Origin of the sequence: Microcystis aeruginosa FD4 (genome assembly GCF_009792235.1) — a bacterium.
Taxonomy (GTDB): Bacteria; Cyanobacteriota; Cyanobacteriia; order Cyanobacteriales; family Microcystaceae; genus Microcystis; species Microcystis viridis.
Map to the genome: position 1 here is coordinate 3,278,537 of NZ_CP046973.1, position 57,671 is coordinate 3,336,207.

A 57,671-nucleotide genomic window follows, 5' to 3' on the forward strand; every position below is an offset into this window, starting at 1 on the left:
ATTAAAGGGAGTAGGCAATCATCAGTTAACTGTTACAGGATTTCCAGCTTTTTTCAAATGCAGTTTTATATTTTCTTTAGAGATGGGCTGTCCCGAAAATCTGCTCAGAGCGGCCAAAAGTTAGAAAAACAAGCGTTAAAACTGCCAGTTTTGTCGTTACACCAGTTAACGGAAATTATCAAGCATTGTTACAAACTTGTGTTTTTATCGGTGCTTGTGATGACAGTCAATCCTTGACTAATGCTAGTAATTTAGAATCATTTCTCAGCTTATCGGGTAATCAGTTAAGCAATCTATTTGTTACTGAAGGATCCGCTATCAAACAGACTATTACTGCTAATTATGGCGATATTTTCAGCTTTTCTTGGAATTTTCTGACTGATGAAGTGCCGCTGATGTAGATTACAATGATTTCGCTTTTTTTACCCTTAATAATACTTTATATTCTTTGGCAGATACTCAATCTAGTTTTCCAGTCAATCCTTCTTTTTCCCCTGTAACGAAAGAAACAGGCTATCAAACCTACACGATACCAATATCGGTGACTGGAACATATACTTTAGGGTTTGGGGTAGTTGATGTGGATAAGACAGGAGGAGGAAATGCTGCTGGAAATTCAGCTTTATTAGTTGATAATATCAAGCTTACTAATATAGCCAAAGTTCCTGAACCTGATCCTATTTTCGGACTATTATTAACTCTAGGATTAGCCAGCAAGTGCAAGCGCAATAATTGTTAACATCACCCGCTATCGAGAAAACGGGTTTCTCAAAGAAACCCGTTTTCTGTCCCCATACATAGGGTTTGCTGAATAAGTCCCCAGAAGGAATTTAGGAGCCACACAGTTTACCAAATGGTAGTTTCGTCGCTTAGTTTCTCAATTTTATCTGGCGATTGCCAATGAAAGTGCAAGGTTTTTGAGTCCCTCGGATCGATTTCTCAACGTTTGTCTCTGACACTTTTTTGACTAAAAAAGTGCTAAAACCGTTTTCTAGTAAGGCTTTCAGTAATATTCAGCAAATCCTAGATAATGTTCGATAAGCTTGTTGAGGATGGTTCCTGATCAATCACTTCCTCGAAAAGTCTAAAGATTGTGTAAAAATTAGAGACTGATGGGAAAAAAGCCTTTAAATGAAGAGGAAGGCCGTTATCAGGAGACGAGAGCCGATTTTTCCCATCAGTCCTCCTTGCTACTTAACACCACCATCCTGAACAGCTACACTATATTCCTCGCTGAAACCCCCAAGGTACTTTATGTCTCAGTCTTTCCCAAACATCCTGTTTATCGACACTCAACTTGCCAGTTATCAGCAGTTACTCGATGCGGTGTTGCCTAGCACAGAAGTTATCCTGATTAATTCTAATCAAGATGGCGTTGAGGCAATTACCGCAGCCTTGTCGAATCGTACTAACCTTAAAAGTATTCAAGTCATCTCCCACGGTAGTCAAGGTCAGCTACAATTGGGCAATATTTGGCTAAATTCCCACACTTTACAGGATTATAGTGCCAAAATTCAGAGTTGGGGAAATGCACTGATAGAGACTGGGGACATATTATTCTACGGGTGTAATTTAGCAGCGGATGAAGCGGGACTGAGTTTAATTCAAAACATTAGCCAGTTGACGGGAGCAGATGTAGCAGCATCTGAAGACTTAACTGGTAGTGCATTGCTGGGGGGAGATTGGGATTTAGAAGCAAATACAGGGGCGATAGAATCAAGTTTAGCGATTAGTGCAGAAGGCCAAGCCAATTATACAGAGACATTAGCCATTCCCAGTTTAACTGTATATGAAAGCTTTCTTGTGGAAGGTTATAATAGTGTTAATAGCGATGGGCATTGGAATAGGATTACTCTAAGCTTGTCAAATTATGATCAAAAAAGTTCTTTTTATATTTCTTATAATTTGCTTCCTCATGGGTTAGAGAGTCAAGGATCTGTATCTAGCAATGACTATAGTGATCCTAACTCAGGTAGCTTTCAAATAACACCAAGTAAAGTTTATTCAAAAAATGGTCAACTGCTGGTGGATATCCCGATTATCATCAACAATGATTCTTTGTGGGATCAGCAGGAATATATGGACTTTAGACTTAATCCCACTTCTGAATATACGGTGACGGGAGCAGACCAATATAACAATTTTTTACAGATAGTTAGCGACAATCATCCCCAGGTGTCTATTGGCAATTACTGGGAAAACTCGACGAAAACCGAAGGAGAACCTCTGCGAGTTAAAGAGATAACCAGAATCGAATTAGATTTAGGAAAACAAGGTGTGCCGATTCTGTCTGGATTTGACTTATATTTTGATGTAACAGGTACAGCCATTCGTGGCAGTTTTGCCAACACTCAAAAAGGTTCAGATTACAAATTATTTTACACCTTTTATAAAAGGGATCCCCTTGATTATGGCAAATATACGCAAGTAGATTCCCGCAAGGCCTTTCCAGATCCTGTAGCCAATACCTCAATTTATAAAATCAATGTACCTGCGGGTACGACGAGTATTATTTTTCAAGCTGAGGATATCAACGATGAAGTTTTTGAACCCACAGAAACAATTAAAATCACTCTCGTTGAAGATGATGTCGTACTTGGCCTAGCTGAACGTAGTAGTGGGGATAAATATTATGTAGCAGGGAAATATGATCAAACACAACCCATATCAGAATCAGATAAGAAATATTTGGACAGTTTGAGAATCAAGATAGTTAACCTCTTGGAAAATGAACCTATTGTCAGCTTAGGTAAAGTAGTCAATCCTACGGAAGGTTTTGGCTATGGTAGCACTATCGAAGGATTAGAAGATGCGATCGCCCTCAATGGTACACAAAGCGTCACCATTCCCGCTAAATCTAGCTTAAACTTAGCTAATACCGGTAAATTCACCTTAGAAGCGTGGATTTACCCCAATTTTACCGATAATACTCAACATGACATTATTAGTTATCAAGGGGGAACAAAAACAGGTTATCCTAGCATTTCCATTATTAATCAAATCTCCCTACAAATAGGTTTCGGAGATGGCACAAAATGGAACACCAAAACCATAGAAAAGGCCATTAACCCCAAAGGGTGGAATCATATTGCTTCCACCTTCGATGGTACAGATTACAAAATCTATGTCAATGCTGTTGAAATCTACTCCACCAGTGAATTTGCCGGCCAAAAACCCGCTCCGACTCAACAATTAGAAATCGGCAAAGACTTTATTGGAGCGATCGATGAAGTAAGAATCTGGGATACAGCGCGTAGTGCTGCGGAATTGCAAAGTTTGATGATTTCCGAGCTAACAGGAGCAGAAACCGGGTTAATTGGTTATTGGGACTTTAATAAAAATTTAACCAATAAGGCCAATCAAGATAGCAGTAACCCCCATAATGGTAGCATGAATGGTACTGTGGAATATCTCAATCAACCAGCACCACAAATTGGTTACATCGAAGTAAATTTAGATAAACCCTTCCAAGGACCCCAAGGATTATGGGTAAAATATGATATTACCAGTGGTACAGCTACACAAAACAGCGATTATTTTAATTCTCGTTATCGTAAAGTCTCCACCGATGCTAACAGTGAGCGCAATGGTATTATTATCCCCCAAGGAGAAACTTCCGCCAAGATTTATTTTGCTGCCCTCAATGACGCGGTGGTGGAAGGGGATGAAACAATTAATATTAAGTTAATTCCCCATAACTTTGATCAAGAAAATCTCGTTGTTAATCCCAATATTTATGTAGTAGATCTCGAGAATAGAAACGTCCAAGTATTTGATAATCTAGGCAATTTACTATCCACCTTTGGTGCTTATGGTACGGGAGACGGACAATTTAATAATCCTCAAGATCTGGTTCAAGATAAAAATGGAAATATCTATGTAGTTGACAGTAGAGGTTATAATGTCCAAGTCTTTGATAGTAATGGTAAATTTTTACGCAAATTTGGTTCACAGGGTACAGGAAACGGACAATTTACAGACCCCTGGAACATTGACCTAGATAGCCAGGGTAATATTTATGTGGTGGATAGATCAAGAAAGAATATTCAAGTTTTTAACAATAGTGGGACATTCTTGCGTCAAATCGGGTCTTCAGGAACAGGAGACGGACAATTTAGCGATCCTCAGACTCTAGCTATAGACAAGAATGATAACGTTTATGTGGCGGATGCAGGCAATGATAATGTCCAAGTATTTGATAATACTGGTAAATACCTGCGTAAATTTAATTTACTCCGTAGCGGAATTTACAATACAAATACGGTAGATATGGCACTCGACAGCAGTGGTAACATCTATTTGCTTGACAGTGCTTACAACAATGTCCAAGTATTTAGTAATAGTGGTACATTTTTGCGCCAATTCGGGTCTTATGGTACAGGAAACGGACAATTTATACAGGCTGTAAGTATTGGTATAGATGGCAACGGTAACATTTATGTAGGTGATGGCAGAGATGATGTCCAGATCTTCGATAGTAGCGGAAATTATATCAGTAAATTTGGTTCTTCGGGTTCGGGAAAAGGTCAATTCAATAGTCCCACTGGGATTACCTTCGATAATAGTTGGCCCAATTCTAACTACGGAATTAGTGCCACTAATAATAGTGCTACCATTACCATCAAAGATAATCAGGCCTATACTCAAGGTGTAATTCTCTTTGATGCTACTAACCAACCTATTAGCGATAAAAACCCCCTCGCAATCAAAAATGGAACCGCCGACTTTAAGATTAAATTAACCAGTCAACCCACCAGCAATGTTACAGTTAGCCTCAGCAGCAATCAAGGCAGTTTAACAAGCACAACTGTCACCTTTACTAGCAGTAATTGGGATACCCTTCAAACTGTTAAACTCAATGGAGTTAGCGCTGATGGTAATATTAGTGCTTCAGCTTCGGGTTACTTTACAGGGACTCAAACCTTTGGTTTCACCATTAATCCACCCCTAAAAGTTACCGAAGGGAGTACCACCGATGCTGTTCCCGTCACCCCGGAAGTAATTATCTCCAGTCTGGGAGATGTGCAAGAAAATGGTGGCGAATCTGGTAATTTTATCGTTAATTTATCCGCACCCGCACCTAAAGGTGGAATAAATATCAATTATACAGTTGCGGGAACAGCAACTCAAGGAACAGATTATCAAAATTTGACGGGTAAAATTACCATTGCTGAAGGAGACACCACTGGTCAAATTTCCATTTTACCTATTGCAGATGATGTCACCGAACCTAACGAAACTGTTACCATTACCTTAGCAACTGGTACAGGTTATAAATTAACGACAGATACCAGCAAAAAACAAGCTACTTTAAATGTTCTCAATGATGACACGGCGGGAATCAAAGTAGTAAACGCCCAAAAAATTACCGATACTAACAATAATCTTGTCACCAGCTATAGTGATAACTTGGTAGCAGTAGTCACCAGTGAACCCTACCCCAATGTTAACAATGTCCTGCAATTATGGGATAACAACAACAAACTCTTAGGAAGTGTTACTCTCACTCAAGAGCAGATTAATGCTGGTAAAATTAGCTTAAATGTCACAGGAACTTTACCTAATTCTCAGCAATTACGAGCAATTCTCAAAGAAAATAGTACCGTAAATCAAGGATTGACCCTCGATAACGGCAAAATAAACCTTAATGGTAGTACAGTAGAAATTACCTTACCCAGTATTGGTAATCAAGCTTTAGTGGGTATTCGCCTACAAAGTAAACCGACGGCTGATGTTACCGTCAGTTTCAAAGATATTGACAACACTGAAACCAGTTTAGACAAAACCAGTGTCACCTTTACCCCTCAAAACTGGCAAGAATATCAAGTTGTCACCGTAACAGGTTTAGATGATCTCGACTTAGATGGTGACATTAGTTATAACATTACCGCTTTTGTTAGCGCTACTAATGACCCTAACTACAGTGGAAAAACCTTCGACCTTCCCGTCAAAAACTTAGATGATGACCAGAAGCTCGATCCATCTGCTTTGGATACTCCCTCTAAGATAAATTATACCCTTAAATTCGATGGACTCGATGATCATGTCGCTATCAGCAATGGTAAAGTTAGCGCTACTAGCTTAAAGTTGCCTACTTCAGCGCTGACGGTAGAAGCTTGGGTAAATATTGCTCAATTTAAAGATTGGTCATCAGCCATTAGTTTCTTACAGGATAATGGTTCCACCGAAGCTGGTTTTGCCTTAGGAACCATGGCCACTGGTCAATTTTACTTGGCTGTAGCGGGTGGTGGCAACGGTTTAACTTATCTCAATTCTCCTAGTAAATACTCAACTAATCAGTGGTATCACATAGCGGGTGTTTATAATGGCTCAAAAATGGAGTTATTTATCAATGGCGAAAGTGTCGCTACTTCCACCGCCGAAACTGGTAATATCTATTACCTTGATAGTTGGTATCGTCTGGGAATGTATAAAGATGATAATGAGGATGTGGGTCTTAATGGACAAATACGCGAAGTCCGAGTCTGGAATGTAGCACGCAGTGGAGCAGACATTAAAGCCAATAAAAATACCAGTTTAAGTGGTCAAGAAACTGGTTTAATCAATTACTATCAAGGAAATCTCACCACAGATAATTTCCTTTTTGATAATGGTAGTAATCGCCAAAATGGAGTGTTGGCAAATGGTGCGTCAGTATCAGTAATTTCGCTTCCCACCGTCTCTATTGGTAATCCTGTTACAGTCGCCGAAGGTAATACAAATGCTGTCATCAACGTCAATCTGAGTCAAGCTGCGACACAGACCATAGACGTAATTTTCAGTATTCCCCAGGGTACTGCTGTAATTAATCAAGATTACCAAATCAGTCAAACTTACTTAATTAATCAGTTTGAAGCAGATGGCAAAGCGCGTTTTGCCAGTCCCTTTGATAATATCGATGTCGGGGATAATGCTAAACCCACTTTTGCCGATTTAGATAACGATGGCGATTTAGACGCTATTATTGGTCATCAAACCGGAATTAAATATTTCAAAAATCTCGGCAGTCCTAGTAGTCCCCTTTTTGCCGAACAAACCGGTAGTCAAAATCCCTTTGGTAATATTAACATTCAGGGTGCGGCTCCCACCTTTGCTGACCTTAACGGCGATTTAACCTTAGATTTAGCCGTCGGTACAGACACAGGTACTATTATTTACTATATCAATAACGGCGATCGCCTGAATCCACGCTTTGTCCTTCCCAGTGGGTTAATTCCCGTTCAAAATGATCCCTTTACTGGGATTGATGTTGGCGATCGAGCCACACCTGTCTTAGTTGACTATGATCAAGATGGCGATAATGACTTAATTGTTGGTTCTCAAGCTTCAGGAATCAGCTACTATCGAAATACAGGTAACAAAAATAGTCCCACCTTTACTAAATCGACCAGCAATCCTTTTGCCAATATCTCAGGTAACGCACCTATCCTGGTGGATTATGACAGTGACACAGACCTAGATATATTTGTTGGTCAAGCTAATGGAGTTGTTACCTATTGGGAAAATAATAACGGCACATTTGCTCAAAATGCCAGCAAAAATCCCTTCGCTAAAATCACCAACACCGCCTCCTTAGCGACTAATTCCGCACCCGCTGTGGTTGATTTAAACGGTGAGGGTTTTAAAGATGCTTTTATCGGCGTTAACAATGGCAAGATTGACTATTATGAACAGTTTAACTTAGTCACCTTTAATGCAGGGGAAACTAGCAAAACCATTAACCTGCAAATCAAAGATGATCAAATAGCCGAAGATAACGAAACTCTCGAAATTACTCTCTATCCCAATAATGGTTATAACTTAGGTTCACCTCAAAATTACCTTAGCTTGGATGGTACAGATGATTATGTAGCAATACCCAACGCCAAATTAGCGGGTGATTATACCATTGAAACTTGGGTATATATCGACAGTAAAACTCAAAATTTTAGCTCAATTTTAGAATTAGGAAATGATACGGGTAGTGAAAGAATCTTCTGGGGATTAAGAAATAATCAGAGCCAACTTTTCTTAGAAACTATCACTAATTCCCAATCAGTTTCTTACACCCTTCCCGAGCAACTACCTCAAAAACAGTGGGTACATTTGGCAGTTAGTTTGGACAATAGCGGAGTCGGTAAATTCTATGTTAATGGTGAATTGAAAACAACCGTATCAGGTTTTAAACTTCCCACCGAGACCGTCAAAACTGTTAATTATCTAGGAAAAGGTCGCGGTGGTTACCAGTTTGCGGGGAAAATTAAAAACCTAACCATTTGGGATAAATCCCTGACTCAAACAGAAATTCAAGCTGATAAAGACAAAGTCCTTACAGGTAGTGAAACCGGTTTAGTTGCATATTATAAAGGAGATTTAGACTCCCAAAATACCCTAGTAGATAGTAGCAGCAATAAACTTAATGGTACAATCAACAACGGCGCTTTGGTGAAAAATGATATCGTCACCACCGTTACTATTAGCGATAATGATACCGCAGGTGTCACCATTACCAAACTTACGGGTACCAATACGAATGAAACTAATAATAGCGTTAACTTCGATGGTCAAGATGATTATGTCACAGTACCCAATATCAGCAAATTATCTGGTGACTTTACCTTAGAAACCTGGGTATATATCGACAGTAAAACTCAAAATTTTAGCTCAATTTTAGAATTAGGAAATGATACGGGTAGCGAAAGAATCTTCTGGGGATTAAGAAATAATCAGAGCCAACTTTTCTTAGAAACTATCACTAATTCCCAATCACTTTCTTACACCCTTTCCGAGCAACTACCTCAAAAAGAGTGGGTACATTTGGCAGTTAGTTTGGACAATAGCGGAGTCGGTAAATTCTATGTTAATGGTGAATTGAAAACAACCGTCTCAGGTCTTAAACTTCCCACCGAGATCGTCAAAACTGTTAATTATCTAGGAAAAGGTCGCGGTGGTTACCAGTTTGCGGGGAAAATTAAAAACCTAACCATTTGGGATAAATCCCTGACTCAAACAGAAATTCAAGCTGATAAAGACAAAGTCCTTACAGGTAGTGAAACCGGTTTAGTTGCATATTATAAAGGAGATTTAGACTCCCAAAATACCCTAGTAGATAGTAGCAGCAATAAACTGAATGGTACACTCAACAACGGTGTTTTTGTCAAAAATGAACTCATTCCCCCTGTCACCATAAGTTATAGCGTTAAACTGAATAGCCAACCCATTGCTCCCGTTACAGTTTACCTTGGTTCACAGGATGAAAGTGAAGCCTTAGTTACCGTTAAAAGTGATTTAACCTCCTTGGCGGGAGTCACCAGTTTGGTCTTTACCCCTGATAACTGGAATCAAGCGCAGAATTTCTACGTCAAAGGTGTGGATGATCAGATTGACGATGATGACATGAATTATCAGATCATTACCACCGTCTCCAGTGAAGACCAGAAATATCATAAACTCGCAGTAAATGACCTTTCCTTGACTAATATTGACAATGATCAAGCAGGTTTTATTATTAAAGGAGCAGGAAAAGCGATCGAGGGTCGCGATAACGTTTATAGTATCAAGTTAAGTAGTCAACCCGTGGGTAATATTCGCTTGATTATGACCCCCACCAATGACCAAATTCGCTTAAATAACGAGTTTGTTGGCGAACCCTTAACCATTACTTTTACCCCTCAAAACTGGAATCTTGAGCAAACAGTCAGAGCAACTGCCTTAGATGATCAAGTAGTTGAATATCTGCATTATAGTCAGATTAACTTTGAGGTTCAAACCGGTCAAGGATTAGATTTTGAATCAAAAGCTGATAATAATACTGCTGAAAATGCCTTAGATTTGGGAACAATTAAAGGTGGTTATCACTGGTCTAACTTGGCAATTTCCCCTTCTGGAGATATTGACTGGTTTAAATTTACCATCCCTGACACAGGTAATAATTTAGACTTCGCAAAAATTAACTTTAATCATGGAGCCGGAAATCTCAAATTAGAGGTTTATTCAGCGAAAAATTTCAGCACACCCCTTTTAGTCTCCGATAGTTCTAGTGCAACTCAGAACTATGAGCAAATATCTCTCAATGGTCAACCCTTGGGAGACTATTATCTGAAAATTTCGGGAACCCCCAATAGTTATAACTTATTGGTGGCTGATTCTGATTATAAGTTTACTCAGGTAGTCCCCAATCCTGTCTCCGTTGTCATTCAAGATAACGACTTACCCACAGCCACTTTAATTGCAGGGACTACAGCATCAGAAGTATTCAGCGAACCCAGTTACTTCACCGTGCAACTGAATGCACCTTTGCCGACCAATAGTAGCGGACTTAACGTCAATTATCGTTTGGCTGGGGGTAGTGCAACCTTATCTGAAGATAAAAATGGTAACGGCGTTTTAGACCCGGGTGAAGATACTAATAACAATGGTAAATTGGAGTTAGGTGACTATCTTATTCAAAAAGAAGGGGTTGTCCGTATCGCTCCGGGAGACATTCAAAATAACCTGATTATTGCACCCATTGACGATAAATTAGTAGAAGACCTCAAGTTAACCATCAAAAGTGTTACCCCCGGAACTAACAATAACGAGTTAATTCTTAATGTTAATAGTTCCATTACCAATGCTATTACTCAATCTAGCAGAGAACCTTCGGGTACAGATTACCCCGCCAATAACACCACCACTGGCCGACTCTTGGTCGGTGATTTAGTCACCGGTGCGTGGACTAGCAGTGGAGATCAAGATTGGTACGGCGTTGATCTCGAAGCCAATAAAACCTATACCTTTGACCTAGAAAAGTATGGTAATGGTGATCCCATTTTCGAGCTTTTTGACAGCAATAGTAAATCACTCGGTTCTAATGATGATACTGCTAATCGCAATTCCCGATTTACCTACACTCCCACTGTCAGTGGTAAGTATTATGCCGTAGCACGACCCTTTGGCTCAACTTTAGACTCTTATCGTTTAAGTGTCAAAAACATTGTCAGTAATAGTAGCTCAAAATCAGAAGCAACGGGTACAGATTTAGCCAACTATACCAGTACTACTGGTTTCCTTTCCGTCGGGGATGTGGTGACTGGAAACATCGACAGTGGTTACGATCAAGATTGGTATAAACTTGACCTCAAAGCTGATACTACCTATATCCTTGACCTGATGGGGTCTTCCTTGGGTGACGGTACTTTAACGACTCCTAATATTTATAGTTATTTCAAATAAGAACGAGACACTAGGCGACACAATAAGTACGAATAATTTCATCAAGGGGTGTCCCCACAGGAGCATACATTCTGGCTCTCTTTAATGCACTAAAATCATGTTCGATATCATTTAAATCAGGAGAGTATTTTGGCAAAAACACTACCTGATGACCTGCTTCCTCTACCAGTTGTCTAATCACTGTCTTCCGATGAATTGGTGCATTATCCATAATTAATACTGATGTTATGGCTAGAGAGGGCAATAAATATAAAGATAACCACCCTTCAAAACCTTCGGCATTCAGGCTTCTTGTAAATACCATCGGGGCAATAAAGTCTTTTTTTCCCTTTCTTCTCCCGGCCACAAGGTTCTCTCTTTTTCCTCGTTTTCCTTGTCTATCTCCCAATACTTTCTTACCTTTTTTTGACCAGGCATAAAGGCAGGCTTGAAATTCTTCAAACCCTGACTCATCAATGAATACAAGGCTTTCACTTCCATATGTTTTAATCAATTCTCTCAGCACTCTGTAGTATTTCATTCTTTCTTCTCGGTTTCTTTCTCTATAACGAAGTTCCTTCTTTTTTCTGGTAATTTTCATTTTTTTTAAGGCATAGCAAATGGCACTTGGTCTCACTCCAAACTTCTCGGCTCTGTCTCTTAATCTTGCCTCGGGATTTTCTTGGACATCTTTTGACAGTGCTTTCCAGTCCAGCTTTCTCTGACGGTGTTTTACCTTTGTTGCTTCCAGTTTTTCCCTACCTAGCCATCTATATATCGTCGCTCTTCCTATATTAAATAGAGCGGCGGCTTTGGTTATGCTTCCCCCATTCTCTACATAATCGATTACTTTTTTTCTCAAGTCTAGGCTATAAGACATTTTTCTATATGGGTTGCTCGTTTCTCTTTATTTTACCTTATTTTTCCCTCGTCTCACACTTATTTGAAATGACTATACCTTTATAACGGTCAAGGTGAAAAAATCGCCGAACCCAATGGTGTAGAAATTAATGTCGGTCGAGTGCAAACGTACTTTACTCCCACCACCAGCGGGACTTATTATGCGTCAGCTTTAACCCGAAACTCCTCCACCACAGGAACTTATAAGTTAGGACTCAGTGAAGTCATCCCCTACAGAGAACCGATTACTTCCTTAACTCCCGAAATCTTTGCCGGTAGTAAACTCAGATTTGACAAAAATTTAACTGCTACCCTTACTAAGGGTACTACTTTGACCTACAATGCCAATGGTTTTTATGAAGGTAATATTAACGTCACCGTTGATGAACCTAACAGAAAGAGCGAAATTCAAGCAAATTCCCCGGCTCGCATCGCTGAGGAAACCGTAATTGTCGAACTTTTACCCGGTGATGGTTATATCCTCCCAGCCAATCCCAAAGCTACCTTAAGAATTCAAGATGATGATGTACCCGGTGTCAGAATCGTGCAAGTTGGCGATAATACTGTAGTTAAAGAGGGAGAAACCGCTAGTTTTGAAGTAGCTTTGTTGAGTGAACCTACTGATACTGTCACCATTCGTTTAACTCCAGGTTTTGAAATCGACTTTGTTAATCCCGTTAATCCCACTACGGTTAAAGTCACCAAAGATATCTACACCTTTGACGAAACTAATGGGGGTAATTTAGATGTCAACTTAGTCAGTTTAGTCACTGGGGAAAAAGAAAAAACTGTCTCCTTTGGTGCCAAATTAAAAGTAATCCCCTCCTCTAATGTCATTGTTGAATTTTCAGATGGTAATAATGATTTGGTTAAAGATAACCCAGTCTTCAAAACCCTCCTCTTTACAGCCAATGAACCTAACTCTGTTACGGGAGAAGAACCGGGTAACTGGAATCAAATTCAACAGGTGATTTTAGGCTATCTTGATCCTGATAGCAGTGGTAATCTGAAAGTGAAAGCGGTCATGAAAGATGCTACCACCGGACAACAAATTAGTAATCCGATCATTTTCCCGATTATTCGCACCACCACCCAAGTAGATAAACAAACCACTGAGATTGTCATTCAACCTGAAGATTGGTATAAGTTACAAACTGTCACTTTTACGGGTATTGATGAGCAACTGGCCGAACCCGGACTTTACCATCAAAGTAGCATTAGCTATCAAGTCGATTCCAAAGATACTGAATATAAAGGTTTGTTTGTTCCTGTTCAACGGGTGGATGTGGTAGATCGTCCCCTCAACCCAGAAAGTACCTCCCAAACCGTAAAACTTGGTTTAACTAACTTACAACAAAGTTTAGATAACCTAGAGCTTCCTATGGTGGGTGCTTTAGATGGTAAAATGCCGAATTTAATCGGCGATATCAGCGATAAATTAGTGGTAGCAATTTCCGCCGAACCAGAATTAACCGGAAATCGCTTAAAAACCGTCATTGAAAATGCTTTATCTACTTTAGGTTTAGATTTCGTCAATGTCGGTGTCGATATGACCGAAGATAACATCGGTATTCTGCTCAATGTTAAGGAAAAATATGATTTATTCTCCTTACCTTTAGATGTTAACTTAGGTTTAGATGCGTTAGGGATTGGACTAAAAACCGAAGGCGACTTAAAAACCACCTTTGACTATAATATTTCCCTTGGTTTTGGCTTAAATAAAAACTTCGGTTTTTATATTGATACCAAACAAACTAAGGTGGGAGCAGCTTTCCGTGTTAATTTACAAGATTTTAAAGCTCAGGGTAATTTGGCCTTTTTACGCTTAGACATAGCCGATGATCCCAAAAATCGCACTGAGTTGGCTATTACCTTTCAAGCAAGTTTAAAGGACCTTGATAACTATCAAACCGTCAAATTCTTTGATGTGGACGGCGATTATCGTTTAGATACTGAAAGCTTTACCTATCCCATTAAAACTAATAATGCCGGTAAACCAGCCACTACCACCACCGGCGAATTTATTACCACTAATCAGGTAATTAACGAACCTTTTGTTAATGTTAATACACAAGGTATTGCTCCTGCGTTTACCACAGTCGCCAATGCTACTGCTCCTCAAAAACTGATCGACTGGAATGCTAATGGCAAATTTGATGCACCTTTTCAAAGTAAAAATGAGGGTGTCTATCTGACGAAAAAGGTAGCCAGCACTACCCCGGGTGGACAACCTACCATTGAATCCTACTATTTTGACCTCAATCGTAATGGTAGTTTAGATGCTAATTCTAAGGAAAAACTCTTTTCTGTCACTCCGGGTACTTCAAAATGGTTTGACACAACAGGTAAACTTAAACCCTTTACAATTGAGCAGAAAAATGCTAATGGCGTTGTCACCTATTACTTTGACCAAAATGGTAATAATGTCTTAGATACCGGTGAAACCTTAACTGCTCAAGAAAAGACCAAGTTTGATAAAAATAACAATAACATTCTGGATGCGGATGAAGCGGGACTTGGGGAAGGTACTTATGTTCAAGGAACGGGGATTGCTTTCCTTGATACTAATAATAATGGTCAATTAGATGCTACGGAATCTTACGTCTATTCAGAGTTTGATGAATTCGATACCGAAACCGAAAAGAAAATTATCACCTATAATGTTTTAACCTCTGGTACAACTACTTTCCTTGACCAAAATAATAATGGTACTTTTGAAGAAGCTAACGATCTTGATCTATTAAAATCCCAACCCGTAACAGTAACCGAAGCTGCCATTCTTGGTCTTCCGGGAGCCGGTAATTATACCGTGTCCCAAATCTTAAAGTTGACCGTCGCCAATGGTAAGGTGATGGATACCGAGGTTAGCTTTGTCAATAGTAAGGGAGATGTCGCTAAGAAGTTAGACATCAAAGAAGAACCTTTAGTCAGAATTAAAGAAGGTGTCCGGTTTATTGACCAAGACAATAATGGTAAATTGACTTTAGACAATTTTGATCCCCTCAAAAGTAACATTTACACCTATAAAATCTTAACTTCAGGGACAACTACCTACCTTGACCAAAATAATAATGGAGTTTATGACTCTAGTAATGACCTTGATTTGTTCGCTAATTTCACCGTCACCCAAGAACGCTCTAAATTTGCCGGTTTGCCAGCAGGTAGTTATCCGGCTCATCAAATCTTAAAATTAACTGTCACCAACGGTAAAATTCAGGAAACGGAAATTAGTTTTGTTAATACTGTCAATGCTAAAACCGATACTGCTAAAAAATTAGATGTGGGTGATGAACCCTTACTCAGAACCACGGAAGGACGAACCTTTATTGACAACGATAATAACGGCGCTTTCACTTTAAATGATGAGATGGTGGTGACGGAATTGTTCACCTTACCAAATAATGAATTTGATACCAGCACTTTAACGGGTACGGGTAATATCGTTAAACTTATTGATGATGGCAATCGTTTAACCCTCACCGAGTTAAAAAACTGGAAGAGTACCCCCCAATTAGGCTTTAATGACCTGTTTAACTACGAATTGGCAGGTAATGCTAATTTAGGACTAAAAACGAAAACCAGTGTGGAGGGAGATCCCGCTTTCCCCAGTGTCGCCTTTGATTTAGCGATTGGCCTACCTATATTTAATTACGGTAATCAAAGTCAAGCGAGTAGTACGGGTTTAGATGTTAATTTTAATAACCTTACCCTCGATTTTGGCACTTTCTTAACCGATTTTGCCGCTCCGATTATGAAAACGGTTGACCGTATTATCTCCCCCGTCAAACCAGTGATTGATATTCTCAACACGGATACGAAACTGTTTTCCTATTTAGGGATGGAAAATCAGTTTAATCGTGATGGAAGACCAGGAGTGTCAATTTTAGATTTAGGAATTGTGTTAGCCGAAGCAATTCCCGCTGATACGACAGATCAAACTTTGAAACGGATTAAGGATAGTGTTCCCAAAGCGGTAAAATTTGCTGATACTATTACCAAGATTGTCGAATTAAACGAGAATCTCATCAAATTAGCCGAAAGTGGTAGTTCGATTATTCTCCCGTTGGGTAGTTATAATCTTAATGACTTTAAAGGTGCTAGTGATGACCCCGCTGACACGGCGGCGAAAGTTGATGCTGGTACTCAAGGGACTCAAACTCCAGCGCCTGGCGTGACTCCAGGTACTACACCCGCTCAACAAGCACAAAATTCCGCCACGGCATCTCCGCAACAAAAAAGCACTTTAAGTAAGTTACAAAGTCTTGATGGTATCCAAATCCCGATTTTAGATAATCCCATTACCCTCGTTCGTCTTTTGCTGGGTGAAGAGGATGTGGATTTAATTAAGTACGATATTCCCGATTTGAGCTATTACTTCGGTAAGGAGCAAGAATTCCTCCTCTGGACTCCCCCCACCGTGGAAGGTATTTTAGGACTTTATTTTGATGCGAAAACTGATTTTTCAGTGGGTTATGATACCCACGGGTTGGAGTCTTGGCGTGATGATGATTTTTCGATCTCTTCCATCTATAAAATCCTTGATGGTTTCTATGTGGATGATTTGAACCCCGATGGTGTGGATAAGGATGAGTTGGCTCTGAAAGCAGGCATTTATGCCGGTTTATCTGCTAGTATTGTGGTCGCTAAAGCTATCCTGAAAGGTGGTGTTGACGGTTATCTTGGCTTTGACCTTGTGGATGAAGGGGAATTGCAAGGGATAAGTGATGGTAAGGTCCGCGGTTCAGAAATTATTTCACGGATTAGCAATCCTTTAAGCTTATTTGATCTTAAAGGCTCCTTAGACGCTTATTTGAAAGGTGAAATTCGCGTCGGTGTTGATTTCGGTTTCTTTGAAATCATGAAAACCGTTTGGGAGGAGGAATTCCGTACCAATTTGGCTAGGTTTAATATTGGAGCTAATGGTGTTACTTTAAGTTTTGCTGGTAAAGCTGTAGATGGTTTTATTGTCGGTGGTACGGTGTTCCTTGATGGCAACTTAAATGGTCAATTAGACGAGGGTGAACCTTTTACCTTTACTAATCGCAATGGTCAATTTACTCTCAATATTTCTCCATCCCTTTTTAGCCAATTAGATGTTAACGAAAATGGGACGATTGACATCTCGGAAGGCCGTTTAGCGATGATTGGTGGTACGGATTCAGGCTCGGAACTGCCTTTTGACGGTATTTTAACCGCAGCTGTGGGTTCGGAAGTTGTTACTCCCTTTACCAGTTTAGTGGAAAGAGTTGCACGTCTCAATCCCGAAGGTTTCACCATTACCCAAGCAGAAGAACTGGTCACTAATAATTTGATCCTAACTTCTTATTCTGATGGTCTGATTTTCTATCCCACACTGAAAGTTATCGCCACAGGAGAAGAGATCTTTTTCTTTTTTATAGATGGCATAAGAGTAGAATTCTCAGTACCTTATGAATTAGATGTAACTGATCAGGTTCTCCTTAGCGATAATTTCGAGGAACTTAAGGCTCAAAACGGTTGGACTGCTCTTGAGTTGGATATATCGGCTGAGGGGACGTTTTTCCCTCCATTTGTCGATCTTAATCCGAAGACGGGAGAATATGAAACTGTTATCTATACACCTCAGATTGATGCTCAATCCTATCAATACTTATTAGGAGCGCAAATCCAACTTGTCAGTGAACAATTGGCAACTTTGACTGGTAAACCGATTAATGAAATTCTTGATCAATTTGCCGATAAGGTTAATTCTGGTATTGTTGACTTGTCTTCTTCTGCTGGTGACTTTTTCCCCTCTAACTTTACTGAATCTCAAAAATTAGCTGCCGGTTTGGCTATCAGCAATGCGATCGCTACTTTAAGCCAAGAAGCTTACAGTCAGGTTGATTATGACGGTGATGGTATTAGCGATGGTGGTTATGGATTTGCTAGTGAAACCTACGATATCTATAAAGATATCTTCCGCATTAATAGCAAAATGCAGGTGGTCAGCGAAAACTTACAAGACTTACTCGCTAAAATCCGCGACAATGAGCTTGATATTCCCTTTGCACAGTTTAATCAATACTTCAGCACTTATGGTTTGCAGGAGCAATTGAATAATCTTACTGGTATTGCTGTTAATGTCTTTGCCCCTGAAACGGCTGATTTTACTCGCACTATTAGTGAAGAAAATTCCTATACTTTCACCGTTGCTGACTTCCCCTTTACGAAAGGCGATCCCGATGATACCTTAAAGTCAGTTATTGTCGAGTGGACGGTGGAGCAAGGTTCTCTAAAATTGGGTGATCAATTTGTTACCAGTGGTATGGAAATTATGGTGGAAGATATCCAAGCTGGTAAACTTACTTTTAACCCTGAAGTTAACGACTTTGGCTCTAATTACACTCATTTTAATTTCAGTGTTACTGACGGTAAGTTCTTTACTGACAAAATCCACACCATGACTTTTGATGTCACGGCTGTTGATGACGCACCAACTATCCTCAATCCGATTACAGATGTCAATGTTGACGAAGATGCAGCCAATACCGTCATTGATATAACCAACGTCTTCACTGATATTGATAATGACCCGACTTTAATTGTTAAATCAGTATTCGTCAATAACAATACGGGATTAGTCACTGCTACCATCGTTGACAATCAGTTAATCCTCGACTACCAAGACAATCAATCTGGGATAGCTAATATTACGATTCGTGGGACATCGAATGGTGAATTTGTTGAAGATACCTTTACGGTAACAGTCGCATCTGTCAATGACCTACCTACATTACAACAAGAAATAGCCAATCAAACAGCAATTGAAAATCAACCCTTCAGCTTCACCATTCCCGCTAATACCTTCCAAGATATTGACGACGATAATCTCACCTACACCCTAGCAACAGAAACAGTCCTCCCCAGTGGCATCACCTTTGATGCCGCCACAGGAACCTTCAGTGGCACTCCCTCCGATACCGCCTCCGGCATCTATAACCTTACAGTAATCGCCAGCGATTCAGCCGGAGAAACTGCCGACGATAGCTTTAGCCTCAACATCCTCAACGCCGTCAACGGTAGCAGTAGCGGTGAAACCGTCAACGGTACTAGCGGCAACGACCACATCAACGCCGGTGCAGGTAACGATACCGTCAACGGCGGTGAAGGCAACGATATTCTCGATGGTGGCACAGGAAATGACCGACTCGCAGGCGGTCCCGGTGACGACACCTACAGGGTCGATAGCAGCCGCGATGTAGTCATCGAAAATGCTGGAGAAGGCAAAGATGCCATCAAATCCTCTGTAAATTACACTCTCACCGTCAACATCGAAGATATCACCCTAACAGGGAACGCCAACATCGACGGCACAGGTAACAACCTAGATAATCTCATCACCGGCAACAGTGGCAATAACCTACTCAAGGGATTAGATGGCAACGACACCCTTATCGGTAGCGCCGGTAACGACACCCTGATTGGTGGAAAAGGAAATGACATTCTCACCGGCGGCGATGGCAGCGACTCATTCCTCTTTGGCAGTGGTGCTATCTTTAATAGCAGTGATTTCGGAGTTGATAGCATCAGTGACTTTATCAAAGGAACTGACAAAATTATCCTAAGTAACACCTCTTTCAATGCTCTTGTCAGTACCATTGGCAATAGCTTACAAGCCGCCGAATTTGCCACCATCAATGATACTGCTAACGAACTGGCTTTAGTTGGTTCCAGTAGTGCTAAAATCGTTTATAATTTAGCGACGGGTAATCTGTTCTACAATCAAAATAGCGCCAGCAATGGCTTAGGTAATGGCGCACTTTTTGCCAACTTCAACGGCATCCCACAGTTAAGTGAGAATGACATTTTAATTCAAGCTTAAGTAAACAGACAGAGAAATATACCATCTCACAATTAACCATATATCAGGAAAATTACTCATGTTTAAACTCCCAACTTTAACCTTAATTACTGTGGCTGGTTTGTTAGTGGCGACGGCAGAAACTTCCCCCGCCGCTGTGGTCAATGGAAGTTTTGAAACGGGTAATTTTTCTGACTGGAATACCAGTGGACAAGCGAGCGTTGAAACTTCAAGTTTTCAGGTTACACCAGTTAACGGAAATTATCAAGCATTGTTACAAACTTGTGTTTTTATCGGTGCTTGTGATGACAGTCAATCCTTGACTAATGCCAATGATTTAGAATCATTTCTCAGCTTATCGGGTAATCAGTTAAGCAATCTATTTGTTACTGAAGGATCCGCTATCAAACAGACTATTACTGCTAATGCTGGCGATATTTTCAGCTTTTCTTGGAATTTTCTGACTGATGAAGTGCCGCTAATGTAGATTACAATGATTTCGCTTTTTTTACCCTTAATAATACTTTATATTCTTTGGCAGATACTCAATCTAGTTTTCCAGTCAATCCTTCTTTTTCCCCTGTAACGAAAGAAACAGGCTATCAAACCTACACGATACCAATATCGGTGACTGGAACATATACTTTAGGGTTTGGGGTAGTTGATGTGGATAAGACAGGAGGAGGAAATGCTGCTGGAAATTCAGCTTTATTAGTTGATAATATCAAGCTTACTAATATAGCCAAAGTTCCTGAACCTGATCCTATTTTCGGACTATTATTAACTCTAGGATTAGCTACTAAATGCCAGCGCAAGAATTGTTAACAGTCCCCTGAAATACTAAATGAAGAAAGTGACGGTGACGGTTCTAAGTTTCCGATGGAGACTGAGAAATTAACTTAATATCGGTGGCTAAACTGAGCCATTATAACTATAGACGAATGTTTACTTATTTTGTCGCTTTCATGAGAAATTTATGTCACCGATAGTGATCGCTTTCTCGCAATCACCCGCTAAAATTGTCATTGTGAGGAGGTAATTGTCGGTAGCTTGAAAGAGGTCAAAGACAATGCTCCTAATCTAAAAATTTGTTACAATAGGTAGAATTTCTAATAATCATGGGGGATAATGAACTTATACGATATGAGCGCCTGACTTTCTGATTGGCAGCGGCTCGCCATGAACCAAACAACCGCCAATTATGATGAATCATGGAAAGAAGCATTAACCGAGTATTTTGAAGCATTTTTAGGCTTCTTCTTTCCCGAAGTTCACCAACTAATTGATTGGACAAAAATTCCCGAATCCCTAGAAAAAGAACTAAAACGGATTACCGCTTTAGCCAAGACAAAAAAACGTTCTATAAAGTTTGGTTACTGAACGGGATTTCCCGAAAAATAGGGCAGTTTTCAGGCTACCCTAACCGGAAAATTAATCCCCAAAATGGGAGATAATCGCGTCGGCAAATTCGGAACATTTCAGGGGAGGATTAACGGGAGGTTCCATCAGACGCGCTAAATCGTAGGTAACTTGTCGATTAGCGATCGCCGCTGCGATGCCTTTTTTAATCAAATCGGCCGCTTCTTGCCATCCCATGTATTCCAACATCATTACCCCAGAAAGAATCACCGAACCGGGGTTAATTCGGTCTAAACCGGCGTGTTTAGGGGCTGTGCCGTGGGTTGCCTCAAAAATAGCGCAAGCATCGCCAATATTCGCCCCGGGTCCCATCCCTAAACCCCCGACGATCGCCGCTGCCGCATCGGAGAGATAATCACCATTCAGGTTCATGGTAGCGAGGATCGAGTATTCATCGGGACGGGTTTGGATCTGTTGGAAGATACTATCGGCAATGCGATCGTTGACCATAATTTTATCTTGCCACCGGCCATTACCATGGGTTTCCCAGATAGCATCGAGAACACTGGTCACTTCTTGGCAGATTTTGGCTTTTTTCTCGTCCGTGAGGGCATCATAACCCGGTTCCACCATGCGGGCGTTATCTTCAATGCTCAGATCAGGGTTTTTCTCCTTATTGCTGAGTATCCATGATTCCATCTCGGTGACGCACACATCCCGGAATTCACTTTTAGCTAATTCGTAACCCCAATCCCGGAACGCCCCTTCCGTATATTTCATAATGTTACCCTTGTGGACGAGAGTAACTTGATTTTTCGGTTTCGGTAAAGTCAGCGCTCGTTCGATTCGCCCGGCGGACTAATCTTTGGGAACCCGTCTTACTAATCGGTTTGATCCCGATACCCGCATCGAGGGGAATTTGTTTGTTACCGTGTTCGGGAGTGGCGGGAATTAGTTCGGTGTTGAGATAATTAATCAGTTTATCGGCGATTTCCGTGCCTTGTTTCCATTCGATGCCGAGATAAATATCCTCGGTATTTTCCCGATAGACGATGACATCGAGTTTTTCCGGGGTTTTATGGGGGGAAGGGGTTCCCGCATAGTAACGACAGGGACGAACACAGGCATAAAGGTCAAAAATTTGCCGCAAAGCCACATTCAGGGAACGAATGCCGCCACCGATGGGAGTGGTCAAGGGACCCTTGATGGCTATACCATATTCTTTAATCGCTGTCAAGGTATCTTGGGGTAGATATTGATAGGTCCCGTAGATTTCGCAAGCTTCATCGCCAGCATAGACTTTAAACCAATGGATTTTCCTTTGACCAGCGTAGGCTGTGGCGATCGCAGCATCGATAACTTTTGCGGTTGCGGGCCAGATATCGACCCCCGTACCGTCACCGCGAATGAAGGGAATGATCGGATCATCGGGAACTAGAGGTTTTCCGTCAGAAAAAGTAATTGTCGAGCCTGTTGTCGGTGGGGTAATTTTTTCGTAGCTCACAGTCATGGGCTTCCAGAAACAGTATTTATCTATACGTTGGGAGTCTAGCGCCGTCAATATCTATACTCAGGGATTTTGGGTAATTTCTTAAAGATTCCCTTGCTGGCAGCAACTTCGTACCTCACTATTAAGATAACTGCTATAGCTAACGGAACAACACAAGGGTAAAATTGTCGTCTAGGGTTCTAGGAAATCCGATGATCGCTACGTTTTGCAACTCCCCAAAATCGCCGTCCCAGAAACTTAAAGATAGTTCCAGAACATAGATTAATTTTATTGGATCGAGCGGGTAACTGTCAAGAAAACTGCTCTGGTTTCTCAGGGATTGAAGCGATTTTTCTATCCGTTAATGCCTCCAGGCAATCCTAACGGATTCCTAGGCAATTAACTAACAAGAAAAAGTCATGGCAGTCTTAGAAATGCTCCCCGTTCCCTTTTGCTCGTCCCTTCGAGGCAGCCTTGGCGAATAGATAATTAAGATAACTCAAATAGGACTGCCATAGCAATTCTTTCTAGGCAAGGCGGCAATTTTTAATCAATTGTTAAAATATTAAAAGGATGGGAAAGATGGCGGCTAGAGTTTCCAGAGTGAGCTATCCTAGAGATACTACTTACGCTATCCTCGCCCATGCTCGATCGAGTTCTCCATAGTCGTTATCAAGTCCAACAGTTACTGGGAAAAAAAACTATCTTAGCTAGGGACAGACACACCAGCCAGTTAGTTATCATTAAACTTATTCCTGTTCCTAGTGGGCAAGCGAGTCAGTTTATCGGAGAAATAACCAGTAAAATCACCCTGTTGCGACAACTCTTTCACCCATCTCTCCCCAAATACCTCGATAGCTTTGAGATAGATTCATCCCAAGAACAAATCATCGCTATTGTCCGACCTTATTTATCAGCGCAACCTTTAGAAAACTATCTTAACTCCAGTTATTTGTTAGCAGAACAAGACCTCAAACAAATTGCCAAATATCTCTTGGAGATTCTCTCCTATCTCCATCAGCAGGATGTCCCTCTTAACCACGGCAATATCAAACTTAGTAATATCCTCTTTGATACCCAGTCCCATCGTTTTTATCTAGTTGATTTTGCCTTTGATTCCGATTCTCCCACCACCGACTTACAGGATCTAGGCAAAAGTTTGATCAGTTTAGCCACGGGGATTAAGCATAGTTACATACCCGAAAATTTTGAACAAAAAACTAATCTAAGTGCTTTTTTCATCTATTGGTTAAAAAGATTATCAAGCTCTCACCCAGACTATCATTTTCCTTCGGTGACAGAGGCTTTGTCCAGTTTATATAGTTGTCAATTGATCTTAGTATCTATTGGCAATCTGACCAAACCCTACGGCAGCGAAGTTACTGTTTATAAAAAAGATAATCTCCTGCAAATAAAAATCGCTAGTAAAACCAAACAAAAGTTTTTCAACAATCTCAAAACCCAGTTAAGACAGTTTTTACCATCCCTATTCTTTACGATTATCCTCTTAACCATAGTCGCTATTTACGAGATCAAACTGGTCGCTTTTTTAATCCCAATTATCCTAATTTTTCTGCTCAATTTAATCTCCTCTAGTTTATCTTGGCAGTTGTGCAAATCTTTTTGGCAGGGGGAACTAGAGTTAAAAATTACCTCCCAAAAAGTTTCTCTCTACCAAAAACTCTGGGGACTGAAATTTAAACTAACTGCCGATGCCGCCAGTTCCGAAATTTATAGTCTCATTCGTCGCAATGTCACTGTCACTATGCAGGGAGAAAATGTTAATATTATTCCTCCTTGTCTGGTTCTCATTGCCAACCATCGAGAATATATTATCACTGCCAGTGAAGATATTAGCGAAGCCGAATTAGATTGGTTGGCACAACAATTAAGCGATTGGCTACGTTTACCGATTACGAGAATTTAAGGTGTATTAAGCTACGTTAACACACCCCATATTTATCTATATTTAACCGATAACATCGGAAGATGTAATCAGATGCGCTTCTAGGAACCAGAGACGTTTATCGATGTCCCGGGAGATTTCCGTATAGAGATCCGCTGTGTCGGCATCCCCTTGATTGCCAGTGGTATCAATAGCAGAACGAAGATGGGAAGCGTATAAGGCATAACGTTCGGCTAAAGCAACGATATGTTCACTACCATCGACGATATCAGCAGGATATTCCGGCAGAATCGAGTTAGCGGCGGCGATGCGTGCTGTTCCCAAAGCGGTTCCACCTAAAGCAGTAATCCGTTCTGCTACCATGTCCCCATAGTCTTCTAATTCCGTGGCCATTTCGTCGAAGAGGCTGTGTAATTGATAGAAATTTAAACCTTTTACATTCCAGTGGGCTTGTTTAACCTGAGTTTTTAGGTCTAAACTAGCGGCAAGGGTTTGGCTTAAGATTTCAACAACAGCTTTGCGGATATCTAATCCTAAATCGATGCGGGTGGCGTAGTATTGTCCCGTGGTTTTGGTTTTGACTGGAGTGGCTACCATAATCTTTCTCCTTGATCAGTTAACAAATACTCGATAATTTTTGTGGCTGCATAAGGGACTGATTTTGATCCTATTGGACGTTGATAATAAACTGAAAAACGGCCAATTAATTCGGACAACAAGTAGCTGATAACTGATACTTCCAATGCGCCCAGTACAAGTAACGGATCGAATCAGCGGCATCAGATAACCTTGAACTGAGCATCAGCAGCCTTCGTCCGTCCGCTGCACTCGAATTGTTAGACCTCTCTTATCGCTCATCTCATGCCAGAAACAAATTCTTGTACCGTAATTCCAGCAGTACGAATAAGACCACGAAGCGTACCCTTTGCCACTTCACGATGATCAGGAACAGAGAGTGTTACCTGTTCGCCCTCCTTAACCATGATAATATGGCTTGCACTTTGACGCGCAACTTGCCAGCCGAAGGTTTCAAATACTCGGACTACCTCACGTCCGCTGAGAACAGGAAGAGCAGAGGACATGATTATGCCATTACCTCTACTTGGTGAGTTTCAATCGTTAGCGGTAGCCCACGTTCTGCACGAACTTGAAGGCAGGCGATAATTGCATCTCTGATATTTTCAAGAGCTTCTGCTCTCGTTTTACCTTGGCTGACACAACCCGGAATGCTGGGGCATTCTACAACCCAAACTCCATCTTCGTCACGGTCAAGTGTTACAGTCAACTTCATAAGTTTTCACCACAATCTCCCAGCTTATAGTTTACCTCGTGTTCTCACCTACCTATTAGTGGATGACAAGAACCTTCAGTAATCAAAGCTACATCAAGGAAGATACCGAATTGGGTTTTGCCCACCTTCAGCAAACTCAACCCAATTTACGGATGTTGCCCCTATGTACTGAACATGAGTTAATCGAATGTCGTATCGACCTTCCCTGTCTGCTGGCTCTGCACCAGCATGGTTCGCTATGTACAAATTATTCGCATTATTCTCATCATCACGATGATAAAGAATAATACGGTCAACTTCACGATTGGGATCGATCTTCCACTGACCCGTTGAACCAGTGTTGTCATCGTGGAGAACAAAGTGTTTTCCCTCTGTAAAGATAACGACTACCTTTTCATTTGGCTTTATGAAGTCACGGGCTTTCACAAAATAAGCAGTTCTCATACTTGTGAGGCACAAAGTTTCTGGTTTTAGTTAGTTAGGGAACAGGCAACAGATGGTGTACTTTATAAGACTGAGAAACGCTATAAATGATTAACGAAATACATCAGACTACAATCACACCCAACAAAAAAGCTCTAACTTGCCCGGGCAAAACCTCTCACAGATATCTCTCCAGTTGCAATGGAAAGATAACTTGAGGTCTAACTGATTAATTATGCTCCTAAATAAGCCGCTAATTCTTCCGAACCGCCAATTAATTGGCCGTCAATGAAGACTTGTGGGGTGGTAGTATTGCCACTCATGGCCCGCAGAGAACGACTGGTGGCATCGCGTCCGAGGATAATTTCTTCGTATTGTAGGCTTTTTTCTTCTAACATTTTCTTAGCCCGGAGGCAGTAGGGACAACCCACTTTCGAGAAAAGAGAGACTAAAGGCGGTTTTTTGGCGGATGGGTTGATGTAGTGTAACATCGTTTCTGCATCGGAGACTTGGAAAGGATCTCCCGGTTCTTCCGGTTCGATGAACATTTTCTCGATAACACCATCTTTGACTAGCATCGAATAGCGCCAAGAACGTTTACCGAAACCTAAGTCAGCTTTATCGACTAACATCCCCATTCCTGCGCTAAATTCGCCGTTACCGTCGGGAATCAAGACGACATTATCACATTCTTGGTCTTTTGCCCACTCGTTCATGACAAAGGTATCATTCACCGACAAGCAAACAATAGCATCTACGCCATTTTCCCGAAAAACTGGGGCTAATTCGTTATATCCGGGTAAATGAGAGGTGGAACAGGTGGGAGTGAATGCCCCGGGTAAGGCAAAAAGAACAACGGTTTTTCCTTTGAATAATTCCTCGCTGGTGATGTTCACCCATTGATTATTTTGACGTACGGGAAAGGTGACATCGGGAACTCTCTGCCCTTCTCGGTTTGGTAGCATAATCGTCAACTCCTAATTGCTAAGTCATACTCATTTCGAGTTTGTCTAAACTAAGTGTACTCATAACGACTATGAGTTGTCAACAAGTATTTATACTTAAATTAGTGATCAGTTATCAGTGAATAGTATTAAGTGGCAAGTTCGGAGCCTTCTTTTCACTGATTACTTTTTATTGTTTACTGAAAGGGAAATTGCTGTTGTCTTTTCACTGATTACTGGTTACTGTTTACTGATAACTGAAAAAAGCTCCCAACCCCTTTTTTACTGAAAAATGATGTTTTCCTTCCTGAAAAAAAGCTATAAATGGCTAGGAATAGCGATAATAACGGTGATTTTGGCGATTACACCCGCTGCCATTGCCCAATCAACCACGAACAGGATTCCTATCGCCAAAATTGACTGGTTACAGGCGATTTTGTTGGGATTTGTGCAGGGAGTGACGGAATTTTTGCCGATTAGTAGTACCGCTCATTTAAAAGCGATTCCCGTCTTTTTGGGTTGGGGAGATCCCGGTGTCACCTATACAGCAGTGATTCAATTGGGCAGTATTGCGGCGGTATTGTCCTATTTTTGGCAGGATTTAAGGCAAATATCCACGGGAATGGTGAAAGCGGTGGCTAGTTCCGATTATCGTTCCCAGGATTTTCGTTTAGCCGTGGGGATTATCCTAGGCACAATTCCGATCGTTTTCTTCGGTTTGTTAATGAAACTTTTCATTCCCGATTTAGATAATTCCCCCCTGAGAAGCATGACAGCGATCGCCTGTGCCTCCATAGTCATGTCTTTACTCTTAGGTACGGCCGAAAAAATCGGGAAACATAAACGCAGTTTCGAGACTTTGCGACAAAAAGACGGGGTTTTAATGGGATTAGCCCAAGCTTTAGCCCTAATACCGGGGGTATCTCGTTCTGGGTCCACCTTAACTGCCGGGTTATTCATGGGTTTAGAAAGGGCAGTAGCGGCGCGATTTTCCTTTCTGTTGGGGATTCCGGCGATAACTTTAGCCGGTTTAGTGGAATTTAAAGGCGTTCTCGACCAGATTAACACCAGTGAATTAATTCCCCTGGGTATTGGGGTAATTTCCTCGGCGATATTTTCCTATCTTTCGATCGCCTGGTTATTAGATTATCTCAAAAAACAGAGTACCTGGGTTTTCGTCTGGTATCGTCTCTTTTTCGGGGTTACTATCCTGATTGGTGTGGCCTGGGGGCGTTTTTCCTGACCTTTTGGCATTCTAATTAGGGTTTGCGGCAAAAAGTTTGTTGGTGGGGACAGGGTGTGGGGTGTGGGGTGTGGGGTGTGGGGTGTGGGGTGTAGGTTTTTACAGATTTTCATCTGGTCAATTACCTAATTTTCAGGGAAAAAGTACCTGAATTTTCCCCCAGATCACTCCCATATCTGGCACTTTTTGATTGACAAAAAGTCTAAAAGCCTTACCCAACAAGGGTTTTAGCTTCATTCAGCAAACCCTATATAAAGGTTTCATCCCTTATAACCCCCGTCCATTGCATAACACAAACCGAAGAACCCGGATCATTAAGCTCAATCATCATCGATTCTTGAGCTGCCGATCGGGCCATAAGTAGTCGTGCAAAATTAATTTCCTAGTGAAGATAGGCAAGAGGCAAGAGGCAAGAGGCAAGAGGTGGTTAGATATGTGTAATTAATTTTGCTTAGGTACTTAATATTAACTCTTGATCGCATTTTTATTCTATCCTAATTATCGAGGGAAAAACTGCTAAAGGCGGTCTTCATTGGCGATATTAAGAGTTTTCTGATCAAGAGGACGTTTTTCTATCCGAGAGATTGATGTGACAGATAGTCCGTAGATTTATCGTCCACTAAGAACGATTATAGACTTTATGGAAAAATCAAAAGCAGTAATTTTAAGGGTATTGGGGTTAATGATCCGAGAGCATAGAGCAGCTTTAGGCATATCACAAGAAGAACTAGGGCTACGTTGCCATCTTGATCGTACCTATATATCTGGACTAGAGCGAGGAGTAAGAAATCCTTCTCTTACCGCGCTTGTCACTCTGGCGAAGGGATTAAACATAACTGTATCCCAATTACTGGAAAATTTAGAGATAGAAATAGAGAAACCGGAATGAGTTCTGATTTAGTAGAAGCTCTAAAAGCAAAGTTTAAAAAGGGTTCATCACAGTACAAAGTCTTCGAGTTATTATCAGATCGAGCTTGGCATTGTCGTACCTGTGAAGGGAAAAAAATAGCATCGGAGCAATATGCTGGTGGCGTTGGTATCCAAGGATTAGAGCGTGGAAATAGGAGCGGTCGCCAGGGGCTAGTAATAGAAACAAAACGGGAATACTGTCCAATTTGTCAGAAAACAACAACTTGGGATCGATGGACTGGAGAAATGCGAGCGGCGAATGCCTCCGCCAACATACCGCCTCAATTAGTAACTAGAATTTTGGAGTTTTATCGATATAAAGATGTGATTGAAAACAGAACCAGACAGTCACATGAACTGGTTATTGACCATCGTTTTCCTATGGAACGTTGGGGGATAAGTGAACCAAGTCATGATGTCAATATGAGTGTAGCTGAGATCAGAAACAAGTTTCAACTTCTCAAAAAAGATAGTGCGGGAAATCATAATTTATTAAAGTCAAGAAGTTGTGAAAAATGTATTAAAACTGGTCAGCGAGGAACACCAATGGATATCAGATTTTGGTATTCTGGTGGAGAGAACTGGCCGGAAAATATTCCTCAATCTGGAGCAGAAGCAGAACAGGGCTGTGTAGGTTGTGGTTGGTATGATTTTGAAACATGGCGTAATTCTCTTAATATCAAATTAGCTGAAGAGCGGTGATTTATCTTGCCAAATCTTCAATATTTTTATTACCTGTAGCTATGAGATTTAAGTAGGGAATAAGAGCATAGCCAATACACTCTGCCAAACGTGGAGGTACGGCATTTCCAATTTGCCACATCGCTTTTTTCATTGTTCCTTCAAAAATAAAGGAATCGGGAAAAGTTTGTAATCTAGCCATTTCTCTGGCTGAAATAACCCGATTTAAATAGGGATGGATATGAGTACCGCCATGATTTTCTTTAATTGTCATACTTGGCTTACCCCGATACTGTCGTTTGAAGGCATCAACATAAGTTTCATACAAGGAACCACCGGGAGGAACTTGAGCTATTCTGGCCATATATTCGGGGGAGTGACGAGTCCATTCGTGATTGATACTGGGAAGAGGTTCATAAGCAGGTAAATCGGAGATAGCTGCTTCAATCGGTTGGTATTTCTCCGGTACTAATTGAGGACTTGGATAAGGATTTGGCAGCCCAAATCTATTGGCTATAAAAATAGCTCTTGGTCTTATTTGAGGAACGCCATAGGCGGCAGATTCAAGAATTGCTATTGAAATATTTCTATAGCCAATACTTTGAAAAGCTTCCAGAATATTTTGCTTAATTTCTCCTTTTTTTATTGTTAGAATACCGGGTACATTCTCCATGACAACATACCAAGGATTTACTTCAGCCACAATGCGAATAAATTCTTTAAACAGATGATTCCTCGGATCATTAGCATCTCGTTTTCCAGCCACAGAAAATCCTTGGCATGGCGGACCACCCACCACAAGATGAATGAATGGATTGTCAATTTTGTCCAACCATTCTTGAGTATTAAAATCATGGATATCACCGCAGAAATGATGACAATTAGGAAAATTATTTTGATGGGTTGCTGAGGCGATCGGGCTAATTTCTGCACTGGCTACAGGGTTAAAACCTGCTTGCAATAAACCTTGGGTTATACCGCCCGCACCGGAGAATAGATCGATAAAATTATAGCTATTGAGAGGCTTAAGCGGAACGTTAACATCGACCAGGACTTGATAGGGATCACGCTTTACCGTTGCTAGTTCGCGCTGAATTCTTTCGTAACGACCTAACTTGGCTTTTTTCTGTTTGCTTACCGCCTGACGTGGTTGATTATCTGGAAATAATGACAATTGCAAATCCATTACTTTAAGAACAAATGGCCTACATGACAATATTGTGACAGATAGTCCACAGAGTGTCAAGATCGGGCCGGAATGAGGGAAAAGACCTTCAGCAAAAGTTTGAGCGCTGCCTCAAAACCCCAAAAAAGGCAGATTTTATGGTAGAATAGTCGTACAAATGGGCATATTCTGCACATCAAAAGGGTAAAAGCCCGATTTTTAGCGAATTTACTCACAAAAACGCTTTTTTGCCTTGTTATTGGAGTTAACCCCCCTATGACCGCCGCCCAGGATCATATCGTCCCCACAGACTTAAGCAATGAAATGTCCCGTTCCTACCTAGAATACGCCATGAGCGTCATCGTTGGGCGCGCCTTACCCGACGCTAGGGACGGACTGAAACCCGTACACCGGCGCATTCTTTATGCGATGTACGAACTAGGATTAACCCCCGATCGCCCCTTCCGGAAATGCGCTAGAGTCGTCGGGGAAGTATTAGGAAAATACCATCCCCACGGGGATACTGCCGTTTACGATGCTCTCGTCCGCATGGCCCAGGATTTCTCCATGCGCGATCCCCTGATTAACGGTCATGGTAACTTCGGATCGATCGATAACGATCCCCCGGCAGCCATGCGTTATACCGAGTGTCGTCTGCACACCCTGGCCACCAACGCCCTACTACAGGATATCGAGTCAGAAACCGTCGATTTCGCCGATAACTTCGATGGTTCCCAACAGGAACCCGTGGTTTTACCCTCTAGAGTCCCGCAACTGCTAATTAATGGCTCATCGGGTATCGCCGTCGGTATGGCCACCAATATCCCCCCCCACAACCTGGCCGAGATCATCGATGGAACCGTTGCCCTCATCCATAACCCCGATCTCACCGATACGGAATTACAGCGTTATATACCGGGGCCGGACTTTCCCACCGGGGGGCATATCCTTGGCAGAGACGGTATTCAGGAAGCTTACACCACTGGCCGCGGTTCCATTACCCTGCGGGGAGTCGCCTCCATTGAAACCATCGAACAAAGGGGAAGACCCGATCGAGATGCTATTATTATCACCGAACTGCCCTATCAAACCAATAAAGCGGCATTAATCGAAAAAATCGCCGATTTGGTCAACGATCGCAAAATAGACGGTATTTCCGATGTGCGGGACGAAAGCGATCGCGACGGCATCCGGGTGGTGATCGAACTGAAACGAGATGCCTATCCTCGCGTCGTCCTCAACAATCTCTATAAACAAACGCCCCTCCAGTCGAATTTTGGGGCGAATATGTTGGCCTTAGTCGATAACGAACCGAGATTACTGACTTTAAGGGAGTTTCTCCGCGTTTTCCTCGATTTTCGGGTAGAAGTGATCACCCGTCGTACCCGTTATGAACTCCGCAAGGCCGAGGAAAGGGATCATATCCTTCAGGGTTTACTAATTGCCCTCGCTAGTCTCGATGCAATCATTGCCCTGATTCGCAGTGCTGCCGATACAGCTACCGCAAAAGAGGGATTAGTGCAGAATTTTGGTCTCTCAGAGGTGCAAGCAGACGCAATCCTACAAATGCAGCTGCGACGGTTAACCGCCCTAGAATCGGAGAAAATTCAGCAAGAACACGGGGAATTACTGGCAAAAATCAGCGATCTTCAGGATATTTTAGCCAGAAAAGAACGTATCGACACCATTATTGAGGAAGAACTGCAACAGATCAAAACGATTCACGCTACCCCCCGTCGCACTCATATTGAACAACGGGAAGGAGAAATCGCCGAAACTGACTTGATTGCTAACGAACAGGCCTTAATTCTCGTCACTGAACAGGGTTACATCAAAAGAATGCCCGTTAATACCTTTGAGTCCCAAAATCGGGCGACAAGGGGCAAAGCTGGCGCGAAAATGAAAGAAGACGACGGCATCGATCACTTTATCACCTGCCGCGATCACGATAGCGTCCTCTTTTTCACCGATCGCGGGGTTGTCTATAGTCTCAACGCCTATCATATCCCCACCGGTTCCCGTACCGCTCGCGGAGTTCCGATCGTGCAACTGTTAGAGATTCCCAAAGGGGAGAAAATCACCTCGGTGGTGGCAGTCAGCGAGTTCAGCGACGATAATTACCTGATTATGCTCACACAAAAGGGATTTATCAAGAAAACCGCCCTCGCTGCCTTTAGTAATATTCGATCGAACGGTTTAATCGCCATTTCTCTCGAAGACGGTGATCAACTGCGTTGGGTTCGCTTGGCTAAAGAGGAAGATAGCGTCATTATCGGTTCTCGTCAGGGGATGGCAATTCATTTTAAGGCCGATAGTCAACAATTGCGCCCCCTGGGAAGGGCAACTAAGGGCGTAAAATCGATGAAATTGCGCTCAGGTGACGAATTAATCAGTATGGACATCCTACCTAGTCAAATTGTCGCCCAAATCGCTGAATCTAACCAAGAAGAAACCGAGGACGAAAGCGAAGAAATTAACCCCGAAGTGGCTAATAATGGCCCCTGGGTGTTAGCGATTACCATGGCAGGACTAGGAAAACGGGTTCCCGTTACCCTCCTCCGGCTGCAAAATCGGGCGGGATTAGGAGTCAGAGTGATTAAATTCCGCAAAAAGAACGATAAATTAGCGGCTCTGCACGTTGTTAACCCCAACGAGGAATTTATGATTATCACCGAACGGGGTATTATTATCCGTCAATCCGTCGATGCTATTACTCCCCAATCGCGATCGGCCGGAGGCATCCGGGTACAAAAACTCGATGAGGACGATGCGATCGCTGCTGTCGCCCTAGTTCCCCCTAGTGATGGGGAGGAATCTGAAGATAGTTAGGGTTTACTGAAAAAGTGACCTGTGGGGTGATGGGGAAGTGGGGAAGTGGGGAAGTGGGGAAATTGAACTAAAACCCCAAAACCCCAACCCCCAACACCTAAAACCTTCCTGCTGCCTTCGTTAAAATTTGGGATTAAAACTGGAAAAAGTGCATTAATTGGGAGATTTCCTGAGCTTCTAAGGACAAACGCCCTTTAAAATCCACAATATTCCTAAATAATCCCTGTTCTTCTCTGTTTTTAATAATGGCAGCTGCCAAATTATCACTGACGAGGGGTAGGGTGGTTAACTGCTCGATCGAGGCGGTGTTAGGATTGATTTTAGGGGGTGCGAGGGGACTTTCTGGAGTATAATAGGCAAATTCTAGAATCGGTTCCCAAGCTTTCAATCTAGCCACAGGAACACTCAAGGCAGCCGCTAGATCTTCAAGACAAAGCAATTCTACCCCCATACCCAGCAATTCCACCAACATCCGCGCTTGATGGATGGATATCCCCGGCAATCGCAGCCAATCATCCACACCCGCTTGACTGACATTAATTTTAATGCCCAATTGCGTCGCCATAGCGATCTCATCGAGGGAACGAAAGCGATAATAGGGATCATTGCTAATTTTGGCTTTTAAAGGGTTAAAAGTGCGTCCTAACCAGTTTTGCGGTGTCATTATAGTAATTGTCGCCGTTTTTCTTCAAATTCGTACTCAGAAATCAATCCTTCTTGCCGGAGGCGCTCTAATTCCCTTAAAGCTGCCCCGATCGCCTCTACCTGTTTAGGCTCTAAACTGGGGACAGTGGCAGCAGCGGTGGCAGTGGGAAAATAGTTAGCCAAAAATTGGTTATCTTGGATTAAATACCACACCGCATCGATCGCGCAAGCCACCCGGGGAATCGGAGTTTGCCAAAGGAGAAGATAAATAATTCCCCAGAGAGGTTGACCGAGATAGAATTTATGAATACCGGCGATAGGAAAGGGTAAAGCGAGAATACTACCGATAAAAGCCATAAAAATCGCTAATTTACGGCTTTTGGGCTTACTTAATAATTTTTCCACCAGAAGCATGAGACCTGTTCGAGATTGATTTTAGCCTGATCTGAACTTTCTATCCTAAAATACTCTTTGGTTCTAACATAGGGATAAGCAATGACTAGCAGAATCAAGGAAATTTTTCAGACAGGACAACCCGATCAATCCGTCACCGTGCAGGGTTGGGTGAGAACAAAACGAGAATTAAAAGAATTTACTTTCCTGGAAGTTAATGATGGCTCATCCCTGGCCAACTTACAAGTTATCCTCGAACCGACTTTACCCGATTACGAAAATGTACTAAAGACAATTAGTACAGGAACAGCGATCGCTGTTTCGGGAAATTTGGTTCCTTCCCCGGGTAAAGGGCAAAATATCGAGTTAAAAGCGGCCGAAATCACCCTTTATGGTGACTGTCCTGCGGATTATCCCCTACAAAAGAAACGTCATTCCTTTGAATTTCTGAGAACTATTGCCCATCTGCGAGGAAGAACCAACACCCTAGGGGCAGTAATGCGGGTTAGAAACGCTTGCGCTACCGCTATTCACACTTTTTTCCAAGAAAAAGGCTTTATTTGGGTACATACTCCTATTATTACCGCTAACGATTGCGAAGGTGCGGGAGAATTATTTACTGTCACCAGTTTAGACTTAAAAAAACCCGCCAATTTTGCCGAGGATTTCTTTGGTAAACGGGCCTATTTAACCGTGAGTGGACAATTACAAGCGGAAGTAATGGCTATGGCCCTATCTAATGTTTACACTTTTGGCCCGACTTTTCGCGCCGAAAATTCTAATACTTCCCGTCATCTGGCCGAGTTTTGGATGGTGGAACCGGAAATGGCTTTTTGTGACTTGGAAGGAGATCAGGATTTAGCGGAGGCATTCCTTAAATATATCTTTAAATTCGTCCTAGAAAATTGTCCCGAAGATTTGCAGTTTTTTAACGAACGTATCGATAAAACGGTGTTAAGTACGGCCGAGAATATCGTTAATAGTGAGTTTGGCCGGATTACCTATAGCGAAGCGATCGAGTTATTAGAAAAAGCCGATCATCAGTTCGAGTTTCCGGTAGAATGGGGCGTAGATCTACAGTCAGAACACGAACGTTATCTAGCGGAGGAACTATTTAAAAAACCCGTGATTGTCACCAATTATCCCAAGACAATCAAAGCTTTTTATATGCGTCTAGATGACAATAATAAAACTGTTTCCGCTATGGATATTTTAGCACCCAAGATCGGCGAAATTATCGGCGGTTCCCAACGGGAAGAACGATTAGATATACTGAGACAAAGAATGCAGGAACAGGGAATGAATCCCGATGATTTGTGGTGGTATTTAGAGCTGCGTCGCTACGGTTCTGTTCCCCACGCCGGTTTTGGTTTAGGATTCGAGCGTCTGGTACAATTCATGACGGGAATGGCCAATATTCGCGATGTGATTCCTTTCCCCCGTACACCTTTAAGTGCCGACTTTTAGAATGATGCCTAGGATCGACGGGAGAAAAGTTGTAATCCTCAAGCTTTCAGAGCTAATTTGCTTGGTCTTTGGAAACTTGTACAACTTTATTGTACAAGTCCAAGCTCTTGAACTCCCCAAAAACCCCAAAATCTCGATCGCTGGTTAGGGAGAGGAATATAAAGATTTATTAAATTGTAGCTTAGGCTACAGCTTATTTCAGTTTTGTGTGTACTCTATTGTCGTCCAGCTTTGGTGTTGGGTTGGGCTGTTCCTTAGCCAAACCTAGAAAAGCTAATAGTTCCACTGATTCAGGGAGATGAACTGATTGGCCAGAGGAATATTAGCAGTTTCCAGATTGGCGATCGCTCTAACAATCTCCTGACGACCCATATTCTTTGAGCGAAGGTCATTTTGATAGATGACTAGGATTCCGGGGTGAATGGGGTCTTCTTGGTGAAGAGCCTCAAAGTCATCACAGTTGTGGGTTAACAGCACTCGATTTTCCCTTCTGGCGTAGTCTAAGACTAGAGAATCTACCTTTCTGGCTAAACCAGCTTCGTTAGCTGTGATCACATCGTGACCAGCTTTCTTTAACAGGCTAACTAGAGGCTTGGCTTGGGAATCTTCATCAATGAGTAAAGGTAGGCTCAATGGTAACTCCCTCAAGTACGATCCGGCGCTCTTCTGCCGCTTCAGAGTTCAACAGAACCTGATGAGTTTGGCAATATTCCATGACCTCTTCAACCACAGCCAAGGGTAAATCCCAATTTTCGGCTGTCTCTTGGGGGGTTTCCTGGTTGGCGATCATGTCCGAGTAGATGACAGAAGCTTTAATCCTCGTTCCTTTGATATATAGCTGCTGTCGCCAAGAATCAGGACGTTTCTCTAAATACTGCCATTGGGTTTTTGCTGCGTTGGTAGTCATGGCGATACCTTGATCAAAGCTGGTATCCCTAGTCTATCAGCTAGTTGGCGCGGGACGGGATTTTCTGAATCGACAACCTACAGAAGCCGCTATCTTATTTCCACAATAAGTTCCTTTCCTAAAGCTTTGACGTATTTTTCTAAAGTAGAAATACCGACAGATTCCACATTCTCTTCTAGGTTGAAAACCGTTGCTTTATCCCAATTTAACTTACGCGCTAATTCTTCCTGAGTCAGTCCAGCTTCTTCTCTTGCCTGTGATAAGATAACTCCCAGCTTGAAACTGAGATAACCAGACTCGAAGCCTTGGCAAAATTGACTGTCAGTTTGTTTTCTCCTGTTAATATATTGTTCTACATCACTCATCGTCGAATCTCCTGTTTAAGTAGTCTCGTTTTCGTTGCTCTGCCAAATAAATCTCTTGAGATAGTGTTTTTTGAGTCTTTTTGGCAAATCCGTTCGTTAAAATAATTAAATCACTTTCTCCAAAAAAGCCCAGCAGACGGAATATATTATTGCCAATCTGAACCCTCACTTCCCAAATATCATCAGTATTGACTAATTTTTTCAGGTATTGACTCGGTACAGAATCTAACTCCTGAATTAAGCGTAACACCCACAACACTTTTTGAGCTTGTTTTCCAGACAGAGAATTTAAAAAATCTTCAACGGGGCTGGCTCCTGACTGGGTACGATAAAAAACAATCTCCTTCATATAATAATCAGTTTAAGAAAACATTTCAATATTTTAGTGATGCCATTTCATTGGGATTGTAGGGATTCCATATCGCCAGTCATTGGTTGTGCATTATCTTACATCGTCATTCAATAAGTAGTTGTGTAAAATAAATTTCCTAGTGAAGATGGGCACTCATGCAAGAGGTGGTTAGATATGTGTAATTAATTTTGCGCGCGGTACTTAACATTGTCAGAGTTGTGCAAGTGTCGGAATATTTTTCCCTGCCAAAACCGAACGAATGACACTAACTATAACAAAATAGAGAATCTGCTTCAACAACTTCGAGACAGAGATGAACGCAAAGGCGAATCTGACAGACCGCGCCACAATAACTCAAGGAAGACGATAGTTCGTCTGAGAAGCAGTAAAACAGCGGAAAACACCTGAGACTCCTTCTTCTGTGAATCCCTAGTTAGGGAGAGAAATATAAAATATTTATTAAATTGTAGCTTTTGATACAGTTGTGGGGGGGGGAATGTGTACTGTTTTGCTATTCGCCTTTGCTGTTGGGTTAGGCTGTCGCTTGACTCAACCCACTGTTCTCACGATCCACGTCTATTGGGGGAATTTCGAGTATGAAAGCAATCAAACGGCTACTAGCTTACAGTGCGCTAACCCCACTGCTGTTGCTAGTTTCAGCAAAAGATGCTAAGGCATCTCTTCTCGGTACAGATTGGTCGAATTTTAATAGCAACTTGTATTCAATTGACACTAACACCGGGACAGCTACTTTAATCGGCCCGACCGGACAGATTCGTATGATTGGCTTAGTTGTAGATGTCGATAGTACTATTTACGCCATCAGTGAAGAACCGAACAGCCGTCTTTGGACACTTAATCCTACGACTGGATCTTCTACTCTGGTAGGACTGCTTGGGTTCAACTTGCAGGAAGGTGACATGACTATTGATCCTGTTAGCGGTGATATGTATGTTGCTAATGGTAGTGGTGACAATCTATATATCGTCAATAAGGGAACTGCGGCAGCTACCTTAGTAGGAAGCTTTGGTGCTGCGGGACGCGACGTTTCTGGCCTACAATTTTTTGATGGTACGCTTTATGGATTAGCACTTAGGGACGGAGATCCAGATGTGTTGGGGACGGTAAATATAGCCAGTGGGCTGTTCACGACTATCGGTGCAACTGGTACTAATTGCGGGGTAATTGCTGCTTTAGGAAGAGACCCTGCCAGCGGCACTACCTATATCGGCTGCCCTAACACTGCTTTTGGCAATGATAATATGCTGTATGCCGTCGATCTGACCACAGGTGCATCTGTTCTATCCAATGCCCTCACAGGTGTTACATCAAGTATCTCTGGTTTTTCAGTAGCTGGAGAACCATCAATCTTGAAGCCAGTCCCCGAACCCACCTCAACCCTCAGCCTCCTCGCCCTCGGCACTCTCGGTGCAGCTTCAACCATCAAGCATAAACTAAAACCCTCTAAATCCACTGAAAAAGAAACCACAAAAGTAGGCTAAATTGCCTCTAAAATACCATAAATGCCCCTTCAATCAATCTTGAGGGGGTTTTGTTTTTTTATATCTCTTTTTTGGCAATAGATGCTATAATGAAAGGCCACTCTTGAAGATTGCTTGCTCGATCGTGGACTTTGAGATGATCAGCGATATCACGAATATCGAGATTATTGCCACAGGAACAGGAATTCGTAATCGGGAACGGTTGCAAAAACAGTATGGCAAAGGTAAATGGAGAAAATTAAAGGGCATAGCCCAAGTTCAGCTTCCCAATGGTATAGTAAGGTTAGCTGAAGTCCATTGCTAGGAAGCTCATGGCATCGGCAAAAAAGAATTTAAGCTCAAGTTACCGTTTCTAGATTGACTATGAAAATAGAGTCATCTCAAATAAATCAGTTCGCAGTTTGTCTCAATAATGAAGGCTACGAAGCTTCACTAGAGGTGGGCAAAATATACCGCGTTATCCCTAATGAAACAGCAGAAATAAACGGTCTAATTCGGGTTATTGATGAAAGGGTTGAAGATTACGCTTTTTCTGTGAATCGGTTTCATGCTATTGAGTTACCAAAGCCAATAGAAGAGGCATTGTTATCAATGGCCAATTAAAACCCTCCAACTTCACCGAAAAAGAACCCACAAAATACGTTCTTTGTCCCCTTTATCCTGTAACAGTTCTTGATGGGTTTGTCTGAGTTTAGCCTGATTGATAATGATAGCGAGCTTGTAAAAAATAAACCTTGTTTCCTGTGACTTTATAAACTAAACGATGCTCTAAATCGATCCGTCGTGACCAAGTGTCGGCAGCAATATACTTAAGAGGTTCCGGCCTACCCAATCCTGTAAACGGATCGCCATCCAAAATATCTGCCACTAAGTCTAAAATTTTATCGCCTTTTTTCGGTTCGTTCCGATACCACCAAGCTAAATCTGCTTTGAAATCAGGACTAAAAACGGGCAAATAACCATGAATAGGATTGTTTTTAGATTTATCTGGCTTATTTTCTCTTTTAGGAGTCAATTCCTAACTCCTCTTTTAATTCAGCTAATGTTTGAGGAGTTGCATCTTCTGTCTGGGTCCATGCTAAAGAGCGAAATAAGCGTTGGGCATTTTCTGGCGATCGCAATAAATAAACACACTCTAATAAACTGGAAAGCTCATCTTCAGCAATTAAGGCCACATTTTTCTGATTGCGACGCTTAATGACGATAATTTGAGATTCGTCACACACCTGATCTAAGATACTGGCTAAATTCATTCTCGCTTGAGAGTAGGTGGTTTCTTTGCTTAACATGATTTTTAGGGGAGACTTGTACAACCTTATTGTACAATTCCAAGCTCTTGAACTCCCCAAAAACCCCAAAATCTCAATCGCTGGTTAGGGAGAGAAATGTAAAGATTTATAAAATTGTATTTTTTAATACAGTTGTGGGGGGGGGATGTGTATTGTTTTGCTATCCGCCTTTGGCGTTGGGTTGGGCTGTTGCTTAACCTGGCTGCGAGGGGGCAAACACTTATGTACTGCGTAGCGAATGGTGATGAAAAAAAGATTTTTCAGATGGCTACCAATTTTAGCCTTAACTACAGCTTTATGTTCTAACTTCTATCAGAATCACGATGATATTGCTCAAGCTCGTAATTTAAGACTTGTAAGCAATGGTTTTGCTTTCGAGATTCAGAATTGTAATAAAGACAATAATTCTGTAGTTTGTACTTTTATGGTTGCAAACTTAGGGGAAGTCAGAGATCTTTATTTTTCTCCCACAGACTCTATCATCATTGATTCTACTGGCAAGCAATTGAAGGGATCGGAGGGTACTATTGGAGCAATAGGTCCAGGTAGTGCACTACTATTTAGAGATATGCCTTCTAGAGTCCCCATTAACGGAAAAATTCTCTTTAAAGGAAATTTGCCCGGAAGAATCGTTTATCTGCGATTAGTAGGTTCTAATTTCTCAGTTGAATGGAGGTAATATATTACCTCGGTTAACTGTTAACTGTTCACTGAATAAAGACTCGTAGGTTGGGTTGACGCAAGGAACCCCAACAACTTCCTGGAATATTTTCACAATTTTTGTTGGGTTTCGCCTTTTGAGCCGATTGGTAATACCTGAGCAATAATGATAGCTCAACCCAACCTACGGCTCTAAAGTATCATCAAAGAGAACTAAAATAATTTGGTGACTTCTCTGTGAACATTTCTCTTTCTATTTCTTGCTGGATTTCTCGTTGGTATTCTTCTCTTAGTCTCATAAGACTTTCTGTATGTTCTATACGCTGTTCAGCCACTTGTTTAAACTGAGGAAATATTGTGGCAAGTTTTTTAATTTCCTGCCGTAGATCGTCTCTTTTTGACGATAACGGATCCCATTCCCAAGAAACAAGTTCAGAAACATACTTATCAAATACATCTTTAAACTCAGGCAAAGTAGCAACAAACTCCTTTAACCTGTCCATTGTATCATAACTAAAACCGAGACTTTCAGGTGTTGCGGAAATCCACTGACTAATAGCAACCCTAAAATCTGGGTATTTCTCTAGTAGTATCCTAACATCGGCAGCAGATAAACCTCCGTCAACCATCTGTAACCATTGCTGACGAACAGAATTCCGTTGGACAGGATCAGTAATGTGGTCAAAACAGTTATCGAAGTATGACATATTTTTTCTCCGAATCACTCATAGTTTTAGTGTAACCGTTCAGGGGCGGTTGTCAAGTAGCCAGTGGTATTGATTCTGTGGGAGGACTCTCCTGGGGTAGTATAAATGTAGAGGGAGAAACATTACCTCTCAAGGTGCGAATCGCCGAGTATCATCAATTCCCAGATTAGATTCCAAGGTAGCAAATCCTAGCTTGAAAAATTCGCTAAAATATATATAATTAACTTAATCAGATTATTTATAAAGTCTGTTTAACAGCTAAAGCTAATAAAGTTGATTTTGAAGCCGATGACCAAAGAGCTACTCATAGAAATCAATCGAGAAGGAAACATCGAACTTCCTCCTGAAGTTCAAACCCTCCTCAACCCAGGAGATAAATACATGATTTCCCTGACGGAAGACTCCATCATTCTCAAAAAAGTTCATCAAGATAAAGTCAATCTAGAGCAATTCTTTGAGCGACTAGAAGCAATGGAACCAGACCCCAATCAACCGACTCTGGCTGAGATTAGCCAGATGATTGAAGAAGCTCGCCAAATTAGACGGGCCAACTCATGAAAGCTGTTGTAGATGTCAATGTTTGGATTTCAGGATTGTTGTGGGGAGGAGTTCCGGGTAAAATCCTTAAATTAGCTAAAAATCAAAGAATTACAATCTTTGCCTCCCAAAAGATCTTAGCTGATATAGAAGATACATTAGAACGACCCAAACTCCAATCTCGAAAACAATATTGTGGATATACAACTGCATACCTGATGACTATCGTTCAAGAACTTATACAACCTTGTGTTGACAGACTACTAGAAGTTCCTCAACTTAGAGATCCAGATGATGCTGTTATTTTAGCGAGTGCTATAGTTATTCAAGCAGAAGTTATTATTACAGGAGATTTAGATTTACTAACATTACATAACTTTGAAAATATCCCCATCATTACTCCCCAAGAATTTCTTAGTCGCTACTTTAATGAGTAGAGAAGAGGAGTAAGGTAATTAATTGAGATGGGATTTAATCATTATTCTTCAGTTAAAGTAAAATCAATTCGTTGATAAATATCCAGCAATGAGATTTGAAAATCTACAGAATACAACCTTAAATCATCATTCTCTGATTCAAATGCTTTAAACAACCATTCACCGTTATTTTGTTGATAAAATTGTTCGACATAATAACGGTATTGATCGATCAAAATATATTCCTTAAAGTCAGGAACTGAACGATAAAACTTAAACCTATCAGAGATTCGTAGATTCGTAGGTTGGGTTGACGCAAGGAAACCCAACAACTTCCTGGAATATTTTCACAATTTTTGTTGGGTTTCGCCTTTTGAGCCGATGGGTAATACCGGAGCAATAATGATAGCTCAACCCAACCTACGGCTCGATTAATTAATAAACTTATTCAGGAATGATAGTTATGGCAATCAGAATCAAACTTTGGGCAGATTATGGAAGTTACCCACTTTGGGGAGTAGATGAAATTGATAACATTGCTCCTGAAGAATTACCATTAAGTAAAGAAACTATTCAACGTTTAAACCCATGGCAGGATACTTACGATAAGACTTTAAATCAAGACTATCCACCTTTATCAGATTTTCCTAATCAGCAAGCTGAAACGGATTTTAAACAAGAAGGAATTAATTTATGGAAACAGTTACGTCTTGAACTGGCACCAGATTATGAAGTTTTCTACCAAAATGAAGGTCAATTGTTCAGACATCCTCAGGAAATAACCACAAAATCTACAGTACAAAAAATAACAGTTTGAGTATCATCACCCTCGGCACTCTCGGCGCAGCTTCAACCCTCAAACGCCAACTAAAACCCTCCCAATCCACCGAAAAAGAAAGCACAAAAGTAGGCTAATTTGCCTCTAAAAATACCATAAATGCTCCTTCAATCAATCTTGAGGGGGTTTATTTTTGGCATCTATTAATACTTCTAAAAATTGTCAAACTTATCAATGATGTCTTGAATTTGCTGCGCTGGGATGTCTGTTTGGTCAGATTTGGCATAGATGAGGAGCATCAAAACACAACTATTGTCTTTAAGTTGATAGATAACACGATAGCCGCTACTTTTGCCCTTTTGAATATCGCTGTTTTTGAGGCGAACTTTAAAGACAGTGTAGCCTATTCCTGGTATTTGATCGCCGATGAATTTGCCTATCTGAAGGTCATCAATTAGAGGTTGTAGGTCAGTACGAATGCTCCGATAGCGTTTGGCGAGGATGCGAAGTCGATCCTTGAATTGATCGGAGAAAAGGAGCTTAATAGGGGTAATTTCTTCAGTCATCTATGCCATCCCACAGTTCAGAGATGGGATGTACTTTGCCCTCTTTAGCTTGCTTAAGAGAAATACGAAGACTGGTGAGGATGAGTTCTTTTGGTTCGTCGTCGGAGTCAGTAGGTGGAGTGAGGATATTACGCGATACTAACAATTGGTAGAAATCATTGATCGCCATTCCCGTTAGTTCGGCTGCTTGTTCAAATTGAAGGCGTTGCTGCTGATAGAGCATGACAGCGATTTCCGTGAGCATTTGAGCTTCAGTCATTTGTACTCTTTGCAGAAGTTCAGTGGGAAGGATGAGGCTCATAGAGGTTTCATTAAGTGGCAATAACTTCATTGTATCGCCATTAAAAAGAAACCACAAAAGTAGGCTAAATTGCTTCTAAAAATACCATAAATGCCCCTTCAATCAATCTTGAGGTGGTTTATTGTATAATTGAGGGATGAGACTCGTAGTTGGGTTGACGCAAGGAAACCCAACAACTTCCTGGAATATTTTCACAATTTTTGTTGGGTTTCTCCTTTTGAGCCGATTGGTAATACCTGAGCAATAATAATAGCTCAACCCAACCTACGGCTTAAATTAACTATCCCTGGGTTTAATTTAGGTTTCTATACCATCTCGGAAAAAGGAGAAGAAGTGCGACAAAATCTTAATCTTTTATTTGTGGTTAAAGCATAAAATAACGGTTATTTAGAAGGCGATTATCTTCGTGATTGCACCTACGAAGAAGCAAGACCAATTATCTCCGCTTTTCGCTTTGATTCCACCACCAGAGAGTTATTAATGACCACCAATTATACTCGCAGTGTTTCCGTGGATTCAATTACTTTAATCAATCCAGACCTGCGAATTCGCAAAATTATTAACTATCAACGTCCCCAGGAGGGGGAACCGGGGAACCGTTAGAAAAAGTTCTCTTGGTCGGTTTTGGGGTTGAGTGTAAAGTCAGTTAAAAAAATATTTCTTTTCCCCCCCCTTGATTCTCCAGTCAAGGGGAGATTTTATCATGGGGAAACGATAGGATTAAGGAGCAAAAATAATGCTCAAAATCGGTCAACTTTCCCGAGAAAGTGGTGTTTCGATTAAAACGATTCGTTATTACGAGGAATTAGGACTAATTCAGTCCCCTGAGAGGACAGAGGGACAATTTCGCCTATTTACTCCCGATACTGTCCATCGCTTGCTATTTGTCAAGAGATTACAATCTTTGGGTTTGAGTCTGCAAGAGATCCGCGAATGTTTAGTAATTCATGACCATGGTCAGTTACCCTGTGGAGATATTCAGGAGAAATTAATTAAACATATTGCTGAGATCGATCAACAAGTGGAACAATTGCTTTTATTGCGTCAACAATTAACCGAAACCCTGCAAGAATGGACGGATACACCTGTAAAAGACAATCAATTTATTTGCCCTAATCTCAAGGTTTAACTATCATGAAAAAGTTGATTTTATTGGTAACTGTAGCACTGATTTCTACTCCTGTAATTGCTCAACATTTACATTTTGATTCACCTCAAACTCATACTTTACAAGCAATTCCTGACAATATACCAGCTTGGATGTATAACAAGCAACGTAATCATATTTATCCCCAAAGAGGGATTTATAACAATGCAATTTATAATGTCAGAGATTTAGCTTTAGACTTGAATGCGATCGCTGTTGGTCATGCCTTTGCTTACGAAGATATCGTAACGGGAAAAGCGAAAGATTTAGAAACTAAGACATACCAAAAAATTAATTGGGTTTTAAAAAATCCGCCTAAATTTATGCCCGACGAGGGTAATATTTCCCCAACTTTTGGCAGAAAATATGGTGTTTTAGAACAGGTTTTCGAGTGGGCGCATATTTTCCATGCTCAAACCGTTGATGTTTTAGCCAGTAGCAAATTAACTAACAAGGAAAAAGAAGCAGAAATTGAAAAATTATATCAATTTTACTTGACAAAAGTTCCCTATGCTATTAGCGGATTACCGATGAATATGGGTTATCTGGATTCCCAGCCTTATTCTCAAGCTTTTCGCCAGAAATATCCGAAAGTTAATGGCTTATTTTGGGGCTACCATTGGTTACAAGGCACAATGTATGACTTGCTCTATGAGAAGACGCTAGAAGAACAAAAACAAGCTTATAAACAGGTAGGAAAACAATACCATAGTCAGGAATTGTATCGCACTGATCGAGCTTTTATGCCGATGTTTGCCGAACTTAGTCCCAAGTTTGCCCGACGTTTTCCCGAAATATCTAACACCTTCGATAACCTGCATATGTTGCACGATATGGTTAATGATATTCTGGCATCAGATTGGCTAACTCCCCAACAAAAAGACGAACAAATTACCCGCGCTATTTGGTTAGTAATGGCTGCTAATCACCAAGGAATGGAAGCAGGAAAAAATTATGGTGGTGAAGGACTACACGATCATCGTTTTGAGTCAGGAATTCCGGGGATGGGATTAATGCCAGCAGATATTTCTCACGAAGATCATAATCACGAAAATCCTCATAATTCTGAGAAAAAACCTGATAATTCTCAGGGACATGAGGGGGGAGATCACCAACACCATAACCACGAAAATTACTCTCCAGAAAACCCTCCTAATACGGATAAAAAACCTGACGACAGCAATGATCAAGAGGAACTGAAAAAATGAGAAGATTTTTATTAATTGCTGTGGGTTTAGTTGCCAGTTTAACTAATCCAGTTTTTGCCAACGATCATAACAATCTTGATTCCGGTCGTCCCCTTTCTTTTGATGATGCTGAAAGTATTGGTTTTGGGGAACAATCGATAGAATTTGGAGGAAGTCTAGTCTTTCCTGAAAATAGTAATCTTGGGGGTGAGTTTGATATTGAATACCTCAACGGTATTATTCGCAATGGTCATATTATTATCGGCATCGATCCGCAAGTGGGAGGACGAGTTAGTAGTGATGATACGGATTTTGATGTGGGAAATTTATCTGTAGGTTTTTTCTATAATTTCAATCGTGAATACCATAATGTTCCCGCTTTTGCCATTCGTACCGATTTAGGATTACCGACGGGAAATAATGCTAGGGGATTATATTTTCGTCTGCGGGGAATTGCCAGTAAAACTGTTGGTCAATTCCATCGCTTGCATCTTAATCTCGATTTAAACATAAAAACTGACCCCGATAACGGCGATCGATCTTTTTTACCCGCTGCAATTCTGGGTTATTCGCGACCGATTGGTTATCCGAAACGCTTCGATCAAACTTTTTTAGCAGAATTGGGCGTAATTACCAGCGATAATAGTAATGGTGGCGTTTTAATTCGCACTGGTATGGGAATTCGTCAGCAAATTCATCGCCAAGGTGTGATCGATTGGGGTATCGAGGGGGATATTGCTACTAATGGCCATGATCAAAGTCAATTAAAGTTAAAAATCGGTTATTCTTTCAGATTTTAGTATTTTTCCATAGGCTGCTATTAAAAGCTAAAATAGATGAAGTATAACTTAAATTTTGGTTTGACTGGGAGTAGGAGGGGGTTTGGATGTCCACATCTTCTCATCCCTGAAAACAACAGGGATATCTTATCAGTTGTCCGCAGGTAGCGACTCCCTATTCTCAGCTTCCTACCTCATCATTAAGATAACTGCTATAGGAGAAAGGCTGTAAATCTGTTGTCATCCGCTTTTAAGCCGCAAAAAAGCTCTTTAACCGTTGTTGCAGCCAAGAAACGGGGTTTTTCAGGTCTTCCGAGTCTAAAAGCCCCATTTCTCGCAATTTCTGCTGACATTCGCGCAATTCCTCTTGACGTTGGGCGAGTGCCTGAGTGAATTCCTCCGCTAGAGCCGGATAAGTAGTGATAAGATGCTGAAACCCCTGACGATCGAGCAAAAATAACAAGGTTTCCCCTACTGCTTGCATAGTAGTGGGATAGGGAACCTCTAACATTAACGGTAATTCCCCAAAATATTGACCTTTATTAAAAGTAAAAATTTTACGACTGATTTTATCGTTTTCATAAAAAGCATCCACTTGTCCCTGCAAAACAATACAGAAATAATTAGTTCTTTCTCCCTGTCTAATTAAAATATCCCCGTCCTGGAGATGTTTACGACAACCCATTTCAATTAATACACGCAATTGCAGATCGTTAAAATGTTTAAAGTAACTCACCTCCAATAACATTTCTTTTAACGATAGCGGTTTTGAAGGTTTAACTATCTCCTGATCCTGTTCCTTAACTGCCTCAAAACTGTCGGTATTATGCAACCATAACTCTCGCTGGGGAAAAGGAATCGTTATGCCCCGATGACGCAGATTATGCTCGATAATGAAGTGTAGGGAACTTCTCAGAAAAACGGCCTGTTCGACTTTTTCCACCCATACCCACAACTCAAAATTTAAAGCACTATCACCAAAACCGTTAAAAATCACCTTGGGAAGCGGATTAAAGGCAATTTCTCCCGACATATAGGCTGATTGCAACAGAATTTCCGTTACTATTAAAGGATCTGTACCGTAGGCAACTCCCACCGGCACAATGACTCGAATGCGCGAGTCGGGATAATGCCAATTCTGGACGCGATTGCTAGTTAAGATTGTGTTAGGAACGATTAACTCTGCACCATCAACAGTGCGAATGGTGGTAGAACGAATCGATATTTCCCGGATATAACCCTTTGTTTGCTCAAATTCGATAAAATCGCCCACTTTTAACTTGCGTTCCACCAACAAAGTTAAACCACTGGTGAGATTTTTGGTTAACTCCTGCAAACCGAAACCGATACCCACCCCCAAACCACCGGCTAAAACAGCGATCGAAGCGAGATTGAATCCAGTCAATTGTAGGGCGATAATATAACCAAAAGCCCCAAAAGCAAAACTAGCCAGAGTTGCGATCGCTTCTCGATTACCCTCATCAAAACCGATACTTTTCAGCAGACGATTTTTCAGTAAACTTTTAAAAGCGATCGTCAGACAGGTGACTAGAACAAGCAGTACAAGAGTACCGATAATCCAACCAAGAGTGATGGAAACTCCCCCAGCGCGCCAAAGGGGAGTGTTAAAAAAGGGCGTTAACCAAGCTGAGGGAGAGAAAGTCATCGCTAAAGTTTAGATTTGATAGGGATTACCCAAGCGATCTACAAAAACATTGTAATCTAAGGGTAAACGCCCTGGATTAAGCCGCGGTTCCGCCGCGTAACCGATGGGAACGACAACAGCGATCGCCAGATGGGGATGATCGGCAGCACCAATCACAGCTTTTACCTTGTCCTCGATCCAACCGTTGAGAAAACAACTAGATAAACCGAGACTTTCAGCAGCCAAAACCAGATGAGTAGCGGCGATCATGGCATCCTTAATCGCGTATTCCCGGGTTTTTTCGCCTAAATTCTTTTGAAATCCCGGGATTGCCTGTTGAAAATATTTTACCGTGCCTTCGCTCCAAGCACCCGTACTGAGAGCCTGTTCATAGATGGGGGTTAGATCTCCTCCTCCTGCGGCAGCATCAGCAGCAAAGACAAAAGTAACCGGCGCTTGGATAATTTGCTTTTGTCCCCAAGCGGCCTCGGCTAAAGCGGCCTTTTGTGCCTCATCTTGTACTAAAATAATTCGCCAATCTTGGATGTTGAAACTACTAGGTGCGGCAACGGTTAATTCTACTAGGGTTTTTAGCAGTTCTGGGGCGATCGGATCGGTGGTAAAATTTTTAATAGAACGACGTTGATTAATCGCCGTAGGAACATCGAGAGGCAAGGTCATAAAGTCAGTTGATCGAGTTACATATTTCTAATTATTATAGGGTCAAGCTATCAGCCTCAGACTTCGGTGTGACCAAAAATTTGGGTACAAGCCGCGCCATGCCCGCGCAGGGTCGGGCGGCTTTTAAAATATTAAGTTGCCATTTTATTTCCTTTGTGCTAAAATATTGATACTCAGTCAAGCAGTGTCAAAATGTTTGTACTAGAATACAAAGTTAAGCCAAAACCTAATCAGATAGAAGCCATTAATGAGGCAATACGAACAACCCAATTTGTTCGGAATAAAGTTCTGCGTTATTGGATGGATAATCGGGGTGTTGGCAAAACAGAGTTATTTCGGTACAACACAGCATTAAGAAAAGAGTTTAAATTTGTTGATGATTTAAACTCCCATGCTTGCCAGACTGCCGTAGAAAGAACCTTGCGGGCAATTACTCGGTTTTACGATAATTGCCAAAATCAAGTTAAAGGAAAGAAAGGCTACCCTAAGTTTAAAAAACATTCCCGTTCTGTTGAGTATAAAGTATCTGGATGGAAGCTATCAAAAGATAAACGTCATATTACCTTTACAGACAAAAAAGGTATTGGGACTCTTAAACTGATTGGTTCTAGAGATATTAATTACTATCAACCAGAACAGATTAAACGGGTAAGAATCCTTAATCGTGCCGATGGTTATTATGTGCAGTTTTGCCTTAAATTAGACCCCAGAGACAGGGTTAAGCCTTTAACACCTTCCCAGAAAGCCACTGGGATTGATGTGGGATTAAAGTTTTTCTTAGTAGATAGCGAAGGCCATCAAATTGATTGTCCGAACTACTATCGAAAAGCTGAAAAACAATTAAACCGATTAAATAAAAAAAAGTCAAAGAAATACCGTAAGGGTAAAAAACAATCTCGTAATTATCACAAAGCTAGAAAGCGATATGCTCGGAAACATTTAAGAGTAAGTAGGCAACGAGAAGAGTTTGTCAAGAGTGTGGCACTCCGTTTAGTTAAGTCTAACGACTTGATCGTCTATGAAAACTTGAATATCAAAGGCATGGTCAAAAATCGTCATTTAGCGAAGTCGATAACCGATGCAGGATGGTCTGTTTTTAGGCAATGGCTAGAGTATTTTGGGGACAAATACGGCAAGTTAACTATAGCTGTCTCACCTCATAATACGTCTCAAAATTGTTCTAATTGTGGACAAAAAGTCCAAAAGTCGCTATCTACTCGAACCCATGTTTGTCCTCATTGTGGATATACAGATTGTCGAGATAGAAACGCCGCTTTAAACATCTTGCAAAAGGGATTAAGTAGCGTGGGGCGCACGCAAACTTTAAACGCTTCGGGAGAGATTCCCTCTTGGTTGGTTGGAGAAATCCTGCTTGCTAACGGAGACTCAATGAACGAAGAATCCCCGTCTCTTTAGACGGGGAGCGTCAAAAAACGGAAATAGTAAAACATCAGGGTTAAATTGTGGCAGTCAGAAAAAGATCAACTATACTGTTAGACTTAAACAGGTCATAACCCAATGACCATCTAGCTATAATCATGTCACCGCCACAAAAATCATTTTATGCTTTCTGAGCCGGAACCGAGCGACACCCTCACCACTGCCACCGTCAATATGGGCGATCAAAATACCGATATCAAGCCAATTTTAGCCTTAAAAGAGTTGGTCGCTAGTTTATATCGCGAACAAAACAAAGTTCAAAATCTCTTAAGTTCCCTCGGTTTTGCCCTGCGGAGTTTCAATAATTTAAACCAATTCCTCGATCTTACCCCCTTGATGGCCGCACGAGTGGCAGATGCAGAAGGAGGGGCGTTGATTTTGAGCAAAAATAACGGTCAAGTGGTGCTCGATCAACTCCATTGCCAAGATAATCAAATTAATGGGGAACTACGCCGACAATTAGAGGCAATTATCCGACAATTAAACCAAGAAGCGGCATTTGAGAATAAAAATAGTCGATCGCTCCTCGATAGTCTCGACCATAAAATCCGGCAAACTCTCGGGCAGGGTACACAGGTGTATAGTACACCTGTTTTGGTAAAAAATAGTGAGCGGGGACGTTTATACGTTTTCAGTCGCAATCCCGATTATGGTTGGACACCCACCCGTCGTAAACTGTTGCAGCTAGTGGCCGATCAAACGGCGGTGGCTATAGCTAATAATGAATTAACGATCGAATTGCGTGCCAAGGAACGTCAGGATCGAGAGTTAGAAATCGCTGCCGAAATCCAAAATCGTCTTTTACCCCGGCAATGTCCGAAAATTCAGGGGGTAGAATTGGCAGCCCACTGCAAAACGGCTAATCGTGTTGGTGGCGATTATTATGATTTTATCCCCTGCAACTACGATCAATTTAAACCGGCCAGGGAGGCGGAAAGGGAAGCTAGTACCGCTCCTTGGAGTATAGTCATCGGTGATGTCATGGGTAAAGGTGTCCCAGCAGGATTATTGATGACCATGACCCGGGGAATGTTGCGAGCGGAAGTATTAAATCGTCACTCCCCGGCCCAGATTTTGCGTCATCTCAATCGGGTTATGTATGCCGATCTCGATAACTCTCATCGTTTCGTGACATTATTTTATTCCGAGTATGATCCCCTGACGCGCCGTCTTGGCTACAGTAATGCCGCCCATTATCCCACCCTCTGGTGGCGAGCTAAACGGGGAGAGTTAGAGTCTCTCGACACGGAAGGGACATTAGTTGGTTTAGAGGCCGATTCTATCTATGACGATGCCCAAGTGCAATTAGAAGCGGGAGATACGCTGATTTATTATACCGATGGCTTTACCGATGCAGTCAACTCGAAAGGGGAAAGATTTGATCAGAAAAATTGGCTATCGGCAGTTAAAGAAGCCTGTCAACAGTACAACGATCCCGAACAGATTCTAGAATATTTATTTGGAAAAGTGGCCGCTTTTACTGGGTTAGGAGATGACAGTAGTGACGATATGACTTTAGTCGTTATGCGAGTGAAATCGGAGGAATAAATCATCGGTTTCTAGCTAATAAACTAGCCTAATTCTGCTCTTGCCAGGGAGCAAATAAAGGCAATAAAGCTAACCCTGGTAAAGCGGCAATTACCGTGATTAAAAAGAACCACTGCCAACCGATTGCCGCGGCTAAAACTCCGGCGGGAGCCACCAAAATATCGCGACTAAAGGCCATTAAACTTGATAAAAGGGCGTACTGAGTAGCGGTAAAACGAGCATTACAAAGACTCATTAAAAAAGCCACAAAAGCGGCAGTGCCTAAGCCGCCGCAGAAGTTTTCAATATTAATAGCTAAGACCATAAAAGGATAATTTTGCCCTAAATTTGCTAAAGTAAAATAGGCTAAATTACTAAGAGCTTGCAACACACCAAAAATCCAGAGCGATCGATTAATTCCCCAACGACTTAACAGGGAACCACCTAATAAAACTCCCACCATAGTTGCTATCATGCCCATACCGCCTTGGATCGCCCCGATATCGGTTTGACTGAAACCAGTTTTTAAGAGAAAAGGAGTCACCATATTATTAACTAAAGCATCCCCTAAACGATAGAGAACAATAAAGGCGAGAATGCCGATTCCTTGACCGAATCGATAGCGTTGAAAAAACTCCCAGAAAGGCAACCAAACCGCCGCTAAAAGAGTTTGAGGAGTATCATCCCTAGGGGGAGTAGCTGGGGCGAAAAAAGACCAAATAATCGTTAAAGCCATCAATCCAGCTAGGAAAAGATAGACGAGAGGCCAGGGAAAGTGATCAGCTAAAATTAAAGCGATTGAACCGGTTAAAATTAAAGCCAAACGATAACCTAAAACCCCGATCGCCACCCCAGCACCCATCTCCCATTTTTCTAAAATATCTGTGCGATAGGCATCGTAGGCAATATCTTGAGTAGCACTAAAAAAAGCAATCAGTAAAGCATTAATTGCCAATAATTCCCAAGATTGTTTTGGTTGTTGAAAAGCCATGAAACCAATCGCTAAAGTTAAACAAATTTGAGCGATTAAAATCCAACCGCGACGACGACCAAGCAGCGGGGGAAGATAGCGATCAAGTAAGGGAGACCACAGAAATTTGAGAGAGTAGGGGAGAGCGACTAAACTAAATAAACCGATCGATTTCAGATCAACTCCTTCGGTGGTCATCCAAGCTTGCAGGGTGCGACTGGTGAGCAATAAGGGCAATCCGGAAGCGAAACCTAAGAATAACAAAGCCGCCATTTTTTGACTGCGGAACACTTGCAAATAAGCGGAAATTTCTTTGATCATAGAGGGGGGGTAGGAGGATAGATTAGATTAAACAATATAGTTAATTGACCCAAAAAGAAAGAGATTAGTTCTGACCGGCATCGTCCCATCTTAACCATTGCCCGGCGATCAAAAAAAATTCCCGAAAAATAGCGGTCTTTCCCCCAGCCGGGGCTATAGGCAGTAGAATGGATGAGATTTTGATTCAGTAGTCTTGAAAAATTGCGGTCTTCTCCCTAAGATAGATGCTTGATTCCCCCAACTAAATCCCACCCCTATTTAACCTTCCCAGATAAGGACTGCCATCCCCACCTTCCCCGCCGACTCCTGTGATTAAAGTGGACTACTGTTTTATCTCATACCTATTGTCTCATCCCTCCGACTCGGAAGCGACTGGTGACACTGCCGCCATTACCGTCGAGGTGCGTTTGGCCCAAAGCCAAGATCTCAAAACCTTGGCGGAGATTCTCACCGATAGTTTTTTCCCCACGGCCAATTATTGGTCTTTTCTGCGTCCTATCTTTAAATTAGGCATTTACGAGGACTTACGGGGACGATTGCGCGGTGATACCCCTTACTATCACTGTCTGGTAGTCAGTCAAACCAGCGTCACCGCCACGGGTTCTCAGGAAGTTATTGTCGCTACGGCGGAAATCGGCTTAAAATCCAGTTCTTTTTTGGCTGTTCCCATTCCTTATATTTCTAATTTAGCCGTTAGTCCCGATCGCCGGCGTGCCGGTCTGGCCCGGAGATTGCTGCTCAAGTGTGAACAGATCGCTAGAGAATGGGGTTTTGAGGAACTTTCCCTCCACGTTCTCGATAATAATCTAGCAGCCCAGTCACTGTACTTAAGTAGCGGTTATCGTCTGCAAAAAACCGACGGTTGGTTGGTCAATTGGTTATTTAATCGACCACAAAAGTTATTTCTGCACAAGAAAATCAGCCATTGAGGAGATAGGAGATAGGAGATAGGAGATAGGAGACTCCGAGACAGGTTTTAGGTGTTGGGGGTTGGAGTTTTGGGGTTTTGGGGTTTTGGGGTTTTAGTTCAATTTCCCCACTTCCCCACTTCCCCACTTCCCCACTTCCCCACTTCCCCACTTCCCCACTTCCCCACTTCCCCATCCCCCCACTTCCCCACTTCCCCACTTCCCCATCCCCCCACTTCCCCATCCCCCCACTTCCCCACTTCCCCACTTCCCCACTTCCCCACTTCCCCACTTCCCCACTTCCCACACCCCACACCCACGAAAAACTTTTTGCTGCAAAGCCTAGATATTTCTCCAAAATTGCGATGCAGAACAATTATAAGGAAAAATTCTGCTATATTATCTGCTAACTCTCTAGAAAACCCGATTAGTTTCATAATCTTTTCCGGGTATCTGAGAAAACAAATAGTTGATCTCTTTAAATATGGTTTTAGGGAGATACTTAGTGACTGTGTGAGGCAATTTGTGGTTAATAAGACGAAATCAAGGCTTAAAAGCGCAAAATCAGGCAAATTAGCGGCTAAACCTGTTAAAAAGCGGCGATTGTCCAGTAAATGGTTCCTGACAGCCCTAGGCTTAACCGGCTGCGCCCTAGTTTCCGCTACGGCCGGTGCTATGTTGGCTGTGTCTCTCTCCTCCACACCTTTGCGACAAGCTGCTCTCAGTCCCGAAGAAGCCGCCGCTTTTAACAATCAGCAGGCGATATCCTATCAAAATCTGCAACTTCCCGCCCTCAACCGTCCCGTTAATATTCTGGTAGTTGGCGCGAAAGTGTTGACATCCGATGTCAAGGAGGCACAAACCCCAGATCTGGGTTATCATGCCCCGGTTGATTCCTTGGATGGTTTAACCGATACCATGCTGTTACTGCGTTTTGACCCCCAAAGACAGAAGTTAACCATGCTTTCCATCCCCCGGGATACCCGCACCGATATCGAGGGTTACGGGGAGAAAAAAATCAATGAAGCTAACGCCCTCGGGGGACCTGCTTTAACGGCGGAAACGGTTAGTCATCTTTTGGACGGAGTCGCTATCGATCGCTATATTCGCATTAATGTGCAGGGTGTGGAAAAATTAATTGATGCTTTGGGGGGGGTGACGGTATATGTTCCCAAAGACATGAAGTACAAAGATTTTAGTCAACACCTCTACATTGACCTGAAAAAAGGGGAACAACACCTCAACGGTGAGAAATTCCTCCAGTTTGCCCGTTTTCGTTACGACGCTAACGGCGATATCGGTCGTATCCAACGACAACAGGAATTAATGCGGTCTTTAGTAGAACAAACCCTAAAACCAGCAACTTTATTGAAAATTCCCGATATTATTAAGGTTATCCGCACTCATATCGATACTAATCTCAGTTTAGAGGAGTTACTCGCTCTAGCCGGTTTTGCCTCTAAAACTCAGCGCGCTGATGTGCAAATGCTACTGCTACCAGGGGACTTTAATGGTGATGGTCGGCAAGGGATCAGTTATTGGTTGCCCAATCAAAGTAAAATTCAAGAGCTAGTGGCTCAACATTTTAACCACGGCTCTTTTATGGCTGACATTGAGGAAACCACGCGAACGACTCGCATAGCTGTGGAAGATAGCATCGATAATCCAGAAGCGGTGCAAACTCTAGTCAGATATCTGCGCTCGTTTGGTTATGAAAATGTTTTTGTCTCTAAGTCTTCATCGCCAATTCTAGAAACTACCAAAATTATTGCTCAAAAAGGGGATAATTCCCTGGCTGCTGCCCTGCATAATACCCTTGGTGTCGGGGAAGTTTTGGTGGAAAGTACGGGGAATCTCGCTTCTGATGTGACGATTAAAATCGGTCAAGATTGGCAAGAAAAATCAGCTAATCTTTCTGAGCCATCCCTAGGCAACTAAGAAAAAAATCAAGTTTATCTGGGTTATTTATTAGCCAAAGTTTGACAAAAATCTTGGTGTTCTTGACTAGCTATTCCTTGTTGTAATATTGCCAAAACTGCGGCTAAATT

The 57,671-nt window shown here is 41.8% G+C and carries 50 protein-coding genes and 5 pseudogenes (1 of these 55 cut by a window edge); 29 read left to right on the top strand and 26 right to left on the bottom strand.

Going from position 1 to position 57,671, the window contains the following annotated elements; translation table 11 throughout:
* Window positions 1-185: 185 nt before the first annotated feature.
* The 3 genes from GQR42_RS28895 to GQR42_RS16525 all read left to right on the top strand — a co-directional run bounded on the left by GQR42_RS28895 (window position 186) and on the right by GQR42_RS16525 (window position 11,193).
* Window positions 186-401 carry a hypothetical protein gene (locus GQR42_RS28895; RefSeq protein WP_233271043.1) on the top strand — a complete coding sequence of 72 codons (216 nt, stop codon included), beginning with the start codon at window positions 186-188 and terminating at the stop codon, window positions 399-401.
* A 47-nt stretch (window positions 402-448) separates the two neighbouring features.
* A complete protein-coding gene (locus tag GQR42_RS28900; protein ID WP_158198437.1) occupies window positions 449-739 on the top strand; it encodes a PEP-CTERM sorting domain-containing protein in 291 nt (96 codons plus the stop codon).
* 515 nt (window positions 740-1,254) lie between these two features.
* A complete protein-coding gene (locus tag GQR42_RS16525) occupies window positions 1,255-11,193 on the top strand; it encodes a LamG-like jellyroll fold domain-containing protein (RefSeq protein WP_158200777.1) in 9,939 nt (3,312 codons plus the stop codon).
* Window positions 11,194-11,203: 10 nt separating this feature from the next.
* Here the strand turns inward: GQR42_RS16525 and GQR42_RS16530 are convergent, their stop codons facing one another.
* Window positions 11,204-12,052 (bottom strand): IS630 family transposase, encoded by an 849-nt coding sequence (locus GQR42_RS16530; RefSeq protein WP_158199409.1) that lies wholly within the window; start codon window positions 12,050-12,052, stop codon window positions 11,204-11,206.
* Between the two features lie 141 nt (window positions 12,053-12,193).
* On the opposite strand from GQR42_RS16530, the gene GQR42_RS16535 reads away from it, so the two are divergent.
* The 4 genes and pseudogenes from GQR42_RS16535 to GQR42_RS16545 form a co-directional block, all read left to right on the top strand.
* Complete coding sequence (locus GQR42_RS16535) at window positions 12,194-19,915, top strand: putative Ig domain-containing protein (protein WP_158200778.1); 7,722 nt, start codon at window positions 12,194-12,196, stop codon at window positions 19,913-19,915.
* Window positions 19,916-19,973: 58 nt separating this feature from the next.
* The gene (locus tag GQR42_RS28905) at window positions 19,974-20,381 is read left to right on the top strand and encodes a hypothetical protein (protein ID WP_233271044.1); all 408 of its coding nucleotides are present in this window, start codon (window positions 19,974-19,976) and stop codon (window positions 20,379-20,381) included.
* 47 nt (window positions 20,382-20,428) lie between these two features.
* A complete protein-coding gene (locus tag GQR42_RS28910) occupies window positions 20,429-20,719 on the top strand; it encodes a hypothetical protein (RefSeq protein ID WP_233271045.1) in 291 nt (96 codons plus the stop codon).
* Between the two features lie 354 nt (window positions 20,720-21,073).
* Window positions 21,074-21,279 (top strand): annotated as a pseudogene (locus tag GQR42_RS16545) (hypothetical protein); the annotation flags it as partial.
* 46 nt (window positions 21,280-21,325) lie between these two features.
* On the opposite strand, the pseudogene GQR42_RS16550 reads toward GQR42_RS16545, so the two are convergent.
* Window positions 21,326-22,763: pseudogene (locus GQR42_RS16550) on the bottom strand (NADP-dependent isocitrate dehydrogenase).
* A 622-nt stretch (window positions 22,764-23,385) separates the two neighbouring features.
* On the opposite strand from GQR42_RS16550, the gene GQR42_RS16555 reads away from it, so the two are divergent.
* Window positions 23,386-24,669: a protein kinase domain-containing protein gene (locus tag GQR42_RS16555; RefSeq protein ID WP_158200780.1), complete on the top strand. Its 1,284-nt coding sequence runs from the start codon at window positions 23,386-23,388 to the stop codon at window positions 24,667-24,669.
* Between the two features lie 42 nt (window positions 24,670-24,711).
* Here GQR42_RS16555 and dps read toward each other — a convergent pair whose 3' ends face one another.
* The 5 genes from dps to GQR42_RS16580 form a co-directional block, all read right to left on the bottom strand.
* Entirely contained in the window at window positions 24,712-25,245 is a 534-nt protein-coding gene (gene dps / locus GQR42_RS16560) for a DNA starvation/stationary phase protection protein Dps (protein WP_158200781.1), read from the bottom strand.
* A gap of 257 nt (window positions 25,246-25,502) precedes the next feature.
* On the bottom strand, window positions 25,503-25,730 hold the full coding sequence (locus GQR42_RS16565) for a type II toxin-antitoxin system HicA family toxin (protein ID WP_158200782.1): 228 nt from the start codon (window positions 25,728-25,730) through the stop codon (window positions 25,503-25,505).
* A gap of 2 nt (window positions 25,731-25,732) precedes the next feature.
* The gene (locus GQR42_RS16570) at window positions 25,733-25,939 is read right to left on the bottom strand and encodes a type II toxin-antitoxin system HicB family antitoxin (protein WP_002739432.1); all 207 of its coding nucleotides are present in this window, start codon (window positions 25,937-25,939) and stop codon (window positions 25,733-25,735) included.
* 93 nt (window positions 25,940-26,032) lie between these two features.
* Window positions 26,033-26,365, bottom strand: coding sequence for an HNH endonuclease (locus tag GQR42_RS16575; protein ID WP_170915401.1), 333 nt, complete (start codon window positions 26,363-26,365; stop codon window positions 26,033-26,035).
* 230 nt (window positions 26,366-26,595) lie between these two features.
* A complete protein-coding gene (locus tag GQR42_RS16580; protein ID WP_158200784.1) occupies window positions 26,596-27,327 on the bottom strand; it encodes a glutathione peroxidase in 732 nt (243 codons plus the stop codon).
* A gap of 271 nt (window positions 27,328-27,598) precedes the next feature.
* On the opposite strand from GQR42_RS16580, the gene GQR42_RS16585 reads away from it, so the two are divergent.
* The 3 genes from GQR42_RS16585 (at window position 27,599) to GQR42_RS16595 (ending at window position 30,160) form a co-directional block, all read left to right on the top strand.
* Window positions 27,599-28,549 carry an undecaprenyl-diphosphate phosphatase gene (locus GQR42_RS16585; protein ID WP_158200785.1) on the top strand — a complete coding sequence of 317 codons (951 nt, stop codon included), beginning with the start codon at window positions 27,599-27,601 and terminating at the stop codon, window positions 28,547-28,549.
* Window positions 28,550-29,231: 682 nt separating this feature from the next.
* On the top strand, window positions 29,232-29,438 hold the full coding sequence (locus tag GQR42_RS16590; RefSeq protein ID WP_233271046.1) for a helix-turn-helix domain-containing protein: 207 nt from the start codon (window positions 29,232-29,234) through the stop codon (window positions 29,436-29,438).
* Window positions 29,435-30,160 (top strand): restriction endonuclease, encoded by a 726-nt coding sequence (locus GQR42_RS16595; protein WP_158200787.1) that lies wholly within the window; start codon window positions 29,435-29,437, stop codon window positions 30,158-30,160. The genes GQR42_RS16590 and GQR42_RS16595 overlap by 4 nt, the downstream gene beginning before the upstream one ends.
* Window position 30,161: 1 nt before the next feature.
* Here GQR42_RS16595 and GQR42_RS16600 read toward each other — a convergent pair whose 3' ends face one another.
* A complete protein-coding gene (locus GQR42_RS16600) occupies window positions 30,162-31,325 on the bottom strand; it encodes a DNA cytosine methyltransferase (RefSeq protein ID WP_158200788.1) in 1,164 nt (387 codons plus the stop codon).
* A gap of 255 nt (window positions 31,326-31,580) precedes the next feature.
* Here GQR42_RS16600 and gyrA point away from each other — a divergent pair, with 255 nt between their 5' ends.
* Window positions 31,581-34,133, top strand: coding sequence for a DNA gyrase subunit A (gyrA, locus tag GQR42_RS16605; RefSeq protein WP_158200789.1), 2,553 nt, complete (start codon window positions 31,581-31,583; stop codon window positions 34,131-34,133).
* A gap of 133 nt (window positions 34,134-34,266) precedes the next feature.
* Here the strand turns inward: gyrA and GQR42_RS16610 are convergent, their stop codons facing one another.
* On the bottom strand, window positions 34,267-34,797 hold the full coding sequence (locus GQR42_RS16610; RefSeq protein WP_158200790.1) for a ComEA family DNA-binding protein: 531 nt from the start codon (window positions 34,795-34,797) through the stop codon (window positions 34,267-34,269).
* Window positions 34,797-35,192 carry an NINE protein gene (locus tag GQR42_RS16615; RefSeq protein ID WP_158200791.1) on the bottom strand — a complete coding sequence of 132 codons (396 nt, stop codon included), beginning with the start codon at window positions 35,190-35,192 and terminating at the stop codon, window positions 34,797-34,799. Before GQR42_RS16615 ends, GQR42_RS16610 begins: the two co-directional genes overlap by 1 nt.
* Before the next feature lie 81 nt (window positions 35,193-35,273).
* Here GQR42_RS16615 and asnS point away from each other — a divergent pair, with 81 nt between their 5' ends.
* Window positions 35,274-36,638, top strand: coding sequence for an asparagine--tRNA ligase (gene asnS, locus GQR42_RS16620; RefSeq protein ID WP_158200792.1), 1,365 nt, complete (start codon window positions 35,274-35,276; stop codon window positions 36,636-36,638).
* Between the two features lie 273 nt (window positions 36,639-36,911).
* On the opposite strand, the gene GQR42_RS16625 is transcribed toward asnS, so the two are convergent.
* The 4 genes from GQR42_RS16625 to GQR42_RS16640 all read right to left on the bottom strand — a co-directional run bounded on the left by GQR42_RS16625 (window position 36,912) and on the right by GQR42_RS16640 (window position 38,259).
* Complete coding sequence (locus GQR42_RS16625; RefSeq protein ID WP_158200793.1) at window positions 36,912-37,271, bottom strand: DUF5615 family PIN-like protein; 360 nt, start codon at window positions 37,269-37,271, stop codon at window positions 36,912-36,914.
* A complete protein-coding gene (locus GQR42_RS16630; protein WP_158200794.1) occupies window positions 37,249-37,545 on the bottom strand; it encodes a DUF433 domain-containing protein in 297 nt (98 codons plus the stop codon). The genes GQR42_RS16625 and GQR42_RS16630 overlap by 23 nt, the downstream gene beginning before the upstream one ends.
* Before the next feature lie 89 nt (window positions 37,546-37,634).
* Complete coding sequence (locus GQR42_RS16635) at window positions 37,635-37,910, bottom strand: helix-turn-helix domain-containing protein (RefSeq protein ID WP_002763755.1); 276 nt, start codon at window positions 37,908-37,910, stop codon at window positions 37,635-37,637.
* The gene (locus GQR42_RS16640) at window positions 37,903-38,259 is read right to left on the bottom strand and encodes a type II toxin-antitoxin system RelE/ParE family toxin (RefSeq protein ID WP_158200795.1); all 357 of its coding nucleotides are present in this window, start codon (window positions 38,257-38,259) and stop codon (window positions 37,903-37,905) included. Before GQR42_RS16640 ends, GQR42_RS16635 begins: the two co-directional genes overlap by 8 nt.
* A 599-nt stretch (window positions 38,260-38,858) precedes the next feature.
* On the opposite strand from GQR42_RS16640, the gene GQR42_RS28915 reads away from it, so the two are divergent.
* The 3 genes from GQR42_RS28915 to GQR42_RS16655 all read left to right on the top strand — a co-directional run bounded on the left by GQR42_RS28915 (window position 38,859) and on the right by GQR42_RS16655 (window position 40,367).
* On the top strand, window positions 38,859-39,764 hold the full coding sequence (locus tag GQR42_RS28915) for a hypothetical protein (protein ID WP_233271047.1): 906 nt from the start codon (window positions 38,859-38,861) through the stop codon (window positions 39,762-39,764).
* Window positions 39,765-39,888: 124 nt separating this feature from the next.
* Complete coding sequence (locus tag GQR42_RS16650) at window positions 39,889-40,068, top strand: hypothetical protein (RefSeq protein WP_158202498.1); 180 nt, start codon at window positions 39,889-39,891, stop codon at window positions 40,066-40,068.
* 59 nt (window positions 40,069-40,127) lie between these two features.
* On the top strand, window positions 40,128-40,367 hold the full coding sequence (locus tag GQR42_RS16655) for a hypothetical protein (RefSeq protein WP_158200796.1): 240 nt from the start codon (window positions 40,128-40,130) through the stop codon (window positions 40,365-40,367).
* Window positions 40,368-40,455: 88 nt separating this feature from the next.
* On the opposite strand, the gene GQR42_RS16660 is transcribed toward GQR42_RS16655, so the two are convergent.
* A complete protein-coding gene (locus GQR42_RS16660; protein ID WP_158200797.1) occupies window positions 40,456-40,779 on the bottom strand; it encodes a Txe/YoeB family addiction module toxin in 324 nt (107 codons plus the stop codon).
* A complete protein-coding gene (locus tag GQR42_RS16665) occupies window positions 40,769-41,053 on the bottom strand; it encodes a type II toxin-antitoxin system Phd/YefM family antitoxin (RefSeq protein WP_002751836.1) in 285 nt (94 codons plus the stop codon). The genes GQR42_RS16660 and GQR42_RS16665 overlap by 11 nt, the downstream gene beginning before the upstream one ends.
* A 238-nt stretch (window positions 41,054-41,291) precedes the next feature.
* Between GQR42_RS16665 and GQR42_RS16670 the strand changes: the two genes are divergently transcribed.
* A complete protein-coding gene (locus GQR42_RS16670; RefSeq protein ID WP_158200798.1) occupies window positions 41,292-41,732 on the top strand; it encodes a hypothetical protein in 441 nt (146 codons plus the stop codon).
* Between the two features lie 184 nt (window positions 41,733-41,916).
* On the opposite strand, the gene GQR42_RS16675 is transcribed toward GQR42_RS16670, so the two are convergent.
* On the bottom strand, window positions 41,917-42,420 hold the full coding sequence (locus tag GQR42_RS16675) for a hypothetical protein (RefSeq protein WP_233271048.1): 504 nt from the start codon (window positions 42,418-42,420) through the stop codon (window positions 41,917-41,919).
* 288 nt (window positions 42,421-42,708) lie between these two features.
* On the opposite strand from GQR42_RS16675, the gene GQR42_RS16680 reads away from it, so the two are divergent.
* The gene (locus GQR42_RS16680) at window positions 42,709-42,978 is read left to right on the top strand and encodes a hypothetical protein (protein ID WP_158200799.1); all 270 of its coding nucleotides are present in this window, start codon (window positions 42,709-42,711) and stop codon (window positions 42,976-42,978) included.
* Complete coding sequence (locus tag GQR42_RS16685; RefSeq protein WP_158200800.1) at window positions 42,975-43,394, top strand: putative toxin-antitoxin system toxin component, PIN family; 420 nt, start codon at window positions 42,975-42,977, stop codon at window positions 43,392-43,394. The genes GQR42_RS16680 and GQR42_RS16685 overlap by 4 nt, the downstream gene beginning before the upstream one ends.
* 41 nt (window positions 43,395-43,435) lie before the next feature.
* Here the strand turns inward: GQR42_RS16685 and GQR42_RS16690 are convergent.
* Window positions 43,436-43,660 (bottom strand): annotated as a pseudogene (locus tag GQR42_RS16690) (Uma2 family endonuclease); the annotation flags it as partial.
* 176 nt (window positions 43,661-43,836) lie between these two features.
* On the opposite strand from GQR42_RS16690, the gene GQR42_RS16695 reads away from it, so the two are divergent.
* Together GQR42_RS16695 and GQR42_RS28920 are read left to right on the top strand one after the other, a co-directional pair.
* Entirely contained in the window at window positions 43,837-44,190 is a 354-nt protein-coding gene (locus tag GQR42_RS16695; RefSeq protein WP_158200801.1) for a hypothetical protein, read from the top strand.
* Window positions 44,191-44,198: 8 nt separating this feature from the next.
* Window positions 44,199-44,288 (top strand): annotated as a pseudogene (locus GQR42_RS28920) (PEP-CTERM sorting domain-containing protein); the annotation flags it as partial.
* A 75-nt stretch (window positions 44,289-44,363) separates the two neighbouring features.
* Here the strand turns inward: GQR42_RS28920 and GQR42_RS16700 are convergent.
* Window positions 44,364-44,717, bottom strand: a complete 354-nt coding sequence (locus GQR42_RS16700) for a type II toxin-antitoxin system RelE/ParE family toxin (RefSeq protein WP_158200802.1) — start codon at window positions 44,715-44,717, stop codon at window positions 44,364-44,366.
* Complete coding sequence (locus GQR42_RS16705) at window positions 44,710-45,048, bottom strand: UPF0175 family protein (protein ID WP_158200803.1); 339 nt, start codon at window positions 45,046-45,048, stop codon at window positions 44,710-44,712. Before GQR42_RS16705 ends, GQR42_RS16700 begins: the two co-directional genes overlap by 8 nt.
* Window positions 45,049-45,297: 249 nt before the next feature.
* On the opposite strand from GQR42_RS16705, the pseudogene GQR42_RS16710 reads away from it, so the two are divergent.
* From GQR42_RS16710 to GQR42_RS16725, 4 genes and pseudogenes are all read left to right on the top strand, one after another.
* A pseudogene (locus GQR42_RS16710) lies at window positions 45,298-45,668 on the top strand (phycobiliprotein lyase); the annotation flags it as partial.
* Between the two features lie 86 nt (window positions 45,669-45,754).
* Window positions 45,755-46,147 (top strand): MerR family transcriptional regulator, encoded by a 393-nt coding sequence (locus GQR42_RS16715; RefSeq protein ID WP_158200804.1) that lies wholly within the window; start codon window positions 45,755-45,757, stop codon window positions 46,145-46,147.
* A 5-nt stretch (window positions 46,148-46,152) separates the two neighbouring features.
* Window positions 46,153-47,373, top strand: coding sequence for a hypothetical protein (locus GQR42_RS16720; protein ID WP_158200805.1), 1,221 nt, complete (start codon window positions 46,153-46,155; stop codon window positions 47,371-47,373).
* Window positions 47,370-48,152: a hypothetical protein gene (locus GQR42_RS16725; protein WP_158200806.1), complete on the top strand. Its 783-nt coding sequence runs from the start codon at window positions 47,370-47,372 to the stop codon at window positions 48,150-48,152. The genes GQR42_RS16720 and GQR42_RS16725 overlap by 4 nt, the downstream gene beginning before the upstream one ends.
* A 229-nt stretch (window positions 48,153-48,381) precedes the next feature.
* On the opposite strand, the gene GQR42_RS16730 is transcribed toward GQR42_RS16725, so the two are convergent.
* Window positions 48,382-49,797, bottom strand: coding sequence for a mechanosensitive ion channel domain-containing protein (locus GQR42_RS16730; RefSeq protein ID WP_158200807.1), 1,416 nt, complete (start codon window positions 49,795-49,797; stop codon window positions 48,382-48,384).
* A 9-nt stretch (window positions 49,798-49,806) separates the two neighbouring features.
* Window positions 49,807-50,457 (bottom strand): nitroreductase family protein, encoded by a 651-nt coding sequence (locus GQR42_RS16735; protein WP_158200808.1) that lies wholly within the window; start codon window positions 50,455-50,457, stop codon window positions 49,807-49,809.
* A 192-nt stretch (window positions 50,458-50,649) separates the two neighbouring features.
* Here GQR42_RS16735 and GQR42_RS16740 point away from each other — a divergent pair, with 192 nt between their 5' ends.
* Complete coding sequence (locus tag GQR42_RS16740) at window positions 50,650-51,873, top strand: RNA-guided endonuclease InsQ/TnpB family protein (RefSeq protein WP_158200809.1); 1,224 nt, start codon at window positions 50,650-50,652, stop codon at window positions 51,871-51,873.
* Window positions 51,874-52,020: 147 nt separating this feature from the next.
* The gene (locus GQR42_RS16745) at window positions 52,021-53,445 is read left to right on the top strand and encodes a PP2C family protein-serine/threonine phosphatase (RefSeq protein ID WP_158200810.1); all 1,425 of its coding nucleotides are present in this window, start codon (window positions 52,021-52,023) and stop codon (window positions 53,443-53,445) included.
* 28 nt (window positions 53,446-53,473) lie between these two features.
* Here GQR42_RS16745 and GQR42_RS16750 read toward each other — a convergent pair whose 3' ends face one another.
* Complete coding sequence (locus GQR42_RS16750) at window positions 53,474-54,715, bottom strand: AmpG family muropeptide MFS transporter (RefSeq protein WP_158200811.1); 1,242 nt, start codon at window positions 54,713-54,715, stop codon at window positions 53,474-53,476.
* A gap of 308 nt (window positions 54,716-55,023) precedes the next feature.
* Between GQR42_RS16750 and GQR42_RS16755 the strand changes: the two genes are divergently transcribed.
* Window positions 55,024-55,644 carry a GNAT family N-acetyltransferase gene (locus tag GQR42_RS16755; RefSeq protein ID WP_158200812.1) on the top strand — a complete coding sequence of 207 codons (621 nt, stop codon included), beginning with the start codon at window positions 55,024-55,026 and terminating at the stop codon, window positions 55,642-55,644.
* Here the strand turns inward: GQR42_RS16755 and GQR42_RS16760 are convergent.
* The gene (locus tag GQR42_RS16760; RefSeq protein WP_199273346.1) at window positions 55,634-55,819 is read right to left on the bottom strand and encodes a hypothetical protein; all 186 of its coding nucleotides are present in this window, start codon (window positions 55,817-55,819) and stop codon (window positions 55,634-55,636) included. The two genes, GQR42_RS16755 and GQR42_RS16760, sit on opposite strands and share 11 nt — an antisense overlap.
* Window positions 55,738-55,962, bottom strand: a complete 225-nt coding sequence (locus GQR42_RS27850; protein ID WP_199273200.1) for a hypothetical protein — start codon at window positions 55,960-55,962, stop codon at window positions 55,738-55,740. The genes GQR42_RS16760 and GQR42_RS27850 overlap by 82 nt, the downstream gene beginning before the upstream one ends.
* Window positions 55,963-56,148: 186 nt before the next feature.
* Here GQR42_RS27850 and GQR42_RS16765 point away from each other — a divergent pair, with 186 nt between their 5' ends.
* Entirely contained in the window at window positions 56,149-57,561 is a 1,413-nt protein-coding gene (locus tag GQR42_RS16765) for an LCP family protein (protein WP_158200814.1), read from the top strand.
* Window positions 57,562-57,584: 23 nt separating this feature from the next.
* Here the strand turns inward: GQR42_RS16765 and GQR42_RS16770 are convergent, their stop codons facing one another.
* Window positions 57,585-57,671 carry the 3' portion of a Uma2 family endonuclease gene (locus tag GQR42_RS16770; protein ID WP_199273201.1) on the bottom strand. The gene runs 600 nt beyond the window's last position, so only the last 87 of its 687 coding nucleotides appear in the window; its start codon lies beyond the right edge, outside the window — the gene reads right to left on this strand; the stop codon is at window positions 57,585-57,587.

Coding starts and splice junctions, on each gene's coding strand:
- GQR42_RS16685 (WP_158200800.1), top strand. CDS start 42,975: ATGAAAGCTGTTGTAGATGTCAATGTTTGGATTTCAGGATTGTTGTGG.
- GQR42_RS16675 (WP_233271048.1), bottom strand. CDS start 42,420: ATGTCATACTTCGATAACTGTTTTGACCACATTACTGATCCTGTCCAA.
- GQR42_RS16760 (WP_199273346.1), bottom strand. CDS start 55,819: ATGGGGAAGTGGGGAAGTGGGGAAGTGGGGAAGTGGGGAAGTGGGGAA.
- GQR42_RS16615 (WP_158200791.1), bottom strand. CDS start 35,192: ATGCTTCTGGTGGAAAAATTATTAAGTAAGCCCAAAAGCCGTAAATTA.
- GQR42_RS16730 (WP_158200807.1), bottom strand. CDS start 49,797: ATGACTTTCTCTCCCTCAGCTTGGTTAACGCCCTTTTTTAACACTCCC.
- GQR42_RS28915 (WP_233271047.1), top strand. CDS start 38,859: ATGAAAGCAATCAAACGGCTACTAGCTTACAGTGCGCTAACCCCACTG.
- asnS (WP_158200792.1), top strand. CDS start 35,274: ATGACTAGCAGAATCAAGGAAATTTTTCAGACAGGACAACCCGATCAA.
- GQR42_RS16610 (WP_158200790.1), bottom strand. CDS start 34,797: ATGACACCGCAAAACTGGTTAGGACGCACTTTTAACCCTTTAAAAGCC.
- GQR42_RS16570 (WP_002739432.1), bottom strand. CDS start 25,939: ATGAAGTTGACTGTAACACTTGACCGTGACGAAGATGGAGTTTGGGTT.
- GQR42_RS16735 (WP_158200808.1), bottom strand. CDS start 50,457: ATGACCTTGCCTCTCGATGTTCCTACGGCGATTAATCAACGTCGTTCT.
- GQR42_RS16705 (WP_158200803.1), bottom strand. CDS start 45,048: ATGAAGTTATTGCCACTTAATGAAACCTCTATGAGCCTCATCCTTCCC.
- GQR42_RS16745 (WP_158200810.1), top strand. CDS start 52,021: ATGCTTTCTGAGCCGGAACCGAGCGACACCCTCACCACTGCCACCGTC.
- GQR42_RS16720 (WP_158200805.1), top strand. CDS start 46,153: ATGAAAAAGTTGATTTTATTGGTAACTGTAGCACTGATTTCTACTCCT.
- GQR42_RS16565 (WP_158200782.1), bottom strand. CDS start 25,730: ATGTCCTCTGCTCTTCCTGTTCTCAGCGGACGTGAGGTAGTCCGAGTA.
- GQR42_RS16655 (WP_158200796.1), top strand. CDS start 40,128: ATGAAAATAGAGTCATCTCAAATAAATCAGTTCGCAGTTTGTCTCAAT.
- GQR42_RS16680 (WP_158200799.1), top strand. CDS start 42,709: ATGACCAAAGAGCTACTCATAGAAATCAATCGAGAAGGAAACATCGAA.
- GQR42_RS16630 (WP_158200794.1), bottom strand. CDS start 37,545: ATGACTACCAACGCAGCAAAAACCCAATGGCAGTATTTAGAGAAACGT.
- GQR42_RS28905 (WP_233271044.1), top strand. CDS start 19,974: ATGTTTAAACTCCCAACTTTAACCTTAATTACTGTGGCTGGTTTGTTA.
- GQR42_RS16600 (WP_158200788.1), bottom strand. CDS start 31,325: ATGGATTTGCAATTGTCATTATTTCCAGATAATCAACCACGTCAGGCG.
- GQR42_RS16750 (WP_158200811.1), bottom strand. CDS start 54,715: ATGATCAAAGAAATTTCCGCTTATTTGCAAGTGTTCCGCAGTCAAAAA.
- GQR42_RS16590 (WP_233271046.1), top strand. CDS start 29,232: ATGATCCGAGAGCATAGAGCAGCTTTAGGCATATCACAAGAAGAACTA.
- gyrA (WP_158200789.1), top strand. CDS start 31,581: ATGACCGCCGCCCAGGATCATATCGTCCCCACAGACTTAAGCAATGAA.
- GQR42_RS16670 (WP_158200798.1), top strand. CDS start 41,292: ATGGTGATGAAAAAAAGATTTTTCAGATGGCTACCAATTTTAGCCTTA.
- GQR42_RS16640 (WP_158200795.1), bottom strand. CDS start 38,259: ATGAAGGAGATTGTTTTTTATCGTACCCAGTCAGGAGCCAGCCCCGTT.
- GQR42_RS16555 (WP_158200780.1), top strand. CDS start 23,386: ATGCTCGATCGAGTTCTCCATAGTCGTTATCAAGTCCAACAGTTACTG.
- GQR42_RS16580 (WP_158200784.1), bottom strand. CDS start 27,327: ATGCTACCAAACCGAGAAGGGCAGAGAGTTCCCGATGTCACCTTTCCC.
- GQR42_RS16530 (WP_158199409.1), bottom strand. CDS start 12,052: ATGTCTTATAGCCTAGACTTGAGAAAAAAAGTAATCGATTATGTAGAG.
- GQR42_RS16665 (WP_002751836.1), bottom strand. CDS start 41,053: ATGTTAAGCAAAGAAACCACCTACTCTCAAGCGAGAATGAATTTAGCC.
- GQR42_RS16635 (WP_002763755.1), bottom strand. CDS start 37,910: ATGAGTGATGTAGAACAATATATTAACAGGAGAAAACAAACTGACAGT.
- GQR42_RS16740 (WP_158200809.1), top strand. CDS start 50,650: ATGTTTGTACTAGAATACAAAGTTAAGCCAAAACCTAATCAGATAGAA.
- dps (WP_158200781.1), bottom strand. CDS start 25,245: ATGGTAGCCACTCCAGTCAAAACCAAAACCACGGGACAATACTACGCC.
- GQR42_RS16525 (WP_158200777.1), top strand. CDS start 1,255: ATGTCTCAGTCTTTCCCAAACATCCTGTTTATCGACACTCAACTTGCC.
- GQR42_RS16715 (WP_158200804.1), top strand. CDS start 45,755: ATGCTCAAAATCGGTCAACTTTCCCGAGAAAGTGGTGTTTCGATTAAA.
- GQR42_RS16695 (WP_158200801.1), top strand. CDS start 43,837: ATGGCAATCAGAATCAAACTTTGGGCAGATTATGGAAGTTACCCACTT.
- GQR42_RS16700 (WP_158200802.1), bottom strand. CDS start 44,717: ATGACTGAAGAAATTACCCCTATTAAGCTCCTTTTCTCCGATCAATTC.
- GQR42_RS16595 (WP_158200787.1), top strand. CDS start 29,435: ATGAGTTCTGATTTAGTAGAAGCTCTAAAAGCAAAGTTTAAAAAGGGT.
- GQR42_RS16725 (WP_158200806.1), top strand. CDS start 47,370: ATGAGAAGATTTTTATTAATTGCTGTGGGTTTAGTTGCCAGTTTAACT.
- GQR42_RS16585 (WP_158200785.1), top strand. CDS start 27,599: ATGATGTTTTCCTTCCTGAAAAAAAGCTATAAATGGCTAGGAATAGCG.